The sequence below is a fragment of the Acinetobacter sp. AOR14_HL genome, assembly GCF_027855175.1.
Taxonomy (GTDB): Bacteria; Pseudomonadota; Gammaproteobacteria; order Pseudomonadales; family Moraxellaceae; genus Acinetobacter; species Acinetobacter calcoaceticus.
Window position 1 is genome coordinate 171,243 of record NZ_JAKTII010000017.1, and the last position, 41,053, is coordinate 212,295.

Annotated in this window: 39 protein-coding genes and 1 pseudogene (1 of these 40 running past the window's edge); 25 read left to right on the forward strand and 15 right to left on the reverse strand. The window is 38.9% G+C overall.

Features of this window, described 5'->3' with window-relative positions:
* The 4 genes from MKL38_RS16810 to MKL38_RS16825 all read left to right on the forward strand — a co-directional run.
* Positions 1-318, forward strand: partial view of a formylglycine-generating enzyme family protein gene (locus MKL38_RS16810; protein WP_270903879.1) — the 3' end only. The gene continues 636 nt to the left of window position 1, outside the view; the window shows 318 of its 954 coding nt (coding positions 637-954); its start codon lies off the left edge, out of view; the stop codon is at positions 316-318.
* Between the two features lie 12 nt (positions 319-330).
* Positions 331-1,518 carry an OprD family outer membrane porin gene (locus MKL38_RS16815; RefSeq protein ID WP_270903851.1) on the forward strand — a complete coding sequence of 396 codons (1,188 nt, stop codon included), beginning with the start codon at positions 331-333 and terminating at the stop codon, positions 1,516-1,518.
* Between the two features lie 234 nt (positions 1,519-1,752).
* Positions 1,753-2,829, forward strand: a complete 1,077-nt coding sequence (locus MKL38_RS16820) for an aromatic ring-hydroxylating dioxygenase subunit alpha (protein WP_270903852.1) — start codon at positions 1,753-1,755, stop codon at positions 2,827-2,829.
* Positions 2,830-2,841: 12 nt separating this feature from the next.
* A complete protein-coding gene (locus MKL38_RS16825) occupies positions 2,842-3,786 on the forward strand; it encodes a PDR/VanB family oxidoreductase (RefSeq protein ID WP_270903853.1) in 945 nt (314 codons plus the stop codon).
* A 43-nt stretch (positions 3,787-3,829) separates the two neighbouring features.
* Here the strand turns inward: MKL38_RS16825 and MKL38_RS16830 are convergent, their stop codons facing one another.
* From MKL38_RS16830 to mhpT, 3 genes are all read right to left on the reverse strand, one after another.
* Positions 3,830-4,522, reverse strand: a complete 693-nt coding sequence (locus MKL38_RS16830; protein WP_080632039.1) for a GntR family transcriptional regulator — start codon at positions 4,520-4,522, stop codon at positions 3,830-3,832.
* A 110-nt stretch (positions 4,523-4,632) separates the two neighbouring features.
* Positions 4,633-5,088: a MarR family winged helix-turn-helix transcriptional regulator gene (locus MKL38_RS16835; RefSeq protein WP_151745196.1), complete on the reverse strand. Its 456-nt coding sequence runs from the start codon at positions 5,086-5,088 to the stop codon at positions 4,633-4,635.
* A gap of 70 nt (positions 5,089-5,158) precedes the next feature.
* Positions 5,159-6,391, reverse strand: a complete 1,233-nt coding sequence (gene mhpT / locus MKL38_RS16840; protein WP_270903854.1) for a 3-(3-hydroxy-phenyl)propionate transporter MhpT — start codon at positions 6,389-6,391, stop codon at positions 5,159-5,161.
* A 248-nt stretch (positions 6,392-6,639) separates the two neighbouring features.
* Here mhpT and MKL38_RS16845 point away from each other — a divergent pair, with 248 nt between their 5' ends.
* The 9 genes from MKL38_RS16845 (at position 6,640) to MKL38_RS16885 (ending at position 17,334) form a co-directional block, all read left to right on the forward strand.
* The gene (locus MKL38_RS16845) at positions 6,640-7,479 is read left to right on the forward strand and encodes a p-hydroxycinnamoyl CoA hydratase/lyase (protein ID WP_171056761.1); all 840 of its coding nucleotides are present in this window, start codon (positions 6,640-6,642) and stop codon (positions 7,477-7,479) included.
* Between the two features lie 37 nt (positions 7,480-7,516).
* A complete protein-coding gene (locus MKL38_RS16850) occupies positions 7,517-8,968 on the forward strand; it encodes an aldehyde dehydrogenase (protein WP_270903855.1) in 1,452 nt (483 codons plus the stop codon).
* A gap of 83 nt (positions 8,969-9,051) precedes the next feature.
* Complete coding sequence (locus MKL38_RS16855; RefSeq protein ID WP_270903856.1) at positions 9,052-10,938, forward strand: feruloyl-CoA synthase; 1,887 nt, start codon at positions 9,052-9,054, stop codon at positions 10,936-10,938.
* A 75-nt stretch (positions 10,939-11,013) separates the two neighbouring features.
* Positions 11,014-12,153 carry an acyl-CoA dehydrogenase family protein gene (locus tag MKL38_RS16860; protein ID WP_270903857.1) on the forward strand — a complete coding sequence of 380 codons (1,140 nt, stop codon included), beginning with the start codon at positions 11,014-11,016 and terminating at the stop codon, positions 12,151-12,153.
* A gap of 81 nt (positions 12,154-12,234) precedes the next feature.
* Positions 12,235-13,485 (forward strand): OprD family porin, encoded by a 1,251-nt coding sequence (locus MKL38_RS16865; protein WP_270903858.1) that lies wholly within the window; start codon positions 12,235-12,237, stop codon positions 13,483-13,485.
* 57 nt (positions 13,486-13,542) lie between these two features.
* Positions 13,543-14,079 carry a DUF3237 domain-containing protein gene (locus MKL38_RS16870; RefSeq protein ID WP_270903859.1) on the forward strand — a complete coding sequence of 179 codons (537 nt, stop codon included), beginning with the start codon at positions 13,543-13,545 and terminating at the stop codon, positions 14,077-14,079.
* Between the two features lie 39 nt (positions 14,080-14,118).
* Complete coding sequence (locus MKL38_RS16875) at positions 14,119-14,508, forward strand: PaaI family thioesterase (protein WP_003652750.1); 390 nt, start codon at positions 14,119-14,121, stop codon at positions 14,506-14,508.
* A gap of 33 nt (positions 14,509-14,541) precedes the next feature.
* Entirely contained in the window at positions 14,542-16,293 is a 1,752-nt protein-coding gene (locus MKL38_RS16880; RefSeq protein ID WP_270903860.1) for a tannase/feruloyl esterase family alpha/beta hydrolase, read from the forward strand.
* A gap of 144 nt (positions 16,294-16,437) precedes the next feature.
* Positions 16,438-17,334, forward strand: a complete 897-nt coding sequence (locus MKL38_RS16885) for a DMT family transporter (protein WP_270903861.1) — start codon at positions 16,438-16,440, stop codon at positions 17,332-17,334.
* Between the two features lie 15 nt (positions 17,335-17,349).
* Here MKL38_RS16885 and MKL38_RS16890 read toward each other — a convergent pair whose 3' ends face one another.
* Positions 17,350-18,420 (reverse strand): AraC family transcriptional regulator, encoded by a 1,071-nt coding sequence (locus MKL38_RS16890; protein WP_270903862.1) that lies wholly within the window; start codon positions 18,418-18,420, stop codon positions 17,350-17,352.
* 131 nt (positions 18,421-18,551) lie between these two features.
* On the opposite strand from MKL38_RS16890, the gene MKL38_RS16895 reads away from it, so the two are divergent.
* Positions 18,552-20,012 carry a coniferyl aldehyde dehydrogenase gene (locus MKL38_RS16895; protein ID WP_270903863.1) on the forward strand — a complete coding sequence of 487 codons (1,461 nt, stop codon included), beginning with the start codon at positions 18,552-18,554 and terminating at the stop codon, positions 20,010-20,012.
* 246 nt (positions 20,013-20,258) lie between these two features.
* Here the strand turns inward: MKL38_RS16895 and MKL38_RS16900 are convergent.
* The 7 genes and pseudogenes from MKL38_RS16900 to MKL38_RS16930 form a co-directional block, all read right to left on the reverse strand.
* A pseudogene (locus MKL38_RS16900) lies at positions 20,259-20,812 on the reverse strand (SMI1/KNR4 family protein).
* Between the two features lie 73 nt (positions 20,813-20,885).
* Complete coding sequence (locus MKL38_RS16905; protein WP_270903864.1) at positions 20,886-21,155, reverse strand: hypothetical protein; 270 nt, start codon at positions 21,153-21,155, stop codon at positions 20,886-20,888.
* A gap of 97 nt (positions 21,156-21,252) precedes the next feature.
* Complete coding sequence (locus tag MKL38_RS16910) at positions 21,253-21,699, reverse strand: DUF4265 domain-containing protein (RefSeq protein ID WP_270903865.1); 447 nt, start codon at positions 21,697-21,699, stop codon at positions 21,253-21,255.
* A gap of 73 nt (positions 21,700-21,772) precedes the next feature.
* On the reverse strand, positions 21,773-22,183 hold the full coding sequence (locus MKL38_RS16915) for a hypothetical protein (protein ID WP_442866676.1): 411 nt from the start codon (positions 22,181-22,183) through the stop codon (positions 21,773-21,775).
* A 200-nt stretch (positions 22,184-22,383) separates the two neighbouring features.
* Positions 22,384-23,847 (reverse strand): amino acid permease, encoded by a 1,464-nt coding sequence (locus MKL38_RS16920; RefSeq protein ID WP_045434426.1) that lies wholly within the window; start codon positions 23,845-23,847, stop codon positions 22,384-22,386.
* Positions 23,848-24,247: 400 nt separating this feature from the next.
* The gene (gene astA / locus MKL38_RS16925) at positions 24,248-25,342 is read right to left on the reverse strand and encodes an arginine N-succinyltransferase (protein WP_270903866.1); all 1,095 of its coding nucleotides are present in this window, start codon (positions 25,340-25,342) and stop codon (positions 24,248-24,250) included.
* Positions 25,339-26,574, reverse strand: coding sequence for an aspartate aminotransferase family protein (locus MKL38_RS16930; protein WP_270903867.1), 1,236 nt, complete (start codon positions 26,572-26,574; stop codon positions 25,339-25,341). Before MKL38_RS16930 ends, astA begins: the two co-directional genes overlap by 4 nt.
* A 135-nt stretch (positions 26,575-26,709) precedes the next feature.
* Here MKL38_RS16930 and MKL38_RS16935 point away from each other — a divergent pair, with 135 nt between their 5' ends.
* From MKL38_RS16935 to MKL38_RS16975, 9 genes are all read left to right on the forward strand, one after another.
* On the forward strand, positions 26,710-27,132 hold the full coding sequence (locus MKL38_RS16935; RefSeq protein ID WP_151745182.1) for an Lrp/AsnC family transcriptional regulator: 423 nt from the start codon (positions 26,710-26,712) through the stop codon (positions 27,130-27,132).
* A gap of 329 nt (positions 27,133-27,461) precedes the next feature.
* On the forward strand, positions 27,462-28,892 hold the full coding sequence (locus tag MKL38_RS16940; RefSeq protein WP_270903868.1) for a gamma-aminobutyraldehyde dehydrogenase: 1,431 nt from the start codon (positions 27,462-27,464) through the stop codon (positions 28,890-28,892).
* 28 nt (positions 28,893-28,920) lie between these two features.
* On the forward strand, positions 28,921-29,691 hold the full coding sequence (locus MKL38_RS16945; protein WP_270903869.1) for a nuclear transport factor 2 family protein: 771 nt from the start codon (positions 28,921-28,923) through the stop codon (positions 29,689-29,691).
* A gap of 55 nt (positions 29,692-29,746) precedes the next feature.
* On the forward strand, positions 29,747-30,466 hold the full coding sequence (locus tag MKL38_RS16950) for a FadR/GntR family transcriptional regulator (protein WP_270903870.1): 720 nt from the start codon (positions 29,747-29,749) through the stop codon (positions 30,464-30,466).
* A gap of 65 nt (positions 30,467-30,531) precedes the next feature.
* On the forward strand, positions 30,532-31,239 hold the full coding sequence (locus MKL38_RS16955) for a cache domain-containing protein (RefSeq protein WP_003652778.1): 708 nt from the start codon (positions 30,532-30,534) through the stop codon (positions 31,237-31,239).
* Between the two features lie 197 nt (positions 31,240-31,436).
* Positions 31,437-32,768 (forward strand): APC family permease, encoded by a 1,332-nt coding sequence (locus tag MKL38_RS16960; protein ID WP_198496246.1) that lies wholly within the window; start codon positions 31,437-31,439, stop codon positions 32,766-32,768.
* Positions 32,769-32,786: 18 nt separating this feature from the next.
* Positions 32,787-34,232 (forward strand): NAD(P)/FAD-dependent oxidoreductase, encoded by a 1,446-nt coding sequence (locus tag MKL38_RS16965; protein WP_270903871.1) that lies wholly within the window; start codon positions 32,787-32,789, stop codon positions 34,230-34,232.
* Positions 34,233-34,378: 146 nt separating this feature from the next.
* Positions 34,379-35,737, forward strand: a complete 1,359-nt coding sequence (locus MKL38_RS16970) for an amino acid permease (protein ID WP_270903872.1) — start codon at positions 34,379-34,381, stop codon at positions 35,735-35,737.
* 379 nt (positions 35,738-36,116) lie between these two features.
* Positions 36,117-36,476 carry a hypothetical protein gene (locus tag MKL38_RS16975; protein ID WP_004641933.1) on the forward strand — a complete coding sequence of 120 codons (360 nt, stop codon included), beginning with the start codon at positions 36,117-36,119 and terminating at the stop codon, positions 36,474-36,476.
* A 157-nt stretch (positions 36,477-36,633) separates the two neighbouring features.
* Here the strand turns inward: MKL38_RS16975 and MKL38_RS16980 are convergent, their stop codons facing one another.
* From MKL38_RS16980 to MKL38_RS16995, 4 genes are all read right to left on the reverse strand, one after another.
* On the reverse strand, positions 36,634-37,314 hold the full coding sequence (locus MKL38_RS16980) for a DUF799 domain-containing protein (protein WP_049837733.1): 681 nt from the start codon (positions 37,312-37,314) through the stop codon (positions 36,634-36,636).
* On the reverse strand, positions 37,311-37,679 hold the full coding sequence (locus tag MKL38_RS16985; RefSeq protein ID WP_005048275.1) for a DUF4810 domain-containing protein: 369 nt from the start codon (positions 37,677-37,679) through the stop codon (positions 37,311-37,313). Before MKL38_RS16985 ends, MKL38_RS16980 begins: the two co-directional genes overlap by 4 nt.
* 17 nt (positions 37,680-37,696) lie before the next feature.
* Positions 37,697-38,368 carry a CsgG/HfaB family protein gene (locus MKL38_RS16990; protein WP_004641929.1) on the reverse strand — a complete coding sequence of 224 codons (672 nt, stop codon included), beginning with the start codon at positions 38,366-38,368 and terminating at the stop codon, positions 37,697-37,699.
* A gap of 290 nt (positions 38,369-38,658) precedes the next feature.
* Complete coding sequence (locus MKL38_RS16995) at positions 38,659-39,213, reverse strand: TetR/AcrR family transcriptional regulator (protein WP_270903873.1); 555 nt, start codon at positions 39,211-39,213, stop codon at positions 38,659-38,661.
* 424 nt (positions 39,214-39,637) lie between these two features.
* Here MKL38_RS16995 and MKL38_RS17000 point away from each other — a divergent pair, with 424 nt between their 5' ends.
* Together MKL38_RS17000 and MKL38_RS17005 are read left to right on the forward strand one after the other, a co-directional pair.
* Positions 39,638-40,147: a helix-turn-helix domain-containing protein gene (locus tag MKL38_RS17000; protein ID WP_270902241.1), complete on the forward strand. Its 510-nt coding sequence runs from the start codon at positions 39,638-39,640 to the stop codon at positions 40,145-40,147.
* Positions 40,148-40,152: 5 nt separating this feature from the next.
* The gene (locus MKL38_RS17005) at positions 40,153-41,022 is read left to right on the forward strand and encodes an IS3 family transposase (protein ID WP_270902571.1); all 870 of its coding nucleotides are present in this window, start codon (positions 40,153-40,155) and stop codon (positions 41,020-41,022) included.
* Positions 41,023-41,053: the final 31 nt, after the last annotated feature.

A 41,053-nucleotide genomic window follows, 5' to 3' on the forward strand; every position in this document is an offset into this window, starting at 1 on the left:
AAAAACATTCAGGAAGATGGTTTTAAGGATGTTGCCCCTGTGGGTTGTTTTAGTAAAAACCCATTTGGATTATATGACTTGATTGGCAATGTATGGGAATGGACGCAAACACCCTATACAGGCCCACGAGATCACCATATGGGAGATCCATCGAAATATCGGCAAAGTCACGAACAGATTTTGCAATACACGATTAAAGGTGGGTCTTATTTATGCGCAACCAATTATTGCGCGCGTTATCGTGCTGCCGCAAGGCATCCACAGGAACTCGACCTTGCAACTAGCCATGTCGGATTTAGAACAGTAAAACGCTTTTAAACGGATTTAAAAATGAAGCATATTTTTATTTATGGGATTTTCTTCTCAGGGACAACCCTTGCCTGCTGTTTAGCTCACAGTGCAGTAGATGTTAATTTTCAAAATACACTCACACTAAAAACATTCAACTTCGACAGACAATATGAAAATAGTACTAGCCCCGATACTCATAGCTTGAGCCAAGGTCTGATCTATCGTGGCGACTGGTCAACCAAACTTAATGAGGTTCAACTACACCTCAATCCAAGCATCCAATATGCATATCGTCTAAGTAGCGACCAACACACCAATGATATGGTCATACCCTTTGACCCTAATACTAAGAAACAACCACAAGACCAAGTTAAATATGGCTTAGGAGCTGGTGTTGAATATCAAAACTTTCGCATGAATATAGGTGACATCACTCCCGACTCACCACTTACGCCACAAGTGGATACACATCAATTACGTGCGAACTATAAAGGCTTGGAATTAAAATATAAGACACCACAACAAAATTTCGAGCTGGGTTTGATTAACCGTTATTCGCCAAAAAATGAGGAGGACTACCATAAACTCGCCATTTCAAAACATGAATCTGACGGGCTTTACTTTTTCCAGTGGGATGGGAAAACGCCTCAATATAATTGGAAATTTTATAATGGTTACTTAACAGATCTCATCAATCAAAGTTACTTTGCTTTTGATTATCAATGGACAAAGCAGCACACTACAAAATTACGTGTGTTTCGACACGACGATGTCGGTAAATCAAATCTTGGTGAATATGACAATACATCCGTAGGGGCTATGCATTTTATCAAACATGGCAATTTTACAACTGGAATTGGCTACCAAGAAAACTTTGGCAAAGATGGTATTCCAAAACTCGACAATATGCCCATCCCGCATATGGTTAACTGGACCTTAGGCGCGTTTACCAAAGCTGATGAAAAGTCTTATCATTTCCTTGCTTCGTATGACTTTAAAGAATATATCAAAGGTCTAAAAATCACCTATAAATATATTTATGGAGATTCATTTCAGACTATGAATCAAAATGATTTTGAGCAAGAAAGTGATGTGTTGATTCAATATGACCTAAATGCTTGGATTAAAAATCTTAAATTTCTTTTCTTAAATATTAACTACAACACTAAACATGGCAAAAGTCTGGATGAACAGCGCATGATGCTTCATTACACGGTTAATTTCTAAATCTCAACACTCCCATAATGGCTTAACCACAGCCATTTTGGATCCAAATTAAAACCATAAAATATTCCGCTTCTAAAATTCAAAAGAAATACAAAAGCCTTTAATAGCAATTAAAAATATACAAAAAAACCAAATCAAAAGATCAATATTTTTTAAAAAATATACTGTTTATCAATTGACCAATATTTTTATTTATTATAAATTGGATCCAATAAGTGATAAGGAGTCGTCACAATGTTTATTAAAAATGCTTGGTATGTAGCCTGCCGCGCAGAAGAAATCCAAGACAAACCGCTAGGTCGCACCATCTGTGGTGAAAAAATCGTTTTTTATCGTGGCAAAGAAAATCAAGTTGCAGCCGTTGAAGATTTTTGTCCGCATCGTGGTGCCCCACTTTCACTAGGTTATGTCGAAGATGGAAACCTCGTATGTGGTTATCATGGTTTAGTCATGGGCTGTGATGGAAAAACCGTTTCAATGCCAGCCCAACGCGTAAATGGTTTCCCTTGCAACAAAGCATATGCAGTTGTTGAAAAGTTTGGTTTTATTTGGATATGGCCAGGCGAAAAAGCTTTAGCAGATGAAGCAAAACTGCCAACTTTAGAATGGGCAGATCATCCTGAATGGAGCTATGGTGGAGGCCTGTTTCATATTCAATGTGACTATCGCCTCATGGTCGATAACCTGATGGATTTAACCCACGAAACCTATGTTCACTCAAGCAGCATCGGACAAAAAGAAATTGATGAATCATTACCAATCACTAAAGTTGATGGTGACCATGTCATTACTGAACGTTACATGGAAAATGTGATCGCACCTCCATTTTGGCAAATGGCCCTTCGTGGCAACCACTTGGCAGATGATGTCCCTGTTGACCGTTGGCAACGTTGTCACTTCTTTGCCCCAAGTAATGTGCATATTGAAGTCGGTGTGGCACATGCTGGACATGGCGGTTATGACGCACCAAAAGACAAAAAAGTTTCGTCAATTGTCGTGGACTTTATTACTCCAGAAACTGAAACCTCACATTGGTATTTCTGGGGAATGGCACGCAACTTCCAGCCAAACAATACTGAACTCACCGATCAAATTCGTGAAGGCCAAGGCAAAATCTTTACTGAAGATTTAGAAATGCTGGAGCAACAGCAGCAAAATATTTTGAACAATCCACATCGCAAGTTACTGATGCTTAACATCGACGCAGGCGGTGTACAGTCTCGTAAGGTGATTGAGCGACTACTTGCCGAAGAAAATAAAACGCCTCCTGAAACATCCGCACAAAAGTTTCCAAACATTCGGATTATTTAAAGGAGCATGAACATGGACGTTATTATTCAAAAAATTCACCAGCTCACCCCGACCATTCGTGCCTTTGAACTGATTGCAGCAAACGGTACTGAGCTACCGAATTTTGAAGCAGGTGCCCATATTGATGTGCATCTTAAAAACGGCCTAACCCGTCAATATTCACTTTCAAATTGTTGTAGTGAAAAGCATCGTTACGTGATTGGTGTTTTACATGATACCAATTCGCGCGGTGGCTCACGTTGTATCCATACTGAATATCGTGAAGGTGATCATTTAAAGATTGGTGAACCACGTAATTTATTTGAGATTCATCCTCAAACAAAGCAGGCGGTTTTATTTGCTGGTGGTATTGGCATTACCCCCATTTTATCGATGGCGTATCGGCTTAAATCGGCCAATATTCCTTTCGAATTACACTACTTTGTTCGTAGTCATGAAATGATTGCCTTCTATGGCAATTTAACCGAGCATTTTGGTGATCAAGTTCATTTTCATATTCAAGATCAGCCAGATACCGAATGTAATATGGCAGAGGTTTTAGGTCAGAGTTCACCAGATAGACACTTATATGTGTGTGGGCCTACAGGGTTTATGCAGTTTGTAATGAGCTCAGCCGAGCAAGCGAATTGGCACAACGAGCAATTACATCAAGAACATTTTGTCGCGCAAAAAGTAGATACGTCCAACGATGAAGCTTTTACCATTGAAGTTAAAGGTACGGGCCGCCGAATTGAAGTATTGCCAGAGCAAACTGCTACTGAAGCATTAATTGCAAATGGTTTTGATATTCCTGTTTCGTGTGAACAAGGCATTTGTGGAACGTGTATTACTCGTGTTGTAGAAGGCACACCAGATCATCGAGATCTTTTTATGACCGATGAGGAACATGCACTAAATGACCAGTTTACGCCCTGCTGTTCTCGTGCAAAAACCAAAAATCTTGTGATTGAGCTTTAATAGTTAAGTTCCTTTATTTAAAAATAGAGGAACTTATTTCACCTTAAGCACTAAGAACATTTCTTAGCGTTTCACCTAAAATCACTACACTACTGTGCTCACGCATTAAAGTTTCAGCACGCCCTGCCTGACGATGCGTCAACGCATCGAAAATCGAACAATGCTGTAAATGTGCATAGTGCAAACGACGATATTCCGACAAAGCTTGCTTCTCATCATAGGTAATGGCTTGAGCAGAAGCCATCGGCAATTGATTGTTTTTTGCTAAAGCTTGTATGAGCGCTACATTTTGCGCGCCCTCAATAATCGTGTCATGAAAAATGACATTAAAATGATGGTAACGTTCCAGTTCGGTATCGCCAAACTCGTCTTTTTCATTAAAGAGTTTTTCAGTTTCTTGAATGCAATGTTGCAGGGTCTTTTTCTGCTCTTCGCTTAAACCTTGTTCTGCCAAAGTTTTCGCAGCCAATCCTTCAAGCACACCCCGCACTTCAAGCGCATCATGAACCAGTTGTTCTGAAATTTCACGGACGGTGTAGCCACGGGTTGGGTTCTTGATGAGAAGACCTTCTTGTTCGAGCAGCCGAAATGCAATACGAACAGGCTGTCTCGAAACACCAAGTAACTCGGCAGTGGGAATCTCAGCAATTCTGGCACCACCTTCAAGTTCCCCTGAAATAATCATTTTTCTTAATTTAAGTAAAACTTGTTGCCCTGAAGACATTTGCTGCCACACATTGTCAAAAACGTCACTTCGATGCTAACAACTTCATTTGCAAAATGAAATAAATTTTCTGTGTGAATCGGTGCTTAGGAATTTAGCGCAACCTAAACAAGCTCATTTATTTAAAGGCTTTTAAGATTATTCACCATGATATCGAGGTTATTACGAATTAAATAAGCCAGATTGATATCAATGCCTTCAAGCATCTTTTCTTCAACTTTTAATACAACTTCATTGCATTTATTGAGTTTTTCAACACCACTTTCGGTGAGTGTAATTAAAATACGGCGGCCATGCGTAGGGTCAGGTTTCTTCTCAATCCAGCCATTGACCAGCAAATCTTGCAGAATTTTATTGGCAGATTGCGGCTTAATAAAAGAACGTTCAGCAAGTTTGGCATTGGATACATTACTTTTTGAAGCTAAAACAGAAAGCGCAGTAAATTGCGGCAAGGTAATCTCAAGCTCTTTTAAATGTTCTGTTAAATGTTTACTAATAATTCGGTCAACACGAGCAATCATGTAACTTAACTTAGGCTCATCTTCTACTTTTTTTTGAACTGAATTCGAACGTACCATAACCTTTCAATCATCATAAGAAAATCTGTAGTGAAAGTATGAGGCGCTAACCCCATACTTTCGTTAAAACTTAGCGAGCACCTGAGCTTTGTACTAAATGTACAGGCTGTTTAGGTTTTTTGACAAGAAGTAATGCAGAGATCGCTGCAATTAAAATCACTGGAATGCTTGAACCAATCACAATGGTCGAGCTTTGTCCAAGTGAAAGTAAAAAACCTGCCATTAAAGGTCCGGCAAAAGAACCAATACGGCCAATTGCAACCGCCGCACCAACTCCAGTTCCACGCATTTCGGTTGGATAATACATTGCGGCTAAACCGTACAATGCCGATTGTCCGCCCACAATGAATAAACCACAGCCCACTGCCGAAAGTGCCAGTAATGCAACGGTTGGAGAAATTGCCAAGCAACAAAGTGAGAATAAAATGCCTAGATAAATCAGCTTAATCACAAAACTCATGCGTAATTTATCAAGCAATACACCCATTAAGATTGAACCTAAAATTCCACCAACGTTGTAGCCCATCTGTACATAGTTTGCTTGTAGCTTCGATAAGCCTTGCGCGCCCATCAGTAACGGCAACCAGTTTAATAAGAAGTACAGCACCACTAGGGTACAGAAGAAACTCACCCAAAGCTGAATAGTCGACATGCGGCGTTCTTTAGCAAATAAAACTTCAAAGAATGGAGTCGTTTTTTGCGCTTGAACTTTTCGTTGCAGGTAATCATTTGACTCAGGTAAAAAGCGCATGATGAGTGGAATTAACAAAATAGGCGCAATACCGCCAATATAGAAAATATGACGCCACTCTGCATCACCCGCCAACGACATGGCAACCACAGAAGTCAGTAATCCACCAAAAGGAATGCCGCTATACATGATACTTACCGCTTTGCCCTTGTGCTGGCCAGGCACAGCTTCAGAGGCAAGTGTAATCATCATCGGGAGTGCCCCGCCCATTCCCAAACCGGTACAAAAACGGATGAGTAACAGCAAACTGAAGTTAGCAGCATATGCTGTTAGCAAAGACATAATTCCAAAAAGCAGAATACTAAAAATCAGAATTTTCTTACGCCCGACAATATCTGCAAATCTGCCGCCTAATATTGCACCCGGTAGTGTTCCTAAAATTGCAGCACTAAATGCCCATGCCATCTGGCCATTATCCAACATAAACTCAGCCCGCATTCGTGGAGCGGCTACCCCCATTGATTGAAGATCAAAACCTTCAAAAATTGCGATTGCAAAACAAAGTAGTAACGTAATCTTTGCTCTTGCAGACTGTCCTAATATCTTTTCCATTGTGTTGTCCTTTATTGACTAGTCGTTCCATTTAGCCCTTTGTGTATTGTTGTTTAAACACACCAAAAATATCAGTTAAACTTACTAAAAAATCAACATATTTTTATATAAAATTATTTATTAAATTAATTTTTATTTAAAATACATGCAATTATAAAATATTTATTAAATTTTAGAAAAAAGACTTGAATGTAAGTTTAACTGATATTAAATTAAATCTCAGAACATCACAAAATCATTCAAGGAGTATGAAGATGACTTATGAAAATCGCTGGGAAACCGTAGATGTTAAAGTTGAAGATGGAATTGCTTGGGTCACACTAAATCGCCCAGAAAAGAAAAATGCCATGAGTCCTACACTCAATCGTGAAATGATTGATGTGCTTGAAGCCATAGAACTTGATCAAAATGCGCGTGTTTTAGTATTAACTGGTGCAGGTGATTCTTGGACAGCTGGCATGGACTTAAAAGAATATTTCCGCGAAGTCGATACTCAGCCTGAAATTTATCAAGAACGTATTCGTCGTGACTCATGTCGTTGGCAGTGGCAACTTCTTCGTATGTATTCAAAACCAACCATTGCAATGGTTAACGGCTGGTGTTTCGGAGGCGGTTTCTCACCATTAGTGGCGTGTGATCTTGCGATTGCAGCAGATGAAGCAACTTTCGGTTTATCTGAAATTAACTGGGGTATCCCACCGGGTAACCTTGTAAGTAAAGCAATGGCAGATACCGTAGGTCACCGCGCAGCTTTGTACTACATCATGACGGGTAAAACCTTTAGTGGTAAAGAAGCCGAAACTATGGGACTGGTAAATAAAAGCGTACCACTTGAACAGCTAAAAGCAGAAGTCACTGAGCTTGCAAATTGCCTACTTGAGAAAAACCCTGTAGTGCTTCGTACCGCTAAAAATGGCTTTAAACGTTGCCGTGAACTCACTTGGGACCAAAACGAAGATTACTTATATGCCAAGTTAGATCAATGTATCCATCGTGATACTGAAAATGGTCGCCAAGAAGGTTTGAAACAATTTTTAGATGAAAAATCAATTAAACCGGGTTTACAGAGCTATAAACGTACTGGTTAACTTTTGATTCTTTAATGGCAATGTAAGGACACAACCCATGCAAAATGTACAGTTACTTATTCACGGTCGATCTGTTGATGCATCAAATCAGGCAACTTTTGAGCGTATTAGCCCCATTGATGGATCAGTGGCAAGCAAAGCCTCTGCTGCAACTTTGGAAGATGTTGATCGTGCAATCGAATCGGCACAACAAGCTTTTAAAGTATGGTCGAAGCTCTCGCCTACCGAACGCCGTTTACGTTTGTTAAAAGCAGCCGATTTAATGGACCAAAAGACTGAGCAATTCATTGAAACTGGAATGCAAGAAACAGGTTCAACTGCCACATGGTATGGGTTTAACGTTCACCTTGCTGCCAACATGTTACGTGAAGCAGCGGCAATGACCACACAAATTGACGGAAGCCTCATTCCGTCAGATGTGCCGGGCAATCTTGCGATGGGTGTGCGAGTTCCTTGCGGTGTGATTGTAGGGATTGCACCTTGGAACGCCCCTGTCATTTTGGCAACACGTGCGCTTGCCATGCCATTGGCTTGTGGTAACACGGTAGTGTTAAAAGCATCTGAAGCTTGTCCAGCAACGCATCGTCTAATTGGTGAAGTGTTACACGAAGCAGGTCTAGGTGAAGGTGTGGTAAATGTGATTACGCATGCTGCTGAAGATGCACCACAAATTGTTGAACGTTTAGTGTCTCATCCAGCCGTAAAACGCATTAATTTTACGGGTTCAACCAAAGTCGGAAAAATTATTGCAGAGACTGCTGCTAAATATTTAAAACCTGTTTTACTCGAACTTGGTGGCAAAGCCCCTGTCGTGGTTTTAAACGAGGCGGATATTAATGAAGCCGTAAATGCCGTCGCTTTTGGAGCGTTCTTTAATCAGGGGCAAATTTGTATGTCGACCGAACGTGTTTTGGTTCAAGACAAAATTGCCGACCAGTTTATTGAAAAGCTCATTGAGAAAACACGCTCTATTCAGGCGGGCAACCCAACCTCGAAAGAAAATGCACTCGGTGTTTTAGAAAGCCGCCGTGCTGCAAATCGCATTCAGCATTTGCTTGAAGATGCCCAAAACAAAGGTGCCGACTTACCTTTAGGCATTCATATTGAAGACACCACCATGCAACCGACGCTGGTACTCAATATTAAACCTGACATGCTGCTTTACCGCGAAGAATCATTTGGACCTGTATGCACAGTTCAACGTTTTGCAACCGTTGAAGATGGTGTAGCACTGGCAAATGACAGCGAGTTCGGTCTTTCAGCGGCAGTGTTTAGCCAGAATATTTCGCAGGCATTGGAAGTGGCTAAACAGATTGATTCGGGTATTTGCCATATTAACGGCGCAACCGTACATGACGAAGCTCAAATGCCATTTGGCGGAACAAAATCGAGTGGCTACGGACGTTTTGGTAGTAAAGCCTCTATTGCTGAGTTTACCGATTTACGCTGGATCACCATTCAGACCCAATCACGTCATTACCCGATTTAGTCGGTTTAATGCGAACAACGACATATTAAATAAAAATTGCATGATGCAAAAAAAATAAAGCGCAGTGATGCGCTTTCCATGGAGTGAAAGAAATGCAAATGAATGCCACTCAATCACAAGACCGCGAACGGTTCGTAAAATTAGGGCAACATGATATTCATTATCACCATAAAGATGACACGCTCTATATCAGCCCAAAAGAGCAATTAAAACCGTATCCACAAAAACTGACAGATCGGTTAATTCATTTTGCACAAACCAAACCAGACCATATTTTTGCAGCAAAACGCAATGCTCAAGGTGAATGGGTCAAACTGAGTTATGCAGAAGTTTTACAACGCGCATGGCATATTGCTCAGGCTTTACATGAACGTAAGTTAAGCCAAGAAAGACCTTTAGTCATTTTAAGTGGTAATGATCTTGAACATTTAACACTCTCTATGGGTGCTATGCTGGCGGGTGTGCCTTTTTCAGCAATTTCCCCTGCCTACTCTCTTATTTCTCAAGACTTTGGCAAACTTAAACATGTGTTTGAAGTGCTTACACCTGGTATGGTCTATGCCAGTGATGGTCAGGCTTTTGCCAAAGCCATTCAGGCATGTATTACATCCGACATTGAAGTAGTGACCAACAAGGGTCTTGTGGGCAATCAGATCTGCACGTCTTTTCAATCGCTTTTAGATACGCCAGTTTCAAATGTTCAAGAATTTTACCAAACCCTTGATGAAAACCAGATTGCCAAATTCTTGTTTACATCAGGTTCAACTAAACTCCCTAAAGCTGTGCCGACCACACATTTAATGTTGTGTGTTAATCAGCAAATGCTATTGCAGACTTTCCCTGAATTTGAAGAGACTCCTCCTGTTCTTCTTGACTGGCTGTCTTGGCACCACACATTTGGCGGCAGTCACAATGTCGGTATCGCGCTCTATAACGGCGGTACGATTTACATTGATGATGGCAAACCCGTTGCAGGAAAATTTGACGAAACCATTCGTAATCTCAAAGAAATTTCTCCAACAGTTTATTTAAATGTGCCAAAAGGTTGGGAAGAACTCACCGAAGCTTTAGAAAAAGATGAAGAATTAAGAGAGCGCTTTTTTGCCAAAGTTAAAATTTTATTCTTTGCAGGTGCAGCGCTTTCAGAAGCGGGCTGGAACAGATTAGATAAAATTGCTCAGCAACATTGTGGAGAAAAAATTCGCATTATGAGCGGATTGGGCATGACTGAAACTGCTCCCTCTTGTGCTTTTACAACTGGCCCACGTGTGATGGCTGGCTTTATTGGTTACCCTGCTCCGGGATGTGAAATCAAGTTGGTTCCATGTGGTGACAAACTTGAGTTTTGTGTTCGTGGTAAACATGTCATGAAAGGCTATTGGCGCTTAAAGGCGGACCAGCAAAGCACAGTTTTTGATGATGAAGGCTTTTTCCATACTGGCGATGCTGTTCGTTTGGTCGATGTCAATGATCCGACTAAAGGCCTCATGTACGACGGACGAATTGCCGAAGACTTTAAACTCAATACAGGCACTTTCGTCAATGTGGGCACGCTTCGCAATAAAGTGCTCATTCAAGGTAATTTACTGGTTCAAGATGTCTGTATTACAGGTTCAAACCTGAATGCTGTTGGCTTTCTGATTTTTCCAAAATTAGAAGCTTGTGCTCAATACGCAGGCCTTAAGCTTGGCGAGCATTCTGCAACAGAGATATTACAGCACCCTAAAGTCCAACAATGGTTCCGCCAATTTTTAACGACATTTAATAAAGATGCGACTGGCAGTTCAAATACAGTCTCAATGCTTTATTTAATGACCGAACCACCTCAGCTCGATGCAGGCGAAGTCACCGATAAAGGCAATCTCAATCAAGGCAATATTACTAAACGTCGTGCTGCCTTAATTGATGAACTTTATCAAAAGCAGGCCGAAAACCCACTCATTATTCGAGTACCCACCTTAAAGCAATAAGCTATTGAAATAAAAAAGGAAGCTCAAACTTCGGTTTGAGCTATAGCCCCACTTTTGCCTAAAAAAAGGTTCAACATGCCACACGATACAGAATTTGAACTATTTCGAGACAGTTACCGCAGGTTCTTAAAAGAACAGGTCGCTCCGTATTACGAACAGTGGGAACACGATGGCCTAATCCCACGTGATCTATGGCTTCGTCTTGGGGAAAATGGCTTTTTGTGCGTCGATGTGCCCGAAGAATATGGCGGCTATGGCGCTCCTGTTCATTATTCTCTCATGCTAGTTCAAGAAACTGCTCAAGCTGGCTTTGCATCTTTGGCGGTTGCAATTGGTGGGCAAAATGAGCTGGTTTCTCCTTATCTACAAAATATTGGAACTGAAGAGCAAAAGCGCTATTGGTTACCGAAAATGGTGACAGGTGAAGTTGTCACCGCAATTGCGATGACCGAAGCCAATGCAGGCTCAGACTTACAGGCCATACGGACTCAAGCCGTTTTAGAAAATGATCACTATCGTGTAAATGGTTCAAAAACGTTTATCTCAAATGGTTTACATGCCGACCTGATCGTTCTGGTAGCAAAAACTGACCCTCAAGCCAAAGCAAAGGGCATTTCAATTTTTCTAGTTGATGCTGCTTTAGACGGCGTTAAAAAAGGCCGCTCCTTACAAAAAATTGGACTCCATGCCCAAGATACTGCCGAACTTTTTTTTGATGATGTCTGTGTGCCTGTAACTCAGCGTTTGGGTGAAGAAGGACAAGGTTTTACCTATTTAATGCAAGAGTTACCGCGTGAACGTTTAAGTATTTCCATGATGGCTTTGGGGTCAATTTTAGGCGCCATCGAACTGACCAAAGACTACGTGCTGGAGCGTAAAGCTTTCGGACAACCTTTAAGCCAAATGCAAAACACGCGCTTTGTGCTCGCAAATGCACAAATCAAAGCCAAAGCCGCCCAAGCTTTTGTAGACCAATGTGCAGCGCTGTATCAACAACACCAGTTAAGTGTCACTCAAGTTGCCGCACTGAAATGCTTTATTACCGATGTTCAATGTGAAGTGATTGATCAATTACTTCAGCTTTTTGGTGGCTACGGTTACATGCAGGAATACCCGATTTCACGCTTTTTTGTGGATGCGCGGGTACAAAAAATTTATGGGGGAACCAATGAAATTATGAAAGAAATCGTAGCCCGAGAACTGCTCGGCAAATAATTCGATTTAAAAACCAGACAAGGCAGACAGAACAACCATGCCTTGTTGAAAACAAGAAATGATATTTCAGGAAGAAATGCTATGTCGAAATTATGGATGTACTCTACCCTTATGCTCTCTGGTTCAGTGTGGGCTGGCAATTTTATTGACAACAGTTCAGTAGAACTCACCACACGAAATTTCTATTTTGACCGCGACTACCAAGAGCAATCCGCTTACCCTGCCGCCAAGGATTGGACACAAGGGTTTATTCTCAAAGCCAATTCAGGTTATACCGAAGGGACTGTCGGTTTTGGGCTGGATGTACTTGCAACGGCGGGTTTTAAACTTGATGCCGATGCAGAGCATGGAGGTACAGGAAACTTACCTAGAGACACTCGCACCAATGAGCCTGCCGACTCTTATGGCGAAATTGGTGTAACAGCAAAAGCTAAAATGAGCCAGACCGAACTTCGCATTGGTACGTTAATGCCAATGAACCCTGTTTTAGTAGCTTCGCCTGCTCGTTTGCTTCCTCAAACCTATCGAGGAATTTCACTGACCAGTAAAGATATTAAAGATTTTGATTTACAGGCAGCCTACCTCGATAAAGTGAATCATCGTGATTCGACCAACTATGAAAAAATTAAAATTTCAGGGGTGAATGGACGATTTAAAAGTGCTGAAACTGATGGACTCTATTATTTAGGTGGAAACTATCAGTTTAATCCTGCACTCAAACTCACCGCTTTCTACATGGATGTTGATGATCTTTATAACCAGACCATGGTCGGCGCCTTACATCAACACAAAATTAATGACACTACTAATCTTAGCTCGCAGTTACGCTACTACCGCAGCCGTGATGACGGACAAGCGAAGGCTGGTTTAGTCGATAATGATCTTTATCATGCTCACTTTGAGTTAAAACATCAAAACCATAAATTTATTTTTGGTACTTTCCAACATCACGGCGACACCGCATTTCCGTATTTGACTGGAGGTGAAACTGGCCTACTCATTGATACATGGCCGGGCGAGTTTTTAAACCCAAAAGAAAAAGCCTATAGCTTCCGCTATGAATATGACTTTAAAGATTACGTTCCAGGTTTACGTTTCATGACCCGTTACACCACAGGTCACAATATTTATGCACCCAACTTAGGTGGCACCAATCTAAAAGAGCGAGAAACCGACTTTGATTTAGGCTACACCGTTCAAAGTGGCTGGTTAAAAAATCTCGGGCTACGCGCGCGCTATGCAATGTATGACAACAACATGCTCTCAACTGCCAACATCAAGCCTGTAAACGAAACCCGTATCAACATTGATTACACATGGAAATTTAAATAATTCAAAACAAGAGGTTCAGTTACACATAGAACCTCTTTTTATTTCGGGAAATGCATCATGAAGAAAGTTGTAACGCTACTCTGTGGAATGAGTCTGATTGCCCTGACTCATGCCGAAACTCAATATAGCCCACCGCCCATTCAGCTAGAGCCTTTAGCAAAATTTAGTGTGGATTTAAATGCGCCTGTTTGGGAATTAGGCACAACCAGTGATGCTGGTAAACGCCGAATTATTCCTATTACAGGTGGAACATTTACAGGGAAATCGCTTAAAGGCCGCATTTTAAATAATGGCGCAGATTGGCAGATTGTCGATAGTAAAGGACTAGCCATTATTGATACGCGATATTTGTTAGAAACCGATGACGGTGCACTCATTTATCTTCAAACCAAAGGTTACCGCCATGGCTCGGCAGAAACACTAAAACAGCTTGCCCAAGGCAAAGATGTCGACCCGAAAAATTACTATTTCAAAATTACCATGCAGTTTGAAACCAGCTCACCTAAATATGCATGGCTTAACCAGACCGTTGCAGTAGGTAGTGCAATGCGCTTGGGCAAAGCGGTTATTTATGATGCCTATACCCTGAAATAATAATTTTTATAACACTTACAAAAGGATGGACCCTTCATTATGGATCAAAAAACTTTAGAACACTTACCGCCAATCCATCACCATTTGGGTGGTCACAATATCCATTGGAATGAAAAAAACACTGAACTCACCATCCATTACACAGCGCTAGAAAGCTTTACCAATCCACGCGGCACCGTTGAAGGCGGCATGATCTGCGCCATGCTTGACGATGTGATGGGACTTTTTGCATATCTCGCCAATGACCGTAAACCTGCCACCACCATCAACTTAACGATGGATTTTTTAAGACCCTGTGCTGTAGGCGAAGTCATTACAAAATGCCGTTTCATTAAACAAGGCAAAACCGTACTTAATCTCGAAAGTGAAGCTTGGCAAAACAACAAAATGATTGCACGAAGCACAGCTAATTTTCTGGTTTTAGATTAATTGCAAACATTCATTCAATAAGGATATGAATAAATGAATTACACCAACAATAAACGAATTTTGACCCACTCCGCTTTAGTACTTGCCATGCTTGGTTCTTTGGTAGGCTGTGGAAGTGACAGTGACGACACAACTACGCCCTCAACAACGAAACCACCTCAGTTGTCTCCTGCTGTGGGCGTAAAAATGACAGGAAGTTGTTCAGACTTACTCGGATTTCAATATAACAATACCATGATTAGCTCGGCCACTCTTCAAGAGGCAAGTACATTGACGATAGCCAACAAACCAATTGGTGCTCATTGTTTAATCAAAGGTTATATGGACCAACGTGTAAGTCCTGTCGATGGACAAACCTATCAAATTGGTTTTGAAATGCGTTTACCTGTTGATTGGAATGGTCGTTTTCTCTATCAAGGCAATGGCGGAACCGATGGTAATCTTATACCTGCAACTGGACAGGTTGGGAGTGGTGGTCCGCTCACCAATGCCCTTCATGATGGTTTCGCTGTTATTTCTTCCGATGCAGGACATAATGCCTCACAAAATCCAATGTTTGGTTTAGACCCTCAAGCCAGAATAAACTACGGTTATGGTGCGATTACCAAACTCACGCCTATGGCAAAAAATCTAATTAAAACAGCGTATGGTAAATTGCCAGACCGCTCCTATGCAGGCGGCACTTCAAATGGCGGACGCCACGCCATGATTGCGGCAACTCGTTTAGGCGACCAATATGATGGAATTTTAGCAAGTACACCCGGTTTTCATTTGCCTCGTGCAGCCGCAGCACAACTCTATACAGCACAACAGCTTCGTCGAGTTGCAATAGACGAAAATGACTTAAGTACCGCTCTTACCCTTTCGGAGCGTAAAGTATTAGCAAAAGCGATTTTAGATCGATGCGATGCTTTAGACGGTATTGCAGATGGCTTGGTTCAAGATGTCGAATCTTGCCGTACGGCTTTTGATATTCACAAAGATGTACCTGTTTGCTCAAGCACAAGAGATGGCACATGCTTAAGCGCTGAACAAATTGATGTATTAGCCAACATTTACCGCGGTCCTGTAAATTCTGCCGGACAAGCACTGTATGCAACCCAACCTTTCGATCCGGGTTTAGTCGGCAGTAACTGGGCAAGCTGGAAATTCGAATCTTCGGTTGGAACAGCACGAGACCCTGTTGCAGTCGGTATTCTTTTTCAGGTTCCACCAGACCCAACTGTAGTTCAAAACTCTAGACAGTTTGCCTTTAACTATAATTTTGATACTGATTATCCAAAACTATCGGCGACCAATGATGTATACACCGAAAGTTCTATGTCATTCATGATGCCACCCGATGAATTGAACTTGGATAAACTCCGCAATCACGGTGGAAAAATGATTGTGGTACAAGGCACAGCAGACGGCGTTTTCTCTGTAGATGACACCCAAAATTGGTACGATCAACTACTCCAACACTATAAAAATGATGCAAAAGGTACAGCACCTGAATTTGCACGTTTCTTTAGAGTTCCGGGCATGAACCATACCCGTGATGGCATTGCGACCGACCAATTTGACGCATTGACTGCTTTAGTCAACTGGGTGGAATATGGGCAAGCGCCTGACAAAATCATTGCGACTGCACGCGGCGCAGGTAACTCAAGTGGTCAAGTGAATACTGAACTTCCGCAAGACTGGGCACCAAACCGTACCCGTCCACTTTGCCCTTACCCACTGATTGCTCGTTACAATGGTCAGGGTGATAGCGAAAAAGCTGAAAACTTTAGCTGTAAATAACACCCTATAAGATAAAAAGAGAGCTTACATAGGCTCTCTTTTTTATTTTGCTAAGTATCACTATTGAATCATTATCAAATGATATTTCATCCAATGTCTGCATCACTGCTAAGATAACACCGAAAACCAAAAACTCATTTCGATATGCAAAATCAGACTGCTTCAACCAAACCCTCAACTCAACTTGGAAAAGCATTGCTTTGTCTTATGACATCGGCATTATTATTTTCCATTATGGGGGTATGCATTCGTTTTGCTTCAGAAACGGTAGACAATGCCACCGTCGTGTTTTTTAGAAATGCAGTGGGTTTATTTATTTTTATTCCTATGCTCTTTAAGCAAGGGCTGGACTTTGTTAAGACCGATAAGCTTTGGATGCATACTTGGCGAAGTGTCGTGGGGCTCGCTGCAATGTATGGTTTTTTCTATGCTATTGCGAACTTAAAACTATCAAATGCCATGGTTTTTAGTTATTCATCACCTATCTTTATTCCACTGATTGCATGGCTTTTCTTAAAAGAAAAAATCACTAAGTCGATGATTTTTGCCGCCGTTATTGGGTTAATTGGAGTTTTATTTGTTGCTAAACCCGATCAAGGTTTATTTAACGCACTATCTTTTATTGGCTTGGGTGCATGTTTTTTATCAGCGATGGCTTTTGTCACTGTAAGAGCTTTAACCAGTACAGAACCGCCTGAACGTATTGTTTTTTATTTCTGTATTTTTGGTAGCTTAATTTCATCAATTCCAATGTTCTGGCATTGGCGTATTTTCACTTGGCATGAACTCGCATTGCTGATTGCCGCAGGACTTTTAGCAAACATTAGTCAGCTTTTTATGTCTTATGCTTATAGCTTAGCACCAGCAGGACAAATTGGCCCAATGAACTACATTGCCATTATTTTTGCAGGAATTTGGGGATTTGTTTTTTGGCATGAATTACCAGATCTTTTTAGCATTATCGGTATATTTATTATTTTATTTGCCATATTGCTCTGTAATCCATTTTTGCAGAAAAAGTTACTTTCTCGATTTAAATAGTCGCCATACCTGATTCTAATTTAGGTACTGTATTCGATACTCATTTAGTGAAATGCCTGTCCAGTGCCGATAGGCTTTTCTAAAATTAGAAGTATCTGAAAAGCCAATTCTCTCGGCAATTTCGTCTATGGTTAAAGTTGTTTCTCGCAAATATTCATCCGCAAGACGGCGCCTAGTTTCATCTAACAATTCTTGATAGGTTAAATTAAAACCCGCTAACCGCCGATGTAAAGTACGTTTTGAAATATGCAACCGCTCAGCCATTTCTTGAGCTGATGGGAAAAGTCCTGTTCCATCTAACAAAATCAAACGAATCGTTTTCACCAACTCAGGCTCTTCAAGCTCAGCAGCACCAAGCATCCGCTCACAAAACGACTTACACATATCCGCGGTAATCGGGTTAGCATTTGGGCAAGGCACATCAAGCCACTTTAAATCAAAGTGCCATTGCATTACGCCAGCATCAAACTGAACAGGACAATGAAAAACTTTTTCATATTCTTCTGCATAGTCAGGTGCAGAATAAGGCAATAAAAGCTTCTTTGCTTGAAATGGCCCTTCAAGCACACGTTCAATTAAGGTTTGCATTGAGCTAAACCAAAATTCACACACCAAAGGCAAAAGCTTACCTAGTGCAATAATATCTTGCCCTTCAAAAACAGCAGCATCCTCTCGAATATGAAAAGACTTCTTTAAAATAGGCCCTGCAAGTTTAATATGTCGAATGCCAAGCTCTACCGCTTGTCTAAAATTACGCGAAGAATAGAGTGCGTAACTATACACCCCAAAATCTGACAGCCGCTGCTTTTGTCCTGCACGCAATCCAATTAACGGATCATGAGATAAACGTTGAATATTTTGAAATAACTGGATTTTTTGAAGTTGAGAAATATATAAAGAGGGTTGATTCATCGCATCTGGTGAAATATTTGTACCGGATAGAACATCTGACATTGAATGGCCTTGCAAGCCTATTTCATCAAATAAACTGGTCAACCCCAGCAAATATGTATTCGAACCAAAAGATGTATTATCATAATTTCCTTCGATAACAACATTTGTACTTTTATAAATATTATTAGCCATTTAACTCACACCATCCCTAGAGTGACGTGCATAATGGCACTAAACTACCTCTTGTTGTCTCAATTTAACATCGACCATACAACGCTTCAAGCATAAAGTATGATAAGCAAAAGTATGGGAAGGAATAAAAAATGGAAAGCTCCACTTTAAAAGAATATAGCGGCTCTGCCACTGAACATATGGAACTTATTTTTTCCAAACAACGTGCCAATTTTGAGGCGGATCCCTATCCAAGTCTTGAGACACGCCGAACAAAACTACATCAACTTAAAAAACAAATTATTCGTTATCAAGATGCTTTAGCTACTGCGATTAATGCTGACTTTAGTTCAAGATCACTGGATGAATCTAAACTATTAGATTTACTTGGCTCTGTGTTAGAGGCTGATCATGCAATTCATCACTTACGCCGCTGGATGCGCCCAAGTAAACGCCGTACCGAGCTTTTATTTTTATCAAATCGTTTAAGTGTGCAATACCAACCTAAAGGTGTGGTTGGTGTGATTGTGCCTTGGAACTTCCCCGTTTATTTAGCACTTGGGCCACTGATTGCCGCTTTGGCTGCGGGCAACCGAGTCATGATTAAATTGTCTGAAATTACACCAAACACTAATGCAATGCTACGACGTATGCTCGCCGAAGTCTTTAATGAGGATGAAGTCGCAGTCTTTGGTGAAGAAATTACAGACCCCGCTAGATTTACCTCTTTACCGTTTAACCATATTGTATTTACTGGCTCTCCAGCCATTGGCAAAGTGGTAATGAGAGCAGCAGCTGAAAACCTAACTCCTGTTACACTTGAGTTAGGTGGTAAATCTCCTGCAATTGTAAGCCGCAACTACCCGCTTGCCGATGCTGCAAAACGTATTACGCATGGTAAAGCAACAAATAGTGGTCAAATTTGTGTAGCACCTGACTATGCATTGGTTCCCAAAGAAAGTATTGATGAATTTGTGGATGCTGCAAAATCAAGCTTTATAAAAATGTTTGGTCAAAACATCACAAACAATGAGAATTACACGTCCATTGTGAACGACCGTCATTTAAAACGTATTCAAGATATTTTGACCGATGCACAAGAAAAAGGTGCGCGAATTATTCCTTGTGACACTTATAGCTTTGACCAACAAGGCCGCAGAATGCCTGTACAGATTGTGCTTAATTGCACTCCCGACATGCGCATTATGAAAGAAGAGCTCTTTGGCCCTATTTTACCTGTCGTTGCATATGATTCTTTAGATGATGCAATTACCTATGTGAAATCGGATGAACGACCTTTAGCGCTTTATTGTTTTACACATAGCTCGGTAGAACGTGACCGTATTTTACGTGAAACTCATTCGGGTGGTGTAACCATCAATGATTGGGGCTGGCATGTAGTTAACCATGATGCTCCTTTCGGAGGTATCGGAAACTCAGGCATGGGGTCATATCATGGTGAAGAAGGTTTCCGTGAACTTTCTCATGCAAAAACGGTATTTACACGCCATCGTTTTTTCCCGACTCAGCTTTTCCACCCTCCTTATGGAACATTCCTACAAAAATTAGCGATTCGCTTTTTCTTGAAAAAAGGCGATCCAAATATTAAATAAGGATTATAAAAAAGCCTCTTATGAGGCTTTTTCTATAGAATCAAAGAATTTATTTAGGCAATAGATTTATATTTCAATCACTTATAGAAAAAATCAGATTTTTTTAGAACCAAGACCTAGTATGAGTAATAGCTATACTGTTCCTATTAAAGTAATCAATAAAATAGAGCATAATTAAAGTAGCAGTCACTATTTAAAAATAGTGATTGCTACTAACCATTAAATTTTATTCATACTTAAAACTATCTAAAGTAAACGACCTGTAATAGACCTATTAATTTGTTCTTCTGTTAGATCAAAATCAATAAATCTTGAATCTTTGGTTTTTTGAAAAACATAATCTTTTAAATACTCTAATAAAGTTATATTTGTTTTTTCTAATACACAGTCGTCAGCATCATGTAATGACCATATAAAATCATCATTTTCAGCAGTTAGTAAAAAATAAAAATATGTTTCATATTCTCTACTTAGACCGAATATTTTTTTTCAAAAGGGTCTATTTTTCCCTCACTATCACACATTTCATCATCTTCTTTAATACATTTTTGATAATCTAAAAAATCATCTAAGTTCCATTGACTATTGTACATTTTAAATTCATCACCCCACAACAACCCTCCTGAACATCTCCCCATTTGAAATAAAAATTCTCTAAATTGCCCATGTATATCAAGATTAAGATTTTTAGCAATTAGTTCTACTTCTTGCTCTGTATAACCTTGTACTTTTTCAGGGTAAAAAGGAAGCTGTGTTCCCTCAACACGACAAGCAGATAATTCTTTAACAAAATCAGTCATTATTTTCTCAATAAATTAATTTATATATAGACTAAATAAATTTCCAAATACAAAGTTTCTTATTTTACAAAAATTACTCTTCCAACAGTTCAAAGTTAAAAAATTCAAAGAGAATTCTATCTTCTTCTATTTGCTTTAAGTTATATTTAACACCATCCCATCCATCTAAATTTTTCTCAATATACAAACTCTCGAACTGAGTAAGCCTATTACCAACATCATTCAGACAAAGATTAGTAATATTAAAAAATCTAATTTTCATTTTCTCACTATATATATTTGATAAATCTTTGGCTAAAACTATATCTAAATTATAGACTCCGCCAAAATAATCAAAATACATTTTTATAGAATATAACTAATCATATTCAACAAATTTTCTATTTAAATTACTAATATCATTCATGACTAATTTCCCCTCTCTATCATTTACTAATATTTTAAAATAAATCACTCGAATGTTTATCCGACAAGCATGATTCCTCATAATCAAGAAAATCCTTCCTATCATCTAAATATTTTTTAACTACAGCATAATTAACCTTTTCAAGTATATTAATTGCATAATAGTGTCTACCTTCAAAGCCTTTCCAACCACATAAATAAGACTCCAAAGTATTTAATATTTTTTCAATACATTTAATATCGTTATTAAAAAATACAATTCTTAATGTTGAATTATTAGATGGCTTTATTAAATCATCAAAATAGAGCGTTTCATCTTCTATTTCAACCTGAATAAGATCATCAAATGCAAGGTTAGGTGCAAAGAAAGGAATACTTCTAACAAAGTATTGATCATGTTTATACATCTCCCCCCAAATAGACTCTCTTGACAACTCATTATTTTGATCTAAATAGTCTATTACAATTTTTTTATTATTCACTATATCGCCTTTTATTTACATATCTGTTTTTTGAAAAATATAAATTTTTAAATATCATTTTTTCCTTATAGATTTAATCATAATACCCTTCTATGAATATTATAATTGCTTCAACTGGTAAAAATGGTTCTTCTTCATAATTTGGTTCATAAAAACCTATCCCAAATTTAAATGAAGTTAGACTATCCCCATCAATAATAATATCTTTATCTAATGTAGCCATTAGCTTATAAGCTTCTGATGCAGTTAGCTTAGATATCTCTGTACCATTAAAAATAACTTGAGCAGGTTCATAAAATACCAATGCTATAACTTTATCAGCACTATCATAATCTAAACTAATCCCAAGTTCATCATAACCATCAGTAGAGGAGTTTTCCCCAAATACTCTAGGTTCGTACCCAAACATAAGCTTTCTTATTTCTTCTCTTTTCATGCCAAACTTAATTAAACCAGCTCCCACGTATGGGGTTATCTCAAACATTATTCTTTCTCAACTATTTTTAAGTGATTAGTTATTCAACAAGTAGTCTGTATACAATCACATATTATACATATGTCGTTTCGAATTTTGATTGTATATCACCTATCTCTTTAAGTTTTACCTTTCAATCAGTTCCTTCTTTTCAAAACAAAAAAGCTAGGCACCCACCTAGCTTTAATATAAAAACAACTACAATCGACTTAAATATAATCAACCTTTTGAGCTTTTAAAATATCAAGCTGCAACATCTTTTTCTTTTTATATCTATAGGCAATAAACAAACCAATAAACCAGATTGGTGAACACTCAAGTGCAATTAAAGTGTCATGATCTAAAGCTAAAATTACAATAGTGAAAACTAAAAACAGCATCGTAAACCATGCCATAAATAATCCACCCGGCATTTTATATTGAGATTGAATATGTAATTCAGGGAATTTTTTACGATAGGAAATATAAGAAAGCACAATCAGCATGAATGTAAAAATACATAAAATTGAAGTGAGCGCTGAAATAATTGTAAACGCAGTCATGACATTTGGAACAATAAATAAAATAGAGGTTCCCACCGTCACACAAGCCATCGAAAATACGAGCCCTCTAATTGGAACCTTACTTTTAGATAACTTACTAAAGCTTTTAGGAGCATCGTTGTCTAAAGCTAGGCCATATAACATACGACTGGTCGCAAAAATTCCGCTATTGGCAGAAGATAGAGCCGAAGTTGCTACAACAAAATTGATTAAACCTGCTGCAATAGGTAAGCCAACTAACGTAAACATTTCTACAAATGGACTTTTTTCTGGTGAAACTTTTGCCCAAGATGTGACCGCAATAATACAAACCAATGCGCCTACATAGAATAATAAAATACGTAATGGAATAGAGTTAATTGCTTTTGGAAGTGATTTATGCGGGTCTTTGGTTTCAGCAGCAGTTGTACCGACAAGCTCAATACCCACAAACGCAAATATGGCAATTTGGAAACCTGCTAAGAAACCTGTTACACCATAAGGAAACATAGATTGTGTTTCAAACAAATGACTAACCGATGCCTTAACACCATTCGGAGAAGTAAATCCGGTACTAATTAAGTAAATACCCGCAAGAATAAACAGAATAATTGCTGTAATTTTGATGAGGGAAAACCAAAATTCAAGTTCACCAAATAGTCGAACCGCTACAAAATTGAGTATGGTTAAAATTGCTAATGAAGTAAATGCAGGAATCCAGACGGGTAAATCGGGATACCAAAACTGCATGTATCCTCCGATCACAATCACATCGGCAATAGCAGTAATAATCCAGTTACACCAATAGGACCAGCCCAGAAAAAAACCTGCCCACGGGCCTAAATAAGCCGTTGCAAAATCTGCGAATGTTTTAAAATTGGTATTCGCCAGAAGCAACTCACCCATTGCTCGCATTACGAAGAAAAAGAAGAAACCAATAATTAAATAGGTTAAAACAATTGAAGTTCCTGAAATACTTAATGTTTTACCGGAACCCATAAATAATCCAGTCCCGATTGCACCGCCAATCGCAATCATCTGAATATGACGATTGGTTAATGAGCGTTGCAATTTCTCTTCTTCTTGCTCAGTCATATGTTGACTACCAAGAAGATCTCCTTCCAGGAATTGCTTTCCGTTATTCTTACTCATGTAATATTTACTCCAATTTATAGCAACTGTCGTAAATGTTTTAATAATAAATAAATTATATGATTATCAATTTAGTCCATTAAATCATGTTAAAAATATTATTAAATCATTTAAAACCTTATAAATTCCTTTTTAAAAGCTATTACCTATAACAATCAAAATTAATCATAAATCCTTTCCTTAATTATTATATTAGCCTGACCTCTATCAATATAATTTCGGTAGAGAATTAAAATATATGAATTAATTAAATATTTTAATTGTCTGTCATTTATAGAATAGCGGCAGGCTAATGAATTCCAGCTCAGCGAGCAAGATTGTGTTTATCCATGTACCAATCTTGCGTTAGCGATAATATAGTATTCCTTCTTAAATTTGGTGAAATGTATAGTATTTCTGCTTAATTAACAGCCATTCGCAAATGATCAGTCTCTTTGAGTTTGTTTACCGCTTTTGGATTCGAAACGTGTTTAGCTTGAACACTTAGCACACGAACTAAACAACCATTTTCGGCATTCAATTGTTCTGCCTGTTCTTTAGTTAATTGCAGCTCTTCTCTATAAGGTTTGCTGTATACAAGAATGGCGCGATAATTTTCATAGTCATCATTGGCTACAATGTAAGGTTCATCCCCTACCGCAATATTTTCAGGTTGTTCAATTTGGACCACTACAGATTGACTTTCTTTAATCGCTCGTAAGTTTTCGATATCGGCCTGCAATGTCGCCCCACCATCAAAAATATCGACATATCCTTTATAGCGCAGCCCTTCTTCTAGCAAGAGATTGTAGGCTGGTCGAGTATTTGGATGGACAATACCAATTGCTGCTTTAGCATCATCTGGCAACATATCAACATAGAGTGGATGTCTTGGCATCAGCTCTGCAATAAACGCCTTTTGCCCGACTCCACTTAAATAATCAGCTTTGGTAAATTCAATATCGAAAAACTTATGGCCTACCGCATTCCAAAATGGTGATTGTCCATTTGCATCGGAATAGCCACGCATTTCTGCCACAATGGTTTCTTCAAAATATTGGCGAAATGCAGACAGGAACAAGAAGCGAACTTTAGATAAAAATTTGCCATTTTTATTTAAGCGATAGTCCGGATCTAAGAACAAAGTACAAAGCTCACTACAATTGGTGTGGTCATTACTCAAATATAGTGTTGGTAAAGCTTTATAAACACTTAAGGGTTCCGAGGCATGAACTTGCGTCCCCACATGAAAGTTGTACCAAGGCTCTTTTAAACCGAGTGCGACTTCAATACCGCAAACCCCTACTACTTTGTCTAGTTCAGTATCTTCTAGAACAAATAAATAAACTTGATCCGCCTTTGGCAACTCACCTGCCACTGTCTTGCAAGCTCGGTCGATGCGCGCTGCCAATTTTTCTATATTGGGCTGTAAAGACGTCAAGCCAAAACCTGCTTTTTGAGCCAACAGATAAAGATCATTAACGTCTTTAGGCTCGATGTAGCGAATAATCATCATGCCGCTTGTTCATCCTTTTGAATTGCTACGAAGCGAGCAAGTGCACGATCAAATCTTTTTAAACCTTCATCAATATCAGCCAAAGGAATAATCAGAGATGGCGTGAAACGTACAACATTTGGACCAGCAATAAGGCTAAGCAATCCTTCTTCACCCGCAAGGTTGTTAATATCTTTTGCTTTGCCAGCGAACTCTGATTTTAAGACACAGCCAATCAGTAAACCTTGACCACGAATTGTTTCAAAGATTTCATATTTTTCGTTTAATTTATTTAAAGCTTTTTTATAGTAGTCATGACGCGCTTTAACCCCGTTAAGCACTTCAGGCGTATTAATAAATTCGAATACTGCACCTGCAACTGCACCTGCTAATGGGTTACCACCGTAAGTCGTACCGTGCGTACCGACTGAAAAATGTGGAGCAAATTTATCGGTTGTTAACATTGCACCGACTGGGAAACCACCACCTAGTGCTTTTGCAGTTGTAAGAACATCTGGAATAACACCAGTGTTCATGTAGGCATAAAGAGAACCTGTACGGCCTACGCCTGTTTGTACTTCATCAAAAATAAGTAAGGCACCAAACTCATCACACAGTGCACGTAAACCTTTTAAAAATTCGATGTCAGCCGGAATAACACCGCCTTCACCTTGGATCGGTTCAACAATGACTGCACATGTTTGCTCATTAATCACCGCTTTTGCAGCTTCTAAATCATTAAAGGCAACGTGGTTAATTCCGTTTGGAAGTGGTGCAAAGTCTTGTGAATATTTAGGTTGACCGCCTGCTGAAACGGTAAATAACGTACGGCCATGGAAAGCATTTTTAAATGCCACAATGCCACTTTTACCAGCAACACCACTGTCTAAACCCACCTTACGTGCAAGTTTTAATGCCGCTTCATTGGCTTCTGCACCTGAGTTACAGAAGAAAACTTTGTCTGCAAATGTATTTTCGGTGAGTTGTTTAGCAAGTCGTAGAACAGTTTCATTAGTATAACCATTGCCTACATGCCAAAGTTTTGTCGCTTGTTCTGTTAAAGCATTCACTGCCACTGGATGCGCATGACCTAATGCGTTTACTGCAATCCCGCCTGCAAAATCAATATATTCTTTATTTTCTTGATCCCAAATACGTGAACCTTCACCACGTACCGGAATGAAATTTGCCGGTGCAAAAACTGGAACCATCCACTCGTTAAAGTCACTACGAGAAACTGCAAAATTATTCATCTTATCTAGTCCATTAAATTGAATTATTAGGCTTAACTGATTCCCCTATTATTCAAAATCAAATTGATTCACAAAATTTGTAATTCAGTAAAAAATGAATTATTTTTTACCAATCTGATAATTGACAATTACAATATGGATAACATTGATCAAATTATTTTAGGTTTGCTTAAAGATAACGCACGGATGTCTGTTACCGAGTTAGCCGAAAAAGTTCACGTTTCAAGAGCAACGGTCAAAAAGAGAATCGAGTATTTAGAGTCGTCAGGCATCATTACCGGATACACAGTACGGTTTAAACCCAATGCAGAACGAAATGTCATCCGCGCATGGATGAGCATTATGGTCGAAGGGACCAAAGCGCAGTCTGTGATTAAAGAATTACGCCTAGAAAGTGCCGTTGAATGTTTGCATAAAACTAACGGTAAATGGGACATTTTGGTTGAGCTACGCTGTGATACTTTAGAAAACTTCGATAAAGTTTTAGAAAGAATCAGGAATATTTCAGGTATTTATAACAGTGAAACCAGCATTCTGCTTGCGAGTCATAAAACCTGATGATTCACTTTAATTTCAAATAATAAGGACGAAAAATTGATGAGCTAAGCATAAGGTTTGGCTCATCAAGCTGCTCTCGATTAGAAAAATTCCTCCATTGTCATTTATCAAATCAACAAAACTATTACGACGTTCAACCTATTCTAAAAATCTTCAATAAATTTTTAACTTTTTTTAAACAATCAAATCAAAAACTTAAAATCTAATTTGATTCAAATTCAAACCTTTTTCGCTCTCTCCCCCCGTCAAAGCATTTGACAGAAAATTTAAAACATAATACATATAGTATTATATGTTATATGTTAAAACCTAAGGACAAGGTATAAAAAATGGCTAAAACTCAACTACAACACTTTATTAACGGCGAATATGTTGCTAGCAAAGGAAATGATTATTTCGACTTGGTAAGTCCGGTGACTGGCGAAGTTTATGGTCAATCGCCTAATGCAACCGAGGCAGAAGTTGATGCTGCTTACGCTGCTGCAAAAGAAGCTTTTAAAATTTGGGGACGCAGTACACCTTCAACTCGTCAAAAAGCATTATTGAATTTGGCAGATGCTATTGAAGCAAATGCAGAGCGTTTAATTGAGGCGCAAAGTCGTAATACGGGTCAGTTAAAACACTTAATTGCATCTGAAGAAGTGGGTGCATCAGCAGATCAGGTTCGTTTCTTTGCAGGTGCTGCTCGCCTACTGAATGGCACAGCTTCAGGTGAATATTTAGAAGGTTTAACCTCTTCTATTCGCCGCGAACCAGTCGGTGTAGTGGGTCAAGTTACACCTTGGAACTATCCACTCATGATGGCTGTTTGGAAAATTGCCCCTGCTTTGGCAGCTGGTAATACTGTGGTACTTAAACCAAGTGATACCACGCCTGAAAGTACACTTTTACTCGCAGAAATTGCTGCACCATTTTTTCCTAAAGGTGCATTTAACGTGGTGCTAGGCCAAGCTCAGGTGGGTTCAAAAGTTGTATCGCATAAAACACCTGCGCTCGTTTCTATTACAGGTTCGGTTCGTGCAGGCTTACAAGTTGCAGCTTCTGCGGCAGCAAATTTAGCCAAAGCCCATCTTGAGCTTGGTGGTAAAGCACCTGTTGTTGTTTTTGAAGATGCCGACATTGATAAAGCAGTTGAAATGATTGCTTTAACGGGTTACTTCAATGCAGGACAAGACTGTACTGCTGCAACACGCGTGATTGTTGCTGAAGCAGTTCATGATGAATTTTTAGGTAAATTAATTGAAGCGGCAAAAAATACACGTTTTGGTGAACCAGATGATCAAGACGCACTTTATGGTCCACTCAACAACGCTAATCAATTAAAGAATGTTAAAACCTTTATTGATAACTTACCTGCTCACGCCAAAGTTGAAACGGGTGGCAAGCAAGCCGATCGTCCAGGCTTCTATTTTGAACCAACTGTGATTAGTGGTTTAAAACAACATGACGAAGCAATTCAAAATGAAATTTTTGGGCCAGTGATTACTGTTCAAAAATTTACAGATGAAAATGATGCCATTGAAAAAGCCAACGATATTGAATATGGCTTAGCTTCAAGTGTCTGGACTAAAGATCATGCACGCGCAACTCGCCTGTCTCGTGAACTTGATTTCGGAACCGTTTGGATTAACACCCATATTCCTCTAACCGCAGAAATGCCACACGGCGGCTTCAAAAAATCGGGTTATGGTAAAGATTTATCAGGCTACGGTTTTGAAGAATATACACGCGTTAAACATGTAATGAGTTCAAATGAATAATAAAAATCAGATTTGAAAGGAGATCAAAATGAATAAACAAGAAATGAAAAACTTTGTGAGTAAGGCGCACCACGAGTTATTTAATCTACATGACACCACTGCTCTAGACCGTTATTTTTCGGAAGACTTTATTGAGCACTCACCACTCGTTGCAAATGGTCTTTCGGGCCTTCGCCAATTGGTAGAAGACTGCCCCGACATGCAACATGAAGCTGTGCGTGTATTGGCAGATAGCGACTTGGTTGCGATTCATGGGCGCTTTCAAGGATTAGATGAAAACCCGTTAGTTGGCTTTGATATCTACCGCGTTAAAGATGGAAAAATTGTGGAACATTGGGATGGTCTGGTAGCAGAAGCAGCTCCGAATGTGAGTGGCAGAACACAATTAGATGGTCCAACTGAAATCGTAACTCACCATGACCCAGAGGAAAATCGTGAGATTGTGACCTCTTTCTTTAAGAAGTCATTAATTGATGGCAATTACGAAGCATTTAAAGAATACACCCACGGCGATCAGTTCATTCAGCATAGCCCAGATATTGGGGATGGCGTTAAGGCAGTGATTGATTTTTTGAACAATATCCGTAATGAAGGGCAAGGTTTGGTATACTCCAAAACTCATCGCTCCATTGCTGATGGTCAATTTGTATTGACACATTCCGAAGGAAATATTGCTGGAAATCGACATGCCTATTTTGAATTGTGGCGTGTAGATAATGGCAAAATTGTTGAACTTTGGGATGCAATACCAGCTGTGCCTGAAGATGAACAGGCAGTCCATCAATATGGCGTGTTTTAATCATTTATCCGTTTCATTAAGCTAAGTCACTGACTTAGCTTTTAGAGAATTCGCCATGTCAGCATATACGATAATTTTTGCACCTATCGCTCAGGCAACTCGCTCGGAACAAGTTGTTGAACGCTTGGAAAATGCAATTATCTCTGGATTGCTCAAAAGCAATGAACAACTTCCTAACGAGGCGGATTTAGCTCGCTTAATGGGAGTGTCACCGATTACCGTTCGTGAAGCGTTAAATACTTTACGGGTAAAAGGTCTGATTGATACACGACGCGGACGAAACGGTGGAAGTTTTGTTTGTGAGTTACCTTCCGACTTACTCTTAAACAAACATCCTTTGCGTCAAGCTTCAAATGAATATCTTGCTGATTTAGGTGAATTTCATAGTGCAATTTTAAGCCATGGTGCCTATTTGGCAGCACAAAGAACCACTGAATATGAACTGAGCAAAATCAAAGAATTAATTGATCAATTTGAACAAGCCGTTGAAGCAGACACTCGTGCCCAGCTTGATTTACGTTGCTTGCTGACGCTCACCTCTTTTGCCCAATCAGCTCGACTGGCAAATCAAGAGTTAACCATACAAGCCGAATGGGCTCCGCTCATCGCAGTGCTTTACCAAGATGATCATTTTCATCAATTGGTCGTCGCGCAATACCACCAACTTTTATCATCTTTTGTTCAAGGCAATGAAGATGATGCTGTTATTCAAGCACGAAAAATTATTTCGATGCTAACAGACCAAATGCTTCGATATAAGTTATCTATCGAATAAAAATAATAAAACAGAGCGCTTATCAAATATCGAGTGAGAAATACGGAATTTTAGGAGTTATAGGAATGACCCAACATTTAGATATAGAAGAGCTTCAAAATTTGTTAAAGACGGTGGTTGAGGAAACGACAGCCATTACAGAAAAACTGGCAGCTAAAGCGAGCAAAATTCTCTCAAAACATGAACCTGAAAAAACAAAAGACGTTAAGCTTTCAGGTTCAGAACGTTCAGCTTTGCAAAAAGAAATTAAAAAGGCATTACAGGAAAGCCATTACAGTCAAGGTATCGGCTTTGCAAGTTATAGCCCTGCAACGCAAGAAGAACAAGATTATTGGACACTCGAATGGTGGTATAAAAAAGAAGATCAGTTACAACAAGCCAAACTTGAAAACTATCAAAATGCTCAGCGATTTTTAGATTTTCGCTCATTCGAATGGTTCCATAAACCAGCTCAAAATAAAAGTCCGTGCATCCATGGGCCTTATGTCGATTATATTTGCAATGGTGCATACACCATCACTCTTGCCCATCCGGTCATGATTCGCGATCAATTTATCGGTGTGATTGCCACCGACATTTTAGTTTCCGCACTCGAAAAACTTCTCATGCCGAAGCTTAAAAACATTAAACAAAAAGCAATCGTGATCAACGATTCTTCTCGAGTCATTACTTCAAATGACGTCACGATCAGGACAGGCACATTATTTAGAGAACAAAGCCCCGAGCAGGTTCTCTCACGACCGTGTCAATCTTTTCAACTGGTCGTTATCTAGAGTGAAGTCAAAAATACTAAATATTTGACCTTGCTTTAGGGCATCACCAAAGCGAAACAGCACCTGAAGCCTCTGGGTTTTGTTCAAACTTTCTTCAAACAGACTTGCTCATTCAGGTCTTGGGGAAGTTTTGGCTCAAAAATAGCATCGCTTTTCCGGATGAAAAGCAAAACAACGAAATTTGAGGTTGAAATGACATGGAAAATAAAACGTCTTCCTTAAAAAAACTGTCTCTTTGGCAAGTCACGATTATTGGTATTGCCTACATGACACCAATGACAGTGTTTGATACTTTCGGCATTGTCTCTGGAATTACCAATGGTCACGTGCCACTTGCATATTTACTCGCACTTGGTGCTATGTTACTCACCGCTTGGAGCTATGCAAGATTCAGTAAAACTTCAGAAAAGTCAGGCTCGGCATATAGCTATACTGCTGAAAGCCTAGGCCCTAAAAGTGGCTTTTTTGTCGGCTGGTGCTCCCTACTCGACTATCTGTTATTACCACTCATTAATGTTTTGCTTGCCGCAATTTATCTCACTGCCCTCATTCCAAGTCTGCCTTACTGGTTTTGGGTGCTTGTATCGGCGAGTCTTGTCACTTTAGTAAATTGTTTCCGTATTCGCTTACTGGCCAATTTAAGCCTGTTGTTTGTGTTTGCACCCATCATACTCATGGTTATCTTTGTTTATTTAGTGATTCAGGGTATTGGCTCTACTCAAGGTTATGAGCATGTGCTTACCTTGGCTCCACTCTGGCACGAGCACCAATCTTTACTACCACTCGTTGCGGGTGCCTCAGTTTTGTGCTTTTCATTTTTAGGTTTCGACGCAGTCACAACGCTTTCAAATGAAACCAAACAACCCACCAAAAATATTCCCCGAGCAGTCATGTTAACGACTCTCGCAGGTGGGCTTATTTTCTTTACTGCTGCTTGGTTTATTCAGCTTTATTTTCCAAACAATCTTCGCTTTCAGCATCCTACTGAAGCGCTTCCTGAAATTGTGCTTTATGTCGGCGGGGCTTTTTTCCAGTCCATATTCTTATGCGGGCAAATTATGAACACTGTTGCCTCTGGCCTAGCCTCACATGCCAGTGCTTCACGTTTACTGTATATAATGGGCACTGACAATATTTTTCCTAAAAAGTATTTTGGAACAATTCATATCTCCTTAGGTACACCATTTTTCTCGGTTTTATTTGTTGGTCTTATTTCGATGTCCGCGGTTTTTCTAGATTTAGCACAAGTCGTAAGCCTTATCAGCTTTGGTGCTCTAGTCGCTTTTACAGCCGTAAACTTCTCGGTTTTTATGAAATTTTATATTAAAGATAAACAGCGCTCAGGGTTTAAAAATAAATTTCTAAACCTATTTTTGCCGCTTATATCAGTCATCAGCATTATTTGTCTCTGGCTTAACCTTGACTCATCTTCACTGACTTTCGGATGTTTCTGGTTATCTTTAGGCATTCTTTTATTTATCTATAAAACGATTAAAAAACAAAGTATTGCAATTAGTAATGCTTACTAATTTTTAAGGAACTTCATCATGAATATTATTTCTAAACCCCAGTTTTTAAAAGACGTGGAATATAAACCAAGTAAATCTCTACAAGTGGGCAAAGAATGGAGCTGGTTAAATCCAAAACATGCAAAATTTGACACAACAACGGTAGAAGGCACATCAGTAGATAATCCAGCGAACTACTATGAAAGCTCGCTTTCTGATTGGCATACATTTGACAGTTTACAAGCTGATATTGAATGCGATGTGGTGGTTATTGGCGGTGGTTTATTAGGTTCATCAAGTGCATTACATTTAGCTGAACAAGGCGTAGATACCGTTTTATTAGAAAAAAATCGTATTGGTAGTGCAGCCTCTGGCAGGAATGGCGGACAACTCACCCCAGGTTTAGCTCGCTGGGAAGCTCAAGAAATGGCCGATCGATTAGGTTATGAAGATGCAAAAAAACTGTGGCATTTTACCTCAACTGAAGCGATGAAACTGATTGATGACATCTCAGAAAAATACCAGCTCAACTTTGACCGAAAATACGGTCATATTACTGCCGCCGTTCATGAAGGACATTTAGTGGGTCTAACCCAAGGTGCCGATGCACGAAAATATTTAGGTGAAGACCATACTCGAATTGTGGGTAAACATGAACTCATGGACTATATTAAGTCTGATTATTATACGGGTGGTTTAATTGATGAGTTGGGTGGACAAATTCATCCTTTAGCTTTAAACCGTGGCTTAATTTATGGATTTTGCCAAAATGGTGGTTCTGTTTATGAGCAAACAGAAGTCATTTCGATAGAAGAAAAGGCAGATGGTATTTATGTTCAAACAGCAAATGCTGTCGTGAAAGCTAAAAAGTCTGTGGTGTTGGCAGTACACCATGCTTCTTTTAAACTTTTATCAGAACAAAACAATACCACTATTCCGTTTTATACCTATGTTGCGACCACCGCTCCGCTAGAGCTTGATACAAAAGAGCTTCTGCCATTTGGGCATCCGGTTTACGACACGCAGTTCCAGATTGATTACTACCGCCCCGTATTTAACAACCGCTTACTGTTTGGTGGTCAAGGCACTGGAACGTGTTGGGGCCCAGAGAAAACTTTAAATTATCTAGAACATCGAATTCATACAGTATTCCCTCAAATTAAAAATCTAGAGATGGATTTTGTCTGGAGCGGAACGACTGATTTAACGGTAAATGGTGCTGTCGATAGCCGTAAGTTTGGCAATAAATTCCCAATTTATGCTGTTCACGGCTGGAGCGGTCACGGCGTTGCACAGACGGTGCGCATTGGTAAAGCCATCGCAAGTGATTTTGTTGGGCAATCTAACGACTTTGAAATGTTATCTAAAATTGACCATCAAAATATTATGTTTGGCCGCACACTTGCACCCGTTGTTATTCCATTAGCCAAAAGCATGTATGGAATCGGTGCAATGTTAAACCCCGGCAAAATGGTTTCTTTCTAATCTTAAAAAGATCTCTGTTTCTAAAAAAGGATTCGTGCAGTTTTGCGCGAATCCTTTTATTTACCTGAGTAAAATCCTTTTCAAATTAGGTTATCCCTAGCCAATCTATTACAATAGCATCAGCTTTTTTATTCAGCGCATATATTTTGAGCAACTCATCTTCCCAATTAAAACGCGGACTTAAAAATCGTCACATCCAGTTAATCGCTATGGGTGGTGCTGTCGGGACAGGTTTATTTTTAGGTTCTGCACAAGTCATCCAGTCCGCTGGTCCTTCTATTATTTTAGGTTATGCCATTGTCGGTTTGGTCGCATTTTTAATTATGCGCCAAATGGGTGAAATGATCGTAGAAGAACCGGTTGTCGGCTCTTTTAGTTACTTTGCACAAAAATATTGGGGAAGATTCCCCGGGTTTTTATCGGGCTGGAACTATTGGGTGGTCTATATTCTCGTTGCAATGACCGAGCTGACAGCGGTCGCTAAATATGTGCATTACTGGTGGCCCCATATTCCCGCTTGGATATCAGCCTTATTTTTCTTTGTTCTAGTCACTTGTTTGAACTTGGGCAATGTTAAATTTTATGGCGAATCTGAATTTTGGTTAGCCATTATTAAAGTCGCTGCTGTCATTTCGATGATTGTGTTTGGTCTATATTTATTGCTTACAGCGGGTAGCGACTCATTAGCTAGCTTTTCAAACTTATGGCAGCATGGCGGATTTTTCCCACATGGGTTCTCGGGCCTATTTTATATGCTCGCTTTCTTAATGTTTGCTTTTGGCGGTATTGAACTGATTGGGATGACTGCTGCTGAAGCTGAAAATCCAGAAAAAAGCATTCCACAAGCGATCAACCAAGTCATCTTTCGAATTTTGATTTTTTATGTTGCTTCACTTGCCATCATTATGTCACTTATTCCGTGGAATCAGCTTGACCTTGGTGGTTTAGATAAAAGTCCATTTGTCATGATTTTCAGCCAACTTGGTATTGGTTGGGCAGCACATTTACTTAACTTTATTATTTTGACTGCTGCGCTTTCGGTTTACAACAGCGGCATGTATGCCAACAGCCGTATGTTATATGGGCTTGCAGTACAGGGCCATGCTCCAAAAGTTTTTGCACAAGTGAGCAAACAAGGTGTTCCTAAAGCTGCTGTTATCTTCTCTTCTATTCTGATTTTTGGTTGTGTATTACTTAACTATTTCGTACCAGAAGAAGCTTTAAGCTACCTCATGTACATGGCCGTAACTGCACTGGTTTTAAACTGGGCAATTATTAGCTTTACCCATTTGAAGTTTAAACGTGCGATGAAACTTGAAGGTAAAGCTGTCAAATTTCCTGCGCTATTTTCGCCTTTGAGTAACTATATTGTTTTAATTTTCATTGGCATGATTTTATATATTATGTGGACTCAAGGATTTGAAAAATCGGTGATTTTACTTCCGATCTGGATCACTTTCATGTTTGGGCTATATAAATTTTTAAGTTGGAAAAAAGCACTCTAATATTCAAAGAAGGCTTATTCAAACAGGATAAGCCTTTTATCATTTAACAGCTCATCACCCTAAATAACTTCAGAAAATTTACTCAAAAAACCATTCACATTCTATTCATCATTGCTGAATAGCTCTCTGCTAGGCACATTGATATGTAACCCTTAGTCATTCTAAACATTGGTATTTAATGGGATAATTATTAAAGTACAAGTGTTTACATGATCTATAAATATTTGCGCTCATGTTCAGCTAAAATCAAAGCAGACCAGTTTATTGTTGCAATCACTCAATAGGCAAAAGACACTTCATCGAAAGACAGGTTCTTTACCCACTTTACTGATTTAGCGCCGTCAACTGTGTCACTCAATGATGAAAGACAGGAAATTTTATGGAAAAAACTCTGCAATGTCCTAAGTGTGGTTCTACAGAAGTTGAAGCACGTGACCATGACAAATTACTTAGAACAACTGGCGGTGTTTTACTGACAGCTGCTGGCACAACGGCAGGTACTGTAGGTGGTGCGGCAACTGGCGCTTCTGTTGGTGCAGCTATTGGTACGATTGCTGGTCCTTTAGGTGTGATTGTTGGCGGAACTGTAGGAACTTTTGTCGGTGCAATTAGTGCAGGAATCACTGGCGGTGTGGTTGGTAATATTTTTGGTAAAAAAGCGGGCGTGATGATCGATAAGAACATTTTTCAGGACTACCGCTGCCTAAAATGTAAATACCGTTTTAAACAAAAGAAGTAGATCAAATTAAGTAGGAGAACTAGTTGCTCTAGCTCTCCTGCTTAACCAAAAAATTTATACGCCATGTGGAAGAATAAATTTTTTATATAGCGCTCCATATAATTAATATATGAAGCAGCCTATTTTCAATAAATTAACACTTTGCTAAGAATTTAATTTACTTAGCTACAACACCATCTTGTTGATACTTCGGTGAACGTGGGCCATATAGCAACCCCATACCCGGATTATAAGTCGTCGGGGTAAAAAGTTGAGTATTTACCATACTTGCTAATGGATAAGCCCGATCAGTAAAGCTGCCAGCAATCTGTTCAACTAAAGCACCAACGACCATTCCGATTAAACCAGCGTTGCCATCATTACTTGCTTGAACAAGTTTTTTCTCACCTGTCCAAATCACATCTCCAGTTTTTAAATCAACAAGCTTTGCATCAGCACTTACTGTAGCGACACTTTGAATCACTTGATATTTAGAGCCATATTCTTTAATGCGAATATATAAAGCAGCATCTGCGCCAAAAATCTCTTGTAATTTCTGAGGTGCAATAGACTGAGCATCGCTGCCATTAGTAACACCATTCTCTTTAAACATATTGTCTACAACAGAGATTGGAAAAACGTAATAGCCAGCTTCTGCAACAGGCGCCACCACAGTAGGCCAATAACTATAAGTCGCTTTTACATCAGGCGAATCATTGACTGGCGGTAATACCAAAATCGATTTTGGCATATGCGCTTTATAAGCCGTAATATCTTTATTGGGCGGTGGAGTAACAGCACATCCCGTAAATGCAAGGCTAGAAATAACCAAACCAGCAATTAAAAATTTCTTAATCATGATTTTGTATTCCCACCATTAGCATTCATTTTTTGCAATAAACGATCCATTAAAACTGTAGACTCTGGATATACTTGACGTTCAAGCTGGAAATACTCGATTGCTTTTTGAGAATTATTTTCTTGTAAATATAATAATCCCAAATGAGCATATAAACCTGGTGGAACGGCTAAGCCCTTACCTTTAGTTTTTTCAATTTCAGCTTCTAATTTTGTGATTTGCGAACTAGGTGTAGCTTTCTCAGGTGCGTTATACATCAAATAGGTTTGATGAGTATAAGTTCCCCAATTATATAAAGGTTGAGGACCTGCGGCACAACCAACCAATCCCATAGCAAGAAAACTGCTTAAAAGAATTTTTTTCATCTAACACATATCCAAAATTATTGAACTGACCAACGGTTATTTTGAATATCTGCTACTAGATTATTAACTGCTTCACGAACAGCTAAATCGAGTACTTTGCCATTTAAAGTAGAATCATAAGAAGCTGTAGAGCCAAAACCTAATACTTCACGAGCACCTAATGCATATTCACCTGCACCCTGTACGGAATGCACAACTTCTGATGTTTTTACATCAACAACATTTAAATTAACTTTTGCATAAGCAACTTGCTCTTTACCGCGACCTAAAATACCAAATAACTGCTGATCGCCTACTTCTTTACGACCAAACTCAGATACATCACCAGTAATGACATAACGAGCGCCTTTAATAGATTGGCTTGTATTGCTATAACCAACTTCTTGTTTAATCTCAGATAAGTTGTCGCGATTTAAAACTGTAAAATAACCAGTTTGCTGTAAATGTGTCTCAAGAATAGTTTTCGCCTGCCCACCTAGACGATCTACATTGTCAGAGAAAACACCTCTCATATAACTAGAGCGATTATCAAACTTACCAATAGAAACTGGAGCTTTTACTCCCGTATATTTAATTTGAGATGTAGCTACAGCCACTTGTGGGCTTTGGATCGTTCTTGAAGTTTCAGTAGTTGAACAGGCAATTAAACTGAAAGAACTTAACGTAGTAATGATTAATATTTTTTTCATGTTTACTCTATAATGGTTACAAAATATAAAGAATACATATTATATACAAAAAGACTGTCAAACAATCCAGCAATTTAACCATTGAGTAAAAAATGCTATTTTTATTTTAGAAATATTTAATTAATAAAAAACTCCTATTTTTATAGGAGCTTTTTGAATTTGGTTACAGTGCTATATGTGTGCAAGTAATCTTATAAAATATTATAAATATAATGATAAATCGAACAGCGATTATTGCTGGCCTTAGCTAAGCTTTTTAGTATCTTTTCTTAGCTCTGTTCTCACCACACCTACCCTAAAGTAATAAAAAAATAATCTAAAAGCCTTCCTCTTTCATCTGGCTTGTTTGGATCTAAAAGCTGAACCATTGCCCCATCAATCACAAATAAAAACATGTGTGCATCTTGTTTTGAAGCATTTTCATTCGTTGTTAAAAGCAACTTATAGATTTCATTAATGAACCAGTTCCGATATTCAACTACGGTCTGATAGGCCTTTGGATGTGTTTTCGCAATTTCAAAAATGGCTTTAAACGGCAAATGGTAAAGCCCTTCTAAGTCGGCATGTAAAAAGTAAATCTTGCGCAGTTTTTCAACTAGGGTTAATTCTTTTCGAACATGGATAATTGAAATTACCTCTTGTTTAAGGCCATCTTTTTGAAAGGTTAGGCTCATTTCAATGAGACGTTCTTTTGAATGAAAGTAATTATAAAAAGTAGCTTTGGGCACTTTTGCCGACTCGATAATTCGGTCTACTCCGACGTTATGAAAGCCGTATTTATTAAAGAGAAATCTTGAAGTGTGAAGCACGCTTAAAGCACGAAATGGTAGGTCTGAATGTGGCATAGTTTTACCGTTATAGAAAATTATTGTTGTATATAAATGAGATATAAAAACCGCTGCCGTTTTTTGGGAGAAAAAAAGGCATAGCAAAGCCCATAAAGACTGTGCTTGGCACATCTCAAGTTTTATTGTTGATTAAGTTTTTTGGTCGTGATGATTTAAAGCTTGAAAAGCCTATAGCCCATCAAACTGCTTTAAAATTTTAAGTTGTGTCGTTATAGCTTTTGACAAAGGCTGCCAAGAAATGATGAATGTGCAAAGCCAACTCCTTTTTATTGGGAGTTCTGCCAAAACATTATAAATTATGGTGGCAGAACGAAAGAGGGTTAGCAGACTGGTTTCGACTCCAGCACACCCGAGGGTGTCCCTCTCCCGTCCTGAACTGCACCCCATAAGTTAGACTTTTTAAACTTATAAGGTGTGACCTATGCCAGTTCCAAAGCATTCAAAAGAGTTAAAACTCAAAGTAATTCAGGCTTATTTAGATGGTAGTAAAGGCTATAAAATTCTTTCCAAAGAGTTTAATGTAGATCTCCAAACCATTCGGTTATGGATTGAAAACTATAAGGCACATGGTACTGATGGGCTTAATATTAAAATTCAAAAAACTTATTATTCTTCAGAATTTAAAATCAATGCAATACAAATGCTTCTTGATAAGATACCCGTAAGAGAAGTAAGAAGACGGTTAAATCTGAGCGGGACGTCAATTTTAAGAAGATGGCTAGCTCTGTATCATAAAGAAGGGATTGCTGGGTTTAATACTAAACGGACTTATACCAATATGACTAAGCAAGATAAAACTAAAACAGTGAAACCAACAAGAGATGATAAAGACAAGTCTCAGCAAGAGCTCATTGATGAGCTTACAGCTTTACGCGCAGAGGTCGCTTTTTTAAAAAAGCTAAAAGCCTTAAAACTGAAGCAACGTACTTAAATTCAATTTGTACTGCAGACAGTGTTCAAATTATTTCAGAATTAAGGCAAATTTATCCATTAAAGCTCTTACTCAGTATTGCCAAGATAGCCCGTAGTACTTATTTCTACCACATGAAAGCTATACGCTCTAATGATAAATATACTGAGTTAAAACAGCAGATTAAGTCCATATACCATAAGCATAAGGGATGCTATGGCTATCGTAGAATTACTCTTGCTCTGAAAAGTACAGGAATAATGATTAACCATAAATGTGTATATCGACTCATGAAAACTATGGGACTTAAATCACGTATCAGAGCACTAAAATATCGCTCATATAAAAGTGGTTGTGTCGGGATAGTGGCTGATAACGTTTTACAACGGCAATTTAAAGCAAATCGACCAAATCAGAAATGGGCAACTGATGTAACGGAATTTAATGTGAACGGTGAAAAACTTTACCTATCCCCGATTATAGATTTATTTAATGGGGAAATTATTACATTCCGAATCCAACGCAAACTCAATTATGAGTTAGTAAAAGATATGCTCATTCATGCTTTGGCTAAACTTAAACGACATGAAAAACCAATTCTCCATTCCGATCAAGGATGGCAATATCAAATGGCTCATTACCAACAGCAATTAAAACAACAGGGTTTAATTCAAAGTATGTCTCGTAAGGGAAATTGTTTGGATAATGCTGTAATAGAAAGCTTCTTCGGAATATTAAAATCGGAGTGCTTTCATGGTGAAAAATTTCAATCAATTGATGAATTAGAGAAAACCATACAAGAGTACATTCATTATTATAATCATGAGAGAATCAAGGTGAAGTTACAAGGTTTATCCCCTGTACAATATAGAAATCAGTTTTTAAAAACTGCTTAATTAGCTGTCCAACTTTATGGGGTCAGATTAT

What these genes read in the sequence shown, in the direction of transcription:
- MKL38_RS16815 (WP_270903851.1), top strand. Translation starts at nt 331, where the DNA reads ATGAAGCATATTTTTATTTATGGGATTTTCTTCTCAGGGACAACCCTT.
- MKL38_RS16820 (WP_270903852.1), top strand. Translation starts at nt 1,753, where the DNA reads ATGTTTATTAAAAATGCTTGGTATGTAGCCTGCCGCGCAGAAGAAATC.
- MKL38_RS16825 (WP_270903853.1), top strand. Translation starts at nt 2,842, where the DNA reads ATGGACGTTATTATTCAAAAAATTCACCAGCTCACCCCGACCATTCGT.
- MKL38_RS16835 (WP_151745196.1), bottom strand. Translation starts at nt 5,088, where the DNA reads ATGGTACGTTCGAATTCAGTTCAAAAAAAAGTAGAAGATGAGCCTAAG.
- mhpT (WP_270903854.1), bottom strand. Translation starts at nt 6,391, where the DNA reads ATGGAAAAGATATTAGGACAGTCTGCAAGAGCAAAGATTACGTTACTA.
- MKL38_RS16845 (WP_171056761.1), top strand. Translation starts at nt 6,640, where the DNA reads ATGAAGATGACTTATGAAAATCGCTGGGAAACCGTAGATGTTAAAGTT.
- MKL38_RS16850 (WP_270903855.1), top strand. Translation starts at nt 7,517, where the DNA reads ATGCAAAATGTACAGTTACTTATTCACGGTCGATCTGTTGATGCATCA.
- MKL38_RS16860 (WP_270903857.1), top strand. Translation starts at nt 11,014, where the DNA reads ATGCCACACGATACAGAATTTGAACTATTTCGAGACAGTTACCGCAGG.
- MKL38_RS16865 (WP_270903858.1), top strand. Translation starts at nt 12,235, where the DNA reads ATGTCGAAATTATGGATGTACTCTACCCTTATGCTCTCTGGTTCAGTG.
- MKL38_RS16870 (WP_270903859.1), top strand. Translation starts at nt 13,543, where the DNA reads ATGAAGAAAGTTGTAACGCTACTCTGTGGAATGAGTCTGATTGCCCTG.
- MKL38_RS16875 (WP_003652750.1), top strand. Translation starts at nt 14,119, where the DNA reads ATGGATCAAAAAACTTTAGAACACTTACCGCCAATCCATCACCATTTG.
- MKL38_RS16880 (WP_270903860.1), top strand. Translation starts at nt 14,542, where the DNA reads ATGAATTACACCAACAATAAACGAATTTTGACCCACTCCGCTTTAGTA.
- MKL38_RS16885 (WP_270903861.1), top strand. Translation starts at nt 16,438, where the DNA reads ATGCAAAATCAGACTGCTTCAACCAAACCCTCAACTCAACTTGGAAAA.
- MKL38_RS16890 (WP_270903862.1), bottom strand. Translation starts at nt 18,420, where the DNA reads ATGGCTAATAATATTTATAAAAGTACAAATGTTGTTATCGAAGGAAAT.
- MKL38_RS16895 (WP_270903863.1), top strand. Translation starts at nt 18,552, where the DNA reads ATGGAAAGCTCCACTTTAAAAGAATATAGCGGCTCTGCCACTGAACAT.
- MKL38_RS16905 (WP_270903864.1), bottom strand. Translation starts at nt 21,155, where the DNA reads ATGTATTTTGATTATTTTGGCGGAGTCTATAATTTAGATATAGTTTTA.
- MKL38_RS16915 (WP_442866676.1), bottom strand. Translation starts at nt 22,183, where the DNA reads ATGTTTGAGATAACCCCATACGTGGGAGCTGGTTTAATTAAGTTTGGC.
- MKL38_RS16920 (WP_045434426.1), bottom strand. Translation starts at nt 23,847, where the DNA reads ATGAGTAAGAATAACGGAAAGCAATTCCTGGAAGGAGATCTTCTTGGT.
- astA (WP_270903866.1), bottom strand. Translation starts at nt 25,342, where the DNA reads ATGATGATTATTCGCTACATCGAGCCTAAAGACGTTAATGATCTTTAT.
- MKL38_RS16930 (WP_270903867.1), bottom strand. Translation starts at nt 26,574, where the DNA reads ATGAATAATTTTGCAGTTTCTCGTAGTGACTTTAACGAGTGGATGGTT.
- MKL38_RS16935 (WP_151745182.1), top strand. Translation starts at nt 26,710, where the DNA reads ATGGATAACATTGATCAAATTATTTTAGGTTTGCTTAAAGATAACGCA.
- MKL38_RS16940 (WP_270903868.1), top strand. Translation starts at nt 27,462, where the DNA reads ATGGCTAAAACTCAACTACAACACTTTATTAACGGCGAATATGTTGCT.
- MKL38_RS16945 (WP_270903869.1), top strand. Translation starts at nt 28,921, where the DNA reads ATGAATAAACAAGAAATGAAAAACTTTGTGAGTAAGGCGCACCACGAG.
- MKL38_RS16950 (WP_270903870.1), top strand. Translation starts at nt 29,747, where the DNA reads ATGTCAGCATATACGATAATTTTTGCACCTATCGCTCAGGCAACTCGC.
- MKL38_RS16955 (WP_003652778.1), top strand. Translation starts at nt 30,532, where the DNA reads ATGACCCAACATTTAGATATAGAAGAGCTTCAAAATTTGTTAAAGACG.
- MKL38_RS16960 (WP_198496246.1), top strand. Translation starts at nt 31,437, where the DNA reads ATGGAAAATAAAACGTCTTCCTTAAAAAAACTGTCTCTTTGGCAAGTC.
- MKL38_RS16965 (WP_270903871.1), top strand. Translation starts at nt 32,787, where the DNA reads ATGAATATTATTTCTAAACCCCAGTTTTTAAAAGACGTGGAATATAAA.
- MKL38_RS16975 (WP_004641933.1), top strand. Translation starts at nt 36,117, where the DNA reads ATGGAAAAAACTCTGCAATGTCCTAAGTGTGGTTCTACAGAAGTTGAA.
- MKL38_RS16980 (WP_049837733.1), bottom strand. Translation starts at nt 37,314, where the DNA reads ATGATTAAGAAATTTTTAATTGCTGGTTTGGTTATTTCTAGCCTTGCA.
- MKL38_RS16985 (WP_005048275.1), bottom strand. Translation starts at nt 37,679, where the DNA reads ATGAAAAAAATTCTTTTAAGCAGTTTTCTTGCTATGGGATTGGTTGGT.
- MKL38_RS16990 (WP_004641929.1), bottom strand. Translation starts at nt 38,368, where the DNA reads ATGAAAAAAATATTAATCATTACTACGTTAAGTTCTTTCAGTTTAATT.
- MKL38_RS16995 (WP_270903873.1), bottom strand. Translation starts at nt 39,213, where the DNA reads ATGCCACATTCAGACCTACCATTTCGTGCTTTAAGCGTGCTTCACACT.
- MKL38_RS17000 (WP_270902241.1), top strand. Translation starts at nt 39,638, where the DNA reads ATGCCAGTTCCAAAGCATTCAAAAGAGTTAAAACTCAAAGTAATTCAG.